Consider the following 42786-nt stretch of genomic DNA (forward strand, 5'->3'; position numbering starts at 1 on the left):
GAGGCGTCCCCGAAAGACAAGGGAAGCTACGCCCAAATCCCTAGTTGTCGTGGGGCGGGCCGAGATACGGGAACTCGTTCAAGGTGTCCGTATGCGGGCTCAGGCCGGTCGGCGGGCACTCGCCCTTGGTGAGGAACGCCAGCCGGTAATTGATGACGTCATCGGCGAACGTCCGGCCGTTGGGGTACTTGGCGGGTTTCGACGGGTTGTAGGTGAGCATGTCGGGCAGGGTGCCTTCATTGTCGATCGCCTCGATGGCCTCGTCACGCGTGTAGCCGCCGGTGTGGCCCATCAGGTGGATGAACATGCCGATCCAGCGCTCGCGGTCGAAGATCGGTTCGCCGGCGTTGTACTCCTCCTTGGTCTCGTCGGTGTTGAAGAAGCTGCTGACCGACGGATGGCCCGCCCGGTCGACGTGCATGAGCTTGCCGTCGCGTCGCACGCTGCACCGCCCCCAGATCCGGACGTCGGGATCGGCGCCCAACGCCGTCGTCGGCATCTCGATGGCCATCGACATGACGTTGGCTTTCAGGTTCGAATCCACGCCCGTCCACGGGGATTTGCCGCCGAGATGCGGCGCGGTGAAGTTGCGGCCACCGGAGGTGTCGAAGAGGTTCTTGATGCCGTCGTAGTCGAAGAAAAACGCGTCGCTGCGCGCGCCGGCGAAGACGGTGAAGCTGCCGGAGCTGACGATGTTGGGCGCCTTGCCGAACGATACGTCGACGCCCTTGAAGATCTGCGAGCCGACGGCCTCCGGCTCTTCGGCGTCATCGCCGACGGCGAGGTACACGTCGACCGTCTGGCGGCCGTCCTGCGGCTCGGAGTAGACGAAACTGAACGCGATGTCGTTGCGCAGGTCACCGTCGTTGTCGATGGCCAGCCGGTAGATGGCGTCGGGGTGCAGCGCGTCGGCGTTCGGGTTGGCGTTGAGGATCAGCACCGTGTTCTTGGGGTCGGCGGGCGACTGGAAGGCGTAGAGGTCGCAGAGGTCCAGCCGCTGGTCCCCCAACGGCGGTCCCAGGCTCAGCCCGGTGAAGTGGTTCGACATACCCCTAATCCAACCGCCAACGCGTCGCCGGCGCGCACGTTTGCCGGTGATTTACTGACGCGGCCGGGGCTCTACACCGCCCGCGAGGGGGCAGTCCGCTAAATCGGGAGCAGGCCGTGCTTGCGCTGCACGCGGTCCTGCTTCTGCTTGTCCCGCAACAGCCGTAGCGACTTGCGCAGCAGCAACCGCGTCTCGTGCGGCTGGATGACCGCGTCGATGAAGCCGCGCTCGGCGGCGATCCACGGGATCGCCATGTTCTCGTTGTAGCCCTTGATGAATTCGCGCTTGACGGCCTGGGCCTCGGGCGCATGCGGATCGGGGAAGCGCTTCATCAACAGCTGTGCCGCGCCGTCGGCGCCGATCACCGCAATTCGCGCCGTCGGCCATGCGAAGTTCAAATCAGCAGAGAGCTGCTTGGACCCCATCACCGCATACGCACCGCCGTAGGACTTGCGGATCGTGATGGTGACCTTCGGCACGTCGGCCTCGACGACGGCGTTGAGGAACCGGCCGCCGCGCTTGATGATGCCGTTCTTCTCCTGCTCGACGCCGGGTAGGAAGCCGGGGGTGTCGACGACGAAAACCAAAGGCAGGTTGTAGGAGTCGCAGAATCGCACGAACCCGGCCGCCTTGTCGGACGCCTCGTTGTCGATTGCGCCGGAAAGGTGCATCGGCTGGTTGGCGATCACGCCCACCGGATGCCCGTCGACCCGCGCGAACGCGGTGATCATCGCCTGCCCGCGCTGGGCTGCGACGTCGAACACGTCGCCGTCATCGAAGATCCGCAGCAGGATCTCGTGCATGTCGTAGGCCATGTTGTCGGAGTCCGGCACGATCGAATCCAGCTCGAGGTCGTGCGGCGTGATCTCCGGCTCCAGGCCCGGGTTGACGATCGGCGGGTCGTCAAAAGTGTTGGCGGGCAAGAAGCTCAAGTAATCGCGGACGTACTGGAACGCTGCGGCCTCGTCCTCGACGACCTGATGGATGTTGCCGTATTTCGCCTGCGCGTCGGCGCCGCCGAGCTCGTCGAGCGTGACGTCCTCACCCGTGACGTCCTTGATGACGTCGGGGCCGGTCACGAACATGTAGCCCTGGTCGCGAACCGCCACCACCAGGTCGGTCTGGATCGGCGAATACACCGCTCCCCCGGCACATTTACCAAGAATGATGGAGATCTCGGGCACCATGCCGCGCAGCAGCTCGTGTCGGCGGCCCAGTTCGGCGTACCACGCCAGCGACGTCACCGCGTCCTGAATGCGCGCACCACCGGAGTCGTTGATGCCGATGATCGGGCAGCCGACCATGGCCACCCACTCCATCAACCGGGCGACCTTGCGGCCGAACATCTCTCCGACCGTGCCGCCGAACACCGTCTGGTCGTGGGAGAACACGCCGACCGGTCGGCCGTTGATGCGTCCGTGGCCGGTGACCACTCCGTCGCCATACAACGCGTTGGGATCCCCCGGCGTCTTGCACAGCGCCCCGATCTCCAAGAAGCTGCCTGGATCGAGCAGGGCGTGAATCCGGGCGCGCGCACTGGGAATACCCTTCTTGTCGCGCTTGGCGGCGGCCTTCTCACCACCGGGTTCCTTTGCCAGCTCCAGCTTTTCGTGGAGTTCGGCCAACAGCTCGGCAGTGGTCTTATTGGTCACTTGCTCTCGCTCTCCGACTCGATGCGGTTGATCGCCTCACTCATGTGCGCGCCGACCTTCGCGATGTAGGGCTCGTCGATCGCCTGGATGTGCTCGCCGCCGATGTGCACGACTTCGAGGTCGGACACGAACTCGCCCCAGCCGCCGTCGGGCTTGCGGGTCGCGTAGCGCGGCTCGAAGACGATGGCGTCGTCGTGGTAGCGGTCGGCCATGTAGAGCGTGACGTGCCCGTCGTACGGCTTGATTTCGGCGGTGTCGAGCGCGCGATTGTCCAGGTACGACGTGCGCTGGTGCTCGATGATGCCGCCGGGGATCTGCACCCCGCTCTCCTTCACCGCGTCCAGCACGAACTTGACCTGACCCTCGTCGTCGAGCTCCTCGAGCTGCTCGTAGGGGATCTCGGGGATCTGCACGTTGAACGTGCGCTCCGCGAACCGCGCATAGCGATCCCAGCGCGCCCGGATCTCCTCCTTGGTCTGCGGGACCTCCTCGCCGGCGCGCACGGTGTCGATCAGCCCGACGAAGCGCACGTCGGCACCGGCCTGCTTGAGCCCGATCGCGCAGGCGTACGCGAGCGCGCCGCCCAACGACCAGCCTGCCAGCACGAACGGCCCCTTGTGCATCTCCAGCAGTTTCGGCACGTACTGCGCGGCGCGCTCCTCGATGGAGCCCTCGACGCGCTCGATGCCGTACACCGGCGTGTCCGGCGGCAGCCGCTTCAGAAGCGGTTCGTAGACCACCGTCGACCCGCCGGCCGGGTGGAACACGAAGACCGGCACCTTGTTCGAGCCCTCTTGCGGCGGCCGCAAGGTGCGCACGAACCCGTCGACCTGGCCCTCCTCCAAGTGCTCGCGCACCGTGGTCGCCAGCGCCTCGATGGTCGGCGCGGACTTCACATCGTCGGCGGTGATGGTGCCCTCGGCGCGTTCGGACAGCCGCTGCGCCATCTTCTCCGCGGTCTCGTCATCCAGGGCCGGCAACTCGTTGAAGATGCCGCCCGGCGACTTGCCGGTGACGATCGCCCACGTCGCGAACGTGACGCGTTCGGCCGCATCGCGCGGCGGCACATCGGCGCCGAGCGCCTCGGTGACCGCCTCCTGAGTCAATACTCCCCTGCGCTCCGCGCGTGGGCCCAGCGCGGCCGCGGCGGCCGCGCTCTGCTTGGCATCGGCCTTCGGGCCCGACGGGTCCGTCGGCGGCGGCGGAATGCCCGGCCCCGAAGGATCCGTAGGCGGCGGCGGAATCGAAACGTCCGTCGCCTCCGACGTCAGCTCCGACGCCGCTTCCACCAGCTCGGCCGCGGACTTGCCCTCGACCAGCTTGGCCTGCTCGGCGGCGATCTCCTCGGGCGTCATCGTCTTCTGGTGCTCGTGCAGCTGCTCCACCTCGTCGCGGTGCTCGACCGCGTACGCGATGAGCTTCTCGACGGCGTAGAGGTTGGCATCGCGCACCGCGGTGAGCTGGATGGGCGGCAGGTCGAAGTCGTATTCGACGCGGTTCTTGATCCGCACTGCCATCAGCGAGTCGAGGCCCAGCTCGATCAGCGGCACCTCCCACGGCAGGTCCTCGGGCTCGTAACCCATGGCGCCGCCGACGATGGTCCCCAGCCGCTGGCCGATGGTCTCGCCGGAGTTCGGGTCCCATTTCGCAAAGCCCGCGCCCAGGTTGGCGCCTTGGGTGAGGTGGTCCTGCAGAATTTCTGCTTCGGGCTCCTCCGGCTCCTCGACAGCGGGCGCGGCCGAAACCTGTTCGGCCACCGCCACACCCGCGCCGACGGCCACCGGCAGCGTCGAAGCCGCACCGCCCCGCGACACAATCGCGTCGTAGACCAACGTGAACGACTCCTCGACGCGGGCGTGCACCTGCACCGTCGCGCCGCCGGGGTGCCGCGTCAGCGTCGTCACCAACCGCGCGCCTTCGGCAGGCACCGCGCGCTGCTCCGACGCCGTCAGCTTGGCATCCGAAAGCACCTGCGCCGCAGCGGCTTTCACCAGTGCAGCAAGATCCGCTGCACCCTTCGGTGCGAATTCCCACACGTGGCGGCCGTCGGGCATCGCGACATGGTTGCCCGGCATGACCGCCGAGCTGTCGCCGGTGAAGTGCGCGTCCAACCAGTGCGGCTTGCGCTTGAAGCGGGTCGGCGGGATGTTCGCGAAGTCGAGCGCCCCGGCCAGACCGCGGGATTTGCGCGGGAACAGCGTGCGGAAGTCCAGATCGTGACCGTAGACGAACAGCTGCGCCATCGTCGTGATCATTGAGTCGACTTCGTCCTGCTTGCGGGCCAGCGTGGCGATCAGCTGCGCGTCGTGCAGGCCGGCGGCCGCCGTCGTCAACCCAACCTGCATGAGCGCCACGGGATTCGGCGCGAGTTCGAGGAACGTGGTGTGTCCGTTGTCGACGGCGTTGCGGATGCCCTGGGTGAAGTAGACGCTGTGCCGCAGCCCCTTCTTCCAGTACTCGACGTCGTGAATCGGCTCGCTGCCCGGCCGAATGTATTTGCCCTCGTGCACCGTTGAGAAGTAGCCGGTGGTCAGCGGCCTCGGCTGGATGCCCTGCAGTTCGGCGGCCAGCTCACCGAGCAGCGGATCCATCTGCTGGGTGTGGCTGGCGCCCTTGGTCTGGAACTTGCGGGCGAACTTGCCCTCCTTCTCGCACCGCTCGATGATCGCGTCCACCTGCGCCGGCGGGCCGCCGATCACCGTCTGGTTGGGTGCGGCGTAGACGCACACCTCCAGATCCGGGTAGTCGGAGAACACCGTCTTGATCTCCTCGGCGGAGTACTCCACCAGCGCCATCAGCCGGATGTACTCGCCGAACAGCATCGCCTCGCCCTCACCCATCAGGTGCGCGCGCGAGCAGATGGCGCGGGTGGCGTCCTCCAGCGAAAGCCCGCCGGAGAAGTACGCGGCCGCGGCCTCGCCGAGTGACTGGCCCACCACCGCAGCGGGTTTCGCGCCATGCGCCTTGAGCAGCTCGCCGAGGGCGATCTGGATGGCGAAGATCACCATCTGGACCACTTCGATGGGGTATTCACAGGTCGCGTCGGTGTAGTCGATCGAGTCGTCCAGGATCAGCTCGAGGACCGAATACCCCCGCTCGTCCTGGACCAGCGCGTCGACCTTGTTGATCCACTCGGCGAACGTCTCGTTGCGCAGGTACAGGCTCTTGCCCATCTTGCGGTGCTGAGCTCCGAAACCGGCCAGCACCCACACCGGCCCGTTGGTGACCGGACCGTCGGCGGTGAACACGTTGGGGTTCTGCTTACCCTCGGCCAGCGCGCGCAGCCCCTTGATCGCCTCGTCGTGATCGCGGGCCAGCACCACCGCGCGGGAGCGCCCGTGGTTGCGCCTCGACAGCGAACGCCCGATGGACTCCAGCGACGACTCGCGGCCCTCGGGGCTGTCGATCCAGTCGGCCAACTCGGCCGCGGCGGCCTTCTTGCGTGAGGTCAAAAACGCCGAAACCGCCAGCGGCACAACCGGTGTGGGCTGCTCGCCGGCCTCGAGCTCTTCGCGGGCGGTCTCGAGCAGCCGCAACGCCTCGTCCGTCAACCCGGGAAGTTCGTGCTCCTCCTCGGCGGCGTGGGCCGGCCCCTCGTCCTCGTCGTCGTGGATGAACTCGCCGTACTCGTCCATCCGCACGCCGCCGACATAGATCGCGTCGGCGTCGGACGCCGCCGGCTTGTCCGGCTCGGATGCCGGTTCGGGTTCGGGCTCCACGAGATCCGACGCCAGCACCTCACGCAGCACCAGGTGTGCGTTGGCGCCGCCGAAACCGAAACCCGACACACCGGCGATGGCGTGCCCGCTGTAGCGCGGCCAGTCGGTGACGGTGTCGGCCACCTTGAGTCGCTGCCCCTCGAAGTCGATGTAGGGGTTGGGGCCGGTGTAGTTGATCGACGGCGGGATCTTGTTGTTGCGCAGTGCCAGCGCCATCTTGGCCAGGCTGGCCGCACCGGCGGCCGACTCCAGGTGTCCCACATTGGATTTCACGGCACCCAGCAGCGCGGGCTTGTCGGCGGGACGGCCCTTGCCCACGACGCGACCCAGGGCGTCGGCCTCGATCGGGTCGCCGAGGATGGTGCCGGTGCCGTGCGCCTCGATGTAGTCGACGTCGCGCGGGTTGATGCCGGCGTCCTTGTAGGCCTTGCGCAGCACCTCGGCCTGCGCATCCGGGTTGGGCGCCAGCAGGCCGTTGGAGCGGCCGTCATGGTTGACCGCGCTGCCCGCGATGATCGCGAAGATCTCGTCGCCGTCGCGGCGGGCGTCGGCGAGGCGCTTGAGCACCAGCATGCCGCCGCCCTCGGACCGGGCGTAGCCGTCGGCGTCCTGAGAGAACGACTTGATCCGGCCGTCGGGCGCCAGCACCCCGCCGACCTCGTCGAACCCGACCGTCACCAGCGGGGTGATCAACGCGTTGACGCCGCCGGCCAGCACCACGTCGGCCTCACCTGCGCGCAGCGCCTGCACACCCTGGTGGACGGCGACCAGCGACGACGAGCATGCCGTGTCGACGGTCATCGACGGGCCGCGGAAGTCGTAGAAGTACGACACCCGGTTGGCGATGATCGAGTGCGAGTTGCCGGTGATGGCGTACGGGTGCGCCACGCTCGGATCGGACAAACTCAGGTAGCTGTAGTCGAAATTGGACGCGCCGACGTACACGCCGACTTTTTCCCCGCGCAGGCTCGATGCCGGAATCCGGGCGTGCTCCAACGCCTCCCACGTCAACTCCAGCGCCATCCGCTGCTGCGGGTCGAGGTTGTCGGCCTCCATCTTCGACAGCGCGAAGAACTCGGCGTCGAAACCCTTGATGTCGGAGAGGTAGCCGCCGCGGGTGCGCGCCTTGGCGACGCGTTCGGCGATGCGCGGCTCGCCGAGGAACTCCTCCCACCGCCCCTCGGGCAGATCGGTGATGGCGTCACGGCCCTCCAGGAGCGCCTGCCACGTCTCCTCGGGGGTGTTCATGTCTCCGGGGAAGCGGGTGGACAGGCCGACGATTGCGACGTCGTCGACCTCGCGCTCGCGCGACCAGTCCTCGTCATCGCCGATGTGCTCGACTTCCGGCTCGCCCTCGATGATGACCGTCGCCAACGATTCGATCGTCGGATGGCGGAACGCCACCGTGGCCGTCAGCGTCACCCCGGTGAGGTCCTCGATGTCGCTGGCCATCGCGACGGCGTCGCGGGAGGACAGACCCAGCTCCACCATCGGTGCGGACTCGTCGATCGAGTCCGGAGACTGCCCGGTGGCGTTGGCTACCCAGTTGCGCAGCCACTCGCGCATCTCGGCGACGGTCATGTCCGTGCGGGCGGGCTGCACAGGCGCCTGGCCAGCCGCTTCGTCGGTTGTCGAATCGTTTTGTGTTTCAGTCATTTTGAACGTTCACTTTCACCGCCGCGGCGGCTTGCCTGGGCTGTCTGGTCGGCCGTCAGTCCGTCTGGTCGGGGAACGCGTTCGCCACCTTGCCGCTGCGCAGGCTGCCGTCGAGGTAGGCGGCGCGGCAGGCGCGGCGGCCGATCTTGCCGCTGGAGGTCCGCGGAATCGTGCCTGCCGCCGTCAGAAGCACATCGCGCACGGTGACGCCGTGGCGCACCGCGATCGCGGCGCGGATGTCGTCGGCGATAGGCGCGGGGTCGAGCTTGTGCGTGCCGGGCGCCCGCTCGGCGACGATCACCAGCTGCTCCGAGGTGTCCTCGGGATCGCGCTTGAGCCCCGAGTGCGCATTCTCGAACACCTCGTCCGGCAGCTGATTGGCCGGCACCGAGAACGCCGCGACGTAGCCGGTGCGCAGCGCCTTGCTCGCCTCCTGCGCGGAGTACTCCAGATCCTGCGGGTAGTGGTTGCGGCCGTCGATGATCACCAGGTCCTTGACTCGGCCCGTGATGTAGAGGTCTCCCTCGTAGTAGGTGCCGTAGTCGCCGGTACGGACCCACATTCCGTCGTCGGGCGCGCCCTCGGCGTGCGACGGGTTGGTCCGCGATTTGAGGATGTTATGAAAAGTTTCGGACGTCTCTCGTTCTCTGTTCCAGTACCCCGTGCCCATGTTCTGGCCGTGCAGCCAGATCTCGCCGATGTGCCCATCAGGCAGTTCGGACGCGGTTTCGGTGTCGACGATCGTGGCCCACTCGGCGACCCCGATCTTGCCGGCCGACGCCTGCGCGACGGCCTTCGGCGAATCCTCGGGCACCTCGACGAAGCGGTGGTTGTTCAGCTCGTCGCGGTCGACGTAGACGATCTTCGGCGGCTCGCCCACCGGCGTGGTCGACACGAACAGCGTGGCCTCGGCCAACCCGTACGACGGCTTGATGGCCTTGGGGTTGAAGCCGAACGGCCCGAACGCCTCGTTGAAGCGGCGCACCGTTGCGGCCGAGATCGGCTCGCTGCCATTGAGCACGGCCTTGACGTTGGAGAGGTCCAGCGGCGGCTCGCCCTCCTTGGGCACCCCGCGCGCGGCGGCGTGGTCGAACGCGAAGTTCGGCGCGACCGAGATGGTGCCGCCGGTGTCGCCCTCCTTGCGGGCCAGTTCGCGGATCCAGCGGCCAGGTCGACGGACGAAGGCCGCAGGGGTCATGAACGTCACGTAGTGACCGATCAGCGGCGAGATCATGGCGGTGATCAGGCCCATGTCGTGGAAGAACGGCAGCCAGGTGACGCCGCGGTCGCCTTCCTCGCCCTCCAGCGCCTCGATCACCTGCACCACATTGGTGGCCAGGTTCAGGTGGGTGATCTGCACACCCGTGGGGACGCGGGTGGAACCCGAGGTGTACTGCAGGTAGGCGATGGTGGTCTCGTCGACCGCGTCGTACGGAATCCAGGTCGCGCCCACTTCGTCGGGGACCGCATCCACGGCGATGACGCGCGGACGCTCCTTGGCCGGTCGGTTGCGGAAGAACTTCCGCACCCCCTCGGCGGATTCGGTGGTGGTCAGGATCGCCGACGGCTGGCAATCGTCGAGGACGGCGTGCAGCCGACCCACATGGCCGGGCTCGCTGGGGTCGAACAGCGGCACCGCGATCCGGCCTGCGTAAAGAGCCCCGAAGAAGGCGACGAGGTACTCCAGGTTCTGCGGGCACAGGATCGCGACGCGGTCACCGGGCTCGGTGACCTGCTGCAGGCGGGCGCCGACGGCGCGGTTGCGGGTGCCGAAATCAGCCCAGTTCAAGTCGCATGCGACGCCGTCCCGCTCCGTCGAGAAGTCCAGGAACCGGTAGGCGAGCTTGTCGCCGCGCACCTTGGCCCATCGCTCGATGTGACCGACCAGAGAGGCTCTTTCCGGGAACCTGATCTGACCGTCCTTGAGGAACGGGTTATGGAACGGCATCTCTTACTCTCCTGTCAGACCACACTCGTCGCAAAGTCTGTTTGTCAACACGCGTTATTCGGGTCGCCGCAGTCGTCGGTCGACCGCGCAGAACCCCAAACCCCGAAGATCGTACCGGGGTGCTGCCGTTCACCGCCGGATCACGGGATTGACACCCGTTCACCGGCTTCGGAACACACCCTGATCAGGCCGTTTGTGCTCTCAGCGGCTAACCACTCTTAGTTTTTTCTTAATGTTAGGCGACCGGTTGTCGCGGGCCAAATCACTGTGACGCAGATGTGACTCAGCCGTGCTTTGGGTGCGGAGCGTTTTCGATGACGTTTCGCGCCCAGTCCAGTGTCCACTGAGTCGCTGACTGGCCGTCGAGATTCCAGAAGTCCGGTGTGGCATACATCGCGTGGATCGGCTGGCCGGCCCCACCGGCCAGTGTCTCCAACGTCTTGGGCAGATTCACGATGGAGAACGCCGATTCCGGTGCGGCGCAGACCAAGTCGCCCGGCGCGCAGATCTGATAGGTGCGGTTGTTGAGCATTCCGAATCCGCCCGGCCGCGGTCCGGTCATGGTCAGACCGAGCGACGACAAGGTCGGCACCTCGTGCAACGTGATCTCGGCACCCTGCCCCGGCGGGTTGGGTGGCAGGTCTTGCCCGGCGCCAGCTTGCCGGCGGCCGTCGGCGATCAACGTCACACCAAGCACCAGGTCTTCGTCGACGGGACCACGGCCGTTGCCGATGTCGCTGGCGATGTCGCCGGCGATCACCGCGCCTTGGGAGAACCCGATCAGCACATAACTGGTCAGCGGGCAGCGGTTGTTCATGTCCGTCATCGCCTTCACCGCGGCACGGGTGCCCTCGGCGCGGCTGTCGTTGTAGGACATCTGCCCGTCTGCGGAGAACGGATTGTGGAACTGCGCGGTGTAGGGCACCGTGAACACCTCCACCCGATCGGTGCCGAACTGATCGCGAATCGGATTGGTGACATTGAGCAGCAGCGCCGCCGGGAACTGCACCGGGTTGAACGGATCCAGGTGCACCGAGGACTCCCAGGTGCCCGGGATGGAGATCAGCTGCACGTCCGGGCAGCTGGCGTCCTGGAACTCCGGCCGCGGCTTCTTCGTGGTGGGTGGCACGGCCGTCGGCGGCACCGCGGTCGGCGGGACGGCGGTGGGCGGCGTTTCGGGCCGACGCATGATCACGATCACGATGGCCACGACCAGCACCACCACGAGGGCCATCGCCCCGGCGGCGATCAGGGCGAGGATGCGACGGCGTTTGCGCCGGTTGTTGTTGGCCATGTTCTCCTGCTAGCAGAGTCGGTCGGTTGCGATGCGAATGTAGTCGGCGGTCGCCGCATCGATCTCCTCCGCCGACGGAGGCATCGAGGCGGGGTGCGTGCTGCTGACGTCGTTGCGCACCAGCGGCAGCACATACGCCCACACTTCCTGATCGGTCTGCTTGGCAGCCCGCGCCTGGCACACGTACGACCCGATGGACAGCGCCAGCAGATCACTGGACGGCCGGATCCCGGCGCTGCCCAGCGCGTCGAGATAGCCGCGCTGCTGATCGGTGACGGCGATCCGGCCGGGCTGGCCTGCCGGCGGCGTCCCGATCGCCGGCGGCTGGAGGTTTGCCTGCGCGTTGGCACCGGCCGGTGTGGTTTCCGACGTCGGTAACCCGATCGTGGCCATGACGTCGTCGGTGACGTGGCAGCCAGTCAACGGCAGCATCGCTGCGGCCACCAATAAAGAGGTAGCCGAGGACGCATGCCGTCGGACCGTGTGTTGCACGCCTCCAAGGTACCGGCTGGCCAAATGTGGCCCGGTACAGCCGATTCGCGCGCGGACTACTTGATCGTGGCGACCAGCTCGCCCGACATGGCGGCCAGCTGCGGCCCCCACGTCGACCAATCGTGGTTACCACTGGGCGGGAAGTCGAAGTGGCCGTTGCGACCGCCGACGGAGCGATAGTGCTGGTAGTAGGCCCGGTTGCTGCCCTGGGCCTGATCGCAATAGCCGATCATCGCGGCCGGGTCGCTACACGTCGTGGTCGCCGGGCTGAACACCCAGATGCGGGTGTTGTTGTTGGCGATCAGCTGCACGTGCACGTCCGGGTCATGCCATTTCCACCGGCCCAACTGTGCTGCACCCCACATCGCGTGGGTGTTCACGCCGCCATATTGCGCCAGCCCGGCGGTGATCGCGCCGTTCATCACGGTGTGCGACGGGGTCAGAAACCCCGACAGGGATCCGGCGTAGCGGTACCGGTCGGGGTGGAAGGTCGCGATTGTCATGGCGCCGGTGCCGCCCTGCGCGGCGCCGACGATGCCGTGGCCGCCCGGCGCCAGGCCCTTGTTGGCGGCCAGCCAGTCGGGCAGCTCGGTGGCCAGGAACGTCTCCCACTGCTTGCTGCCGTCGGCCTCCCAATTGGTGTAGAGACTCCACGCACCGCCGGCCGGTGCGGCCACTGAGATGCCGGTGCCGGCGAGAGTGTTCATCGCGTTGCCTGCGGTCACCCAGTTGCTGACATCGGGCGCGGCGTTGAAGGCGTCGAGCAGCACGACCATGTGCGGGCCGCCGCCTTGGAAGGCAACCGGGATGTCGCGTCCCATCGCCGCCGAGGGCACCATGAGGTATTCGACGTCGGCCTTGGCTACCGGCGCCGTGGCCGTCCACAGACCAGCCGCCAGCACCACCGTCAAGATCGCCCGTACCAACCCATGCCTCGCCCGCGTCCCTTCGCTCCTGCCCACCGGACGCCTCATGCTTCCCCTCCTGCCTCGACCCGCGTTGTAGTGAACCACATCAGCGCGTGGCACCGCGCCGGAAATGGCTGACGGCGGCGACCCCCGAGAGGATCGCCGCCGCCGGCACTAGTTGATTCGAGCGATTACGCAGCGCCCGCAGCGCCAACCACGCGCTGGATGTCCGGAATCATCTGCTGCAACTGCTGACCCCAGTAGGCCCAGGCGTGCGTGCCGTTGGACGGGAAGTTGAACACCCCGTTGGTACCGCCCGCGGCGATGTACTTGTCCTTGAAGGCCTTGTTGGTCCGCAACGTGAACCCCTCCAGGAACTTCGCCGGCACGTCGCCGCCACCCAACTCGCTGGGCTTACCGTCACCGCAGTAGATCCAGATGCGGGTGTTGTTGGCCACCAGCGTGTCGATGTTGACCATCGGGTCGTGGCGCTTCCACGCCGGGTCGCTCGACGGGCCCCACATGTCCTCGGACTTGAAGCCGCCTGCGTCACCCATGGCCAGCCCGACCAGCATCGGCCACCAGCCCTCGGACAGGTTCAAAAAGCCCGACAGGCTCGACGCGTAGATGAACTGCTGCGGGTGGTGGATCGCCAGCGTCAGCGCGGCCGAACCGGCCATCGACAGGCCGACCACGGCGCTGCCGGTCGGCTTGACGCCCTTGTTGGCCTGCAGCCAGGCGGGCAGCTCCTGGGTCAGGAACGTCTCCCACATGTAGGTGGTGACACCGGCCTTGTTGCGGGCCGGCTTCTGCCAGTCGGCGTAGAAGCTGGACTGACCACCGACGGGCATGACGACCGACAGGCCCTTGCCCTCAAAGTATTCGAACGTCGGCAACTCGATGTCCCAGCCGCTGGCGTCGTCGCGGGCACGCAGACCGTCGAGCAGATACACGGCCGGCGCGCCTTCGCCGCCGCTCATGAACTGCACGCGGATGTCGCGCCCCATCGCCGCCGAGGGAACGTCGAGATACTCGACCGGCATACCCGGTTTCGACCAAGCCCCCGCAGTCGCCGAGCCGCCAGCGAAGCCGATCAGGCCGGGCAACAGGGCCGCAACCATGGCCGCGACCAGCAGCCGGCGCGACCAGACGCCGCGCATCTTCCCAACGAACTTCATAGAACCTCTATCCCATCTGTCGTATGCCGCACGGCAGTCCTCTCGGGCTGCCGTGCCGGTGTAGTCAACCACACTTGCGTGTGATCTTTCATTTCCAAGTGCGTCCTCCCTGGTCGCCGCTCAGCCGTTGAGTGTTGCGATCAGGTCCGGTTTGAGGGCCTGTAGCTGCAGGCCCCAGTACGGCCAGGAGTGGTTGCCCGCCGGTGGGAAATGGAAGGTCGCGTTCTTCCCGCCGGCCTTGAGGTAGGCCTCCTGGAAGTCCTTGTTGCCGTCGTAGGCGATCTTCTCCAGCGCGTCGGCGCTGAACTGCAGATTCGGGTCGGCGCCCTGGTCGATGGAGGTGGTGCCGCCGGGCGCGCAGTAGATCCACAGCCGCGTGTTGTTGGCGGCGATGCGCGACGCCTGCTTGACCGGGTCGTTGCGCTTCCATGCGCCGTCCCACGGCGGGCCCCACATGTTGTCGACGTTGTAGCCGCCCGCGTCGAGCATCGACACCCGGATCGCCTGCTGCATGAACAGCGCCGACGGATTCATATAGCCGCCCGACAGCGACGCCGCGTAGATGAACTGCGCCGGGTGGTAGGCCGACAGGATCAGCGCCGAGCTGCCCGACATGGACAGCCCCACAACGCCGTTGCCGGTCATCGAGATCTGCTTGTGCTCGGCCAGATATTGCGGCAGCTCACTGGTCAGGAAGGTTTCCCACTTGTACGTGTAGGTCTGGTTGTTGAAGCTCGACGGTGCATACCAGTCGGTGTAGAAGCTGGATTGGCCGCCGACGGGCATGACCACCGAGATCCCCGACTCGTGGAACCACTCGAACGCCGGGGTATTGATGTCCCAGCCGTTGAAGTCGTCCTGGGCGCGCTGCCCGTCGAGCAGGTACACCGCTTTCGGCCCGCCCGGTTGGAACTGCACCCGGATGTCGCGGCCCATCGACGTCGAGTACACGTCGAGGTACTCCACCGGCAGACCCGGCCGCGAAAACGCCTGCGCGGTGGGGATCGCCGAACCGCCCGCCACCGTCACCAACGCCGGAAGCATCAACGCCGCGCCGACCATGCTGATCGCACGACGCATCCACACGCTTTTACCCATCCGTTGCTTTAACTCCGTTCACGTGTCCAGGCTCGCGGTGTCGACACACCTGACTTGGGTATCGCCACAAGATCTCTGTGGCGTTACCGAGCTATGGGCCGGAGGCCGGCAAGCCAGTGTAAGGGGCGCCCCTGGACGGAGGAACTTCCAGTCCGCAGCGGATCAGTTCGTACAGCGGCACCCGATCGATCCGGTACTGCGTGAACTCATACGCGTGCACCAGGTTTGACAGGAACCGCCGCGGGGTCAGCTCCCCGCGCACCGAGTTGAGCATGGCGTCGGTGGCCGGACACTTCAGCGCGGCCTGCGCCTGGGCGACCCAGTCTTCGTCGAGGTAGGCCGGGATGTACGGGCGCGTCTTGAGGAACGGGCCGTCGGCCACCGCCCAGTCCGGGAACAGATTCTTGTCGTGGCCGATGCGCCCGTCCTCCAGCCGCTCGGTGTGCGCGGCCAGCGGATTGATCAGACCGATCTGATCGACCACCCGCACATCCAGGCCCACGTTCATACCCAGCATGCCCATATTTGTGAAAAACACTGTGTGCGGGCGATTCTCGCGTTCTTCGGGCGGCGCGTCCGGAGGTGGCGGAATCGCGGGCACCACATCCCACTGGTCGTAATTGCCCGACGGCAGCAGCAGTGCGCCCTCAGGCGTGTTGTTCAGCGCGACGAGCACCGCGCGCATCCGCGGATAGTCCAGGTAGTCGGCGGCGGTCAGCGGATGCGGATGTCCGGTGGCCTGGGCGTAGAACCGGCGTTCGTCGACGATGCCGGAGTAGGTGACGCGGGTGGCGTCGTAACCCATCCCTGGCGAATTCGCCGCCCACAGTGACCATCCCACCAGCGCCAGCCACAGCGCGCTGGTGGCGCCGGCGAGCAGATAGCCGGTTTCGCGGGTGAACCTCGTCCCGTCGGGAAACACCACCGGAATCACCGCAATCGGCGCCAGCAGGCAGAACACCGGTGTGAGCAGCACCCTGCCGTGCATGAAATCGCCGCCTTGACGAATCCAGTAGAGCGCCTGCAGCAGCCCGCTCACCAGAATGAAAACCACCACCGCGGGCGGACTTTGCATGGTGCGCGCCAGCCAGCCGTAGCCCTGCGGCGCGGTGCGGCGGATCCACCACGGCCGGGTGCGGGTCAGCAGCAGCACCGCGCCGAGCGCGGCCAACAACACGGCCGGCACCCACAGCAGATACGGCGCGTTGAAGTTGGCCAGATAGACGAAGCCCTGCGTCCATTTGGATCCCGACGCATCCTTCGCCAGCGCGGTATTGGGAAACAGCAAGCCGTAGTAACCCATTCGGAAGATCTGGTAGCCGACTGGAAGCAGTCCGCCCGCGACGATGATCAGCACCCGCCGCCGCCAGCCTCGGGCCGCGATCAGCATCATGATCAGCGCCAGCCCGCCGATCAATGCCAGCTCGGGGCGCACCAGCACGCTCAGTCCGGCCACGAATGCCAGTGCGGCGTCGAAGAACCGGCCGACGACGTTGGTGGGGGCCGCTTCGGCAACGGCCGGCCGGCCGGCGGATGGCGCACCGCGTCGGGCCAGCGCGAGTCCCGCCGCCTGTGCGGGTTGCCGCGGATATGCACGCAACGCCTGCGACCAGCAGACCATCATCCACCACAACAGGCCCAAATACGCGAGCACCAAACCGTTTTCGAGCCCCGAGGTGACGAAGTCGCGGGCTGGCGGGATCGCGATGTAGACCAGCGCTCCCGCAGGCAACAGCAGCGCCCGCCGGCCCTGCAGGCTGGGCGCATATAACCGGCCGGCGCCCAACATGACAAACACCATCCCGAGCAGGCTGAGCCCGAGGGCAAGCACCAGCGCCACATACTCCAGGCGCACCGGGCCGCCGACGAGTCCGCCGAGGTAGATCAGATAGGTCCACAGCGTGGACGTGTTGGCCTCGACCCGTTCACCGGCGTTGAAGACCGGGCCGTTGCCCGCCAACAGATTTCGGACGGTGCGCAGCACGATCAGTCCGTCGTCGGCGATCCACCGCCGCTGCCACGCCCCCCAACCGAACAGCAGCGTGACCACCAGCACGCTCACCCAGAGGCTGACCCGCACGGTGACGTCGTAGGGGAACGCGGGCCATCGGGCCAGCCGGGCTCCCATGTCGCCGGCCCAGCGGCTCCAGGCTCCCATGTCGCCGGCCCCGCGGCTCCAGGCTCCCAGGTTGCCGGCCGACGGCCTCACCGCGTCAGCCGAAAACGACGGCCGCACCAACGGTTCCGATCCATGCCACCGCCAGCAACTGCAGCACGCGGTCGCGCAGCGCGATCTCTTCGGGCTCCCCGGCCATACCGCCGTCGACATCCACCGCGTAGCGCAGGATCGCGATTACAAACGGAATCATCGACACCACGAACCAAGAGGTGCCGCCGAAATCATCACGTTCGAAGGCCCATAGCCCGTAGCACAACACTAACGCCGTCGCCGACATCGTCCACACGAAGCGCAGATAGGAGCTGGTGTAGCTCTCCAGCGATTTGCGGATCTTCGCGCCCGTCCTTTCGGCGAGCTGCAGCTCGGCATAGCGTTTTCCGGCCGCCATGAACAGCGAACCGAACGCCATCATCAGCAGGAACCATTGCGACAGTGGTACATTCGCGGCGACACCGCCGGCGATGGCGCGGATCAAGAAGCCGGACGAGACGATGCAGATGTCGATCACCGGTTGGTGCTTGAGTCCGAAGCAGTAGGCGAGCTGGATGGCGAGGTAGATGGCCATCACCAGGGCGAGGTTCGGGGTCACCAGCCACGAGATGGCAAGCGAGGCGACCGCCAGACCGATCGCAAGCGTGTACGCCAGCCACTCGGGCACTACGCCCGCCGCGATCGGCCGGAACCGCTTCGTCGGATGGGCCCGGTCGGCTTCGACGTCACGCGCGTCATTGATCAGATACACCGCCGACGCGCCGAGGCTGAACACGATGAACGCGAGAAGGACGTTGACCAGAACTTGGCGGTAGTCGTAGGCATACCTGTCGTCACCGAGGGCGGCCACCGGCGCGGCGAAAACCAGCACGTTCTTGACCCACTGCCTGGGGCGTAGCGCTTTGACGATCCCCGAGGCCAGGTTCTTGGGCGGTCCTGCGACCGGGGCCGCTTCCTCACTCATGTGGGTTGTACTCATCCTTGTTCCGCTCCGTTGCGCTGCACTCGATGCCCATCAGTGTGCCTCGGCCCGATCGGCGATGGTGCCCACCGCTTTGGCGACGACGGCCCCGACCGCGACGCCCGTCAACACGTCGCTGGGGTAATGCACGCCAAGTACCAACCGCGACAATGCCATCGGTGGCACGAGGAAGACCGGCAGGGGCACGCCCGTGGTGCGGGCCAGCAACATCGACGCGGCGGTGGTCGACGTTGCGTGCGCCGACGGGAACGACAGCCGGCTGGGTGTGCCGACGTTGATGCGCACGGCCGGGTGATGTGGACGTTCCCGTCGCACCACACGTTTGATCAACACGGCGGCGGCGTGCGCCACGAGGGCCCCGACCCCCGCGGCCAACCAGGCCCGGCGGCGGCGCGGCTGCAGCAGCGCGCCGACGGTGGCGACGACGACCCAGCCGATGCTGTGCTCACCGAAATGCGACAGGGCGCGCGCACCGGTGAGGACACCGGGCTTACCGGCCAGGGCCGACTGCACGGCCACCAACGCGGCTTCCTCACCGCGCGGGCTCTCAGGCATTGGCCGACTCGAGAAGCACCGTCTCCCACTTCTGCTTGCTGGAGAGCACCGGCAGAGCTTCGCGGTAGACCTTGCGCATCCGGTTGAACTTGCGGGCCAACCGCAGCTGCTGGCGCAACGAGGCGCGCAGCAGCGCAAACATTCTCGCCCGATCCCGCTTGCGGTAGACCACGCCGCGACCGTCAGCAGTCGTCACAGTGACCCCGTCGACCTTGCACAGCAAGAACCAGCGGGCGTCCTGGGTCGCGACATTGAGCTGGGGACGTTCGTGGTGTGCGGGCTTGTGCGCACGCAGCTGATGGAGCACACCGCGACTGAGGCGGAATCCGATGGCGGGCAACGAAACCGGCGGCTTGTGGATCCTGGTCCGCTCCGAAGGCGCCGGCAACGCGGTGGCACCGGGCAGCACCACGGCGTCCGGGTACTCCTCGCGCATCTTGCGCACCTCGGGCAGTGCCGACTCCAGGATGGAGAAGATGTGCTCCGGCCCGGCGAGGAAGTCGGCCATAGCCTTGTTCTGGATGGCGACAGTCGAATACTCAAGGCAGAGAAGGTGTTTGATTGTCGCCTTGAAGTGGCTGGCGATCAGCCCGCGGATACTGCCGTCCCAGTGCATGGCCGCCACCACGAGCCGGTTGCGCAAATGGAAGTACGCCTGCCAGTCGATGGCATCATCCTTGTCGCTCCACGCCATGTGCCAGATCGCCGCGCCGGGCAGTGTGACGGTGCCGTAGCCGTGTTCGGCGGCGCGCAAACCGTAATCGGCGTCGTCCCACTTGATGAACAGCGGCAGCGGCTGACCCAGTTCCTCGGCCACCTGCCGCGGGATCATGCACATCCACCAGCCGTTGTAGTCGGCGTCGATGCGACGGTGCAGTAACTTGCTGCGATCTGACTCGTCGTTCAACGGGTACTTCGCGAAGTCGTGGTCGTACTCGGTGTACGGCGCCGCCGTCCACATGAAGTTCTCCCGGTCGACGACCTCGCCCATGATGTGCAGGTGTGACGGCTCCTGCATGTTGAGCATCTGGCCGCCGACCAGCGTCGGTGATTTGGCGAACCGGTTCATCGCCAGCGCCCGCAGGATCGAGTCGGGCTCGATGCGAATGTCGTCGTCCATGAACAGGATCTGTTCACAGTCGGTGTTTTTCAGCGCCTCGTACATCACCCGGCTGTAGCCGCCGGAGCCACCGAGGTTGGGCTGATTGTGTATCGACAACCGGTTGCCCAGCGCGGCGGCGGCGTCGGCGAAGCCCGGGTGGTCGACCACCTTGTTGGCGCCCTGATCGGACACGATCACCGCGCCGATCACCTGGTCTACCAACGGATCCGAGGTCAGCGCGGCCAGGGCGTTGACGCAGTCCGCCGGGCGGTTGAAGGTCGGGATGCCCACCGCGATATTGGCCCGTCCCGGCGCCGGATGCGGCGCGTACCAGCCGGCGCTGTGCAGGGTGACCGCCGAGTCGGTGGTGATGTCGAACCAGATCCACCCGCCGTCCTCGAACGGTGACAGGTCGATCTCGAACTCGGTGACCGCGTGCTCCCCGCCGACCGGAGCGCCGCCCACGGTGATGCGGGCGCCGGTTGCCTTGGTGCGATAGACGTCGATTCGAGCGCTTCCGGTGAGCTCGACGCGCAACACCACCGAGTCCAGCGTCGACCAGCGCCGCCAGTAGCTGGCCGGGAACGCGTTGAAGTAGGTCGCAAACGACACCTCGGACTCGGCGCCGATCTCCAGCTCGGTGCGGCTGGGGGCGTGCGCACGCCGCGCGTTGGTGGTCGATTCCTCGATATAGAGCTTGCGGACGTCCAACGGCTCGCCGGGGCGCGGCAGGATGACCCTGGCCAGCAGACTGACCGCCCTGGATTCCCCGGCGTCCAGAGCGCCGGACGGGATGTCACTCATGCTGTACTGCTTTCGTTTTCGTGGAGCGGCGCACCATCGCGCAGGTGCGGCGCAAGGACGTTCTCGTACATGTTCAGTGCGCTGGCGATCGCCATGTGCATATCCAGGTACTGATAAGTGCCCAGCCGTCCGCCGAACAACACCTTGGCGGAAGCGGTTTCGGCTTTGGCCCGAGACCGGTAGGCGGCCAGCAGCTTGCGGTCGGCCTCGGTGTTGATCGGGTAGTAGGGCTCGTCATCGTCATCGGCGAAGCGCGAGTACTCCCGCATGATCACTGTCTTGTCCGTCGGGTAGTAGTCCCGCTCGGGATGGAAATGGCGGAATTCGTGGATGCGGGTGTACGGCACGTCGAGGTCGTTGTAGTTCATCACGGCGGTGCCCTGGAAATCTCCGGTGTCAACCACTTCGACTTCGAAATCCAGTGTGCGCCAACCGAGCCTGCCCTCGGCGTAGTCGAAGTAGCGGTCCAGCGGCCCGGTGTAAACCACTGGGGCGTCAGGGTTCGCAGCGCGAAGTTCGTTGCGCACCTCGAACCAGTCGGTGTTCAACCGCACCTCGATGCGGTCATCGGCGGCCATGTTCTCGAGCCAGGCGGTGTACCCGTCGACCGGTAGGCCCTCGTAGGTGTCGTTGAAGTACCGGTTGTCGAAGGTGTAGCGCACTGGCAGGCGATTGATGACGGCCGCAGGAAGCTCGACCGGATCGGTCTGCCACTGCTTGGCGGTGTAGCCCTTGACGAACGCCTCATAGAGCGGGCGCCCGATCAGCGAGATGGCCTTCTCCTCGAGGTTCTGCGCCTCTTCGGTCTTGATCTCGGCAGACTGCTCCTTGATCAGCTGGCGCGCCTCGTCAGGAGTGAAGTACTTGCCGAAGAATTGCGACACGAGGCCGAGGCCCATCGGGAATTGGTAGGCCTGCCCGTTGTGCATGGCATATACCCGGTGCTGATAGTTGGTGAACTCGGTGAACTGCCGCACGTAGTCCCACACCCGCTTGTTGGAGGTGTGGAACAGGTGCGCACCGTACTTGTGCACCTCGATACCGGTCTGCGGCTCCGGCTCGGAGTAGGCGTTGCCGCCGATGTGCGGGCGTCGTTCGATGACGAGAACGCGCTTGTCGAGCTGCGTCGCCACGCGCTCGGCGATCGTCAGGCCGAAAAATCCGGAACCGACGACGAAGAGGTCGAAATGACCGGTGCGCTGGCGCGCAGCGACCCCGGGAGATAAGGACGTCATCGGCAGTCAGGGTATCCGACCGAGCGCCCTCGACCCGAATCCGCTAACGCCTACAGGTCGCGATTAGCTCACAATTCCATATCGTCACTTCTACCTCACTAGTCACACCAGTAACGTCGTTGGCGTCGGCATTGAAGCCGCTGACACCGATATCGACCTACCACACGTAGTCCATATATTGAGGAGACTTCCGTGCCGAACCGACGTCGACGCAAGCTCTCGACAACCATGAGCGCGGTCGCCGCCCTGGCCGTCGCAAGTCCAGTTGCCGTGGTGGCCGTCTCCGGGCTGTCCACCGCGACCGCGCCTCAACAGCGCGAATTCGTCCAAGCCGCGATGGTCACCGACCTGCCTGGTGAGCTGCTGTCCGCACTGTCGCAGGGCCTGTCCCAGTTCGGCATTAACCTGCCGCCGATGCCGACCGGCCTGCTGGGCGGAACGGGTACCGGCCTCACCTCACCCGGGCTGACCTCACCTGGCTTGACTTCACCTGGCCTGACCTCGCCGGGGCTGACCTCACCAGGCTTGACCTCGCCCGGCCTGACCACGCCGGGACTGACGTCGCCTGATTTGACCACGCCCGGTCTCACCACGCCTGGTCTCACGTCGCCCAGTCTCACAGCACCCGGCCTGACCGACCCGGCCGCGGCCACACCGGGGTTGACCACACCCGGTGCCGTCGATGCGCCGGCGGCGGCCACCACCCCGAGCCTGACCGATCCCGGCTTGACCAACCCGGCGCTGACCAACCCGGCGCTGACCAGCCCGGCCGGCGAAGCCCCCGGTCTGACCACGCCGCCCATTGGCGCCGACCCCGCGCTGGCCACCACGCCGATCTCGACCGGCGCGCTGCCGGCGCCCGGCGAGGTGCCGATCTCGGCGCCGCTCGGGGCGGATCCGGCATTGGGTACCTACCCGATCCTGGGCGATCCGGCACTCGCGGCACCGCCGGTGAGCACCGGCGGCGGCGGGCTGATCGGCGAGCTGTCCAATGCCGCCAACCAGCTCGGCGCCGGCCAGGCGATCGACCTGCTCAAGGGCATGGTGATGCCGGCCATCACGTCGGCGATCAAGTCCGGCACCACCCCGCCGGCACCGCCCGCACCGGCGGCGCCGCCGGCACCCGCTCCGGCCCCCGCGCCGTAGTCCTGTCACCGAACGGCACCGCAGAGGTCAACCCTGGCAGCCTCTGCGGTGCCGTTGCAGGTTGGGACGGTCATTTAGTGCATCAATCTGCCGTGTCGAAACACTGGTAACAACTGGCACATACGTAACATCAGCCCGTGCTGTGCCGACGTCCCGCGCCGTCGATCCTCTACACCGCGATCGCGGCCACAATCGTGATCCTGCCGTGGGCGGTCAACGGTCTGCCGGGCGAAGGTGACAAGCCCGCACCGGAGATGCCGCGGCTCGCACAGCAGCCGCTGGTCGGACTCGGCGGCGGCGAAACCATCCGGGAAATCCATCAGGACACGCCGTTCTCCATGGTGGCGCTGACGGCACCCGACCTCACCGGCACATCGGCTCGTATTCGCGCCAAGAAGGCCGACGGCACGTGGGGGCCCTGGTACGAAGCCGAGACCCTCGAAGGGGTCGGTCCTGAGGCGACCGAAGCGGGCGGACCGCGTGGCACCGAGCCGGTGTTCGTCGGCCGGACCACCACGGTGCAGATCGCCGTCACCCGTCCCGCCGGCGCGCCCACGACGGAGGCGCCCCCGCAGTCGGATGAACCCAACCTGGGTTATGTGCCGGCCACGGTCGAGCAGCCGTTCGGGCAGAACCTCAACGCCGTGCTGATCAGCCCGCCGCAGGCGCCGATCGACACCACACCCATGCCGAACGCCGTCAACGCCCCCGGCGTGCCGCCCAACATCATCAGCCGCGCGCAATGGGGCGCCGACGAATCGCTGCGATGCGGAAATCCGCACTACGACAACGGAATCCGAGCCGGAGTGGTACACCATACGGCCGGTAGCAACGACTACGCGCCGGAGGATTCGGCGGGCATCGTGCGGTCGATATACGCCTACCACACCCAAACGTTGGGCTGGTGCGACCTTGCGTACAACGCACTGGTTGACAAGTACGGCCAGGTTTTCGAGGGCCGGGGTGGCGGAATGGACAAGCCGGTCAAGGGTTCTCACACGGGCGGGTTCAACACCAACACCTGGGGCGTGGCGATGCTCGGTAACTTCGACGTGGTGCCGCCGACGCCCATTCAGCTGCGCACCACCGGTCGGCTGCTGGGCTGGCGGCTGGGCTTGGACCGGGTCGATCCCCGCGGCACCGTCGTATTGACTTCTGCGGGTGGCTCATTCGCCAAGTTCCCGCGCGGTGCGACGCCGACATTCCCGTCGATCTTCACCCACCGCGACGCTGGCATCACCGACTGCCCCGGCAACGCCGCCTACGCGGCCATGGACCAGATCCGCGACATCGCCGCCCGCTTCAACAAGCCGCCCGGACCGGAGGAGCTGGCCGAATCATTGCGTGGCGGCGCGATTTTCGCGCGCTGGGAGTCCATGGGCGGCATGAAGAGCCCGCTCGGCGCACCCACCTCGCCCGAGGCGGCGGGCGCAGGATCGACGCGCTACGTCACCTTTGAACACGGCGCGGTCTACTGGTCACCGGACAGCGGGGCCGAGCCCGTAACGGGCGCGATCTATCAGGCGTGGGGTTCGCTGGGCTTCGAACGCGGGGCTCTCGGACTACCGACCAGCGCGGAAATCCATGAGCCACTGTGGATCAAGCAGAACTTCCAGCACGGCACGCTGAACTTCGACCGGGAAAAGGGTACGGTGACCCGCGTCATCGACGGTGTGCCGGTGGAGCTGCCGCCCCCGCCGGACGATGCGGTGCCGGTGCAGCTCGAGCGGTTCACCCCCGTGACGCCGTAGCGGCGAGAGTCAGAGCCACCAGCGCTCGAGGACGCGCGCCAGGCCATCGTCGTTGTTGTCGGCGGTGACCTCATCGGCGGCCGCCATGGCTTCGGGATGAGCATTGCCCATCGCGACCCCGTGTCCGGACCACAGCAGCATCGGGATGTCGTTGGGCATATCGCCGAACGCAACGATGTCGTCGGCGGTCAGGCCCAACGGGCGAGCCAGCTCCTCCACCCCGGTGGCCTTGCTGATGCCCGACGGCACGACCTCGATCAGCCCGTTGTTGGTGGAGTAGGTGATATCGCCTTGCAGACCAACATGTTTGGCCAACACCGCCGCCATGTCGGCGCTGGCCGCGCCGGCCTTGCGGATGAGCAGCTTCACCGCGGGCGCGCTGAGCAGGTCTTCGACGGACACCTCGGTGTTGTCGGGGTTGAGCCACGCGTGCTCGTAGCCCGGCGAGCTGACGAACTGCGGCGTCGCGGCGTCATGGGCCGAGCTGCCCACCCGTTCCACGGCCAATCCGGCGCCGGGGATGACGCGGGTGGCGATCTCGGCGAGCTCGCCCAGAACATCGACGGATAGCGTGCGGGCCGACACGATCCGGTCGGTGGCCGGGTCATAGATCACTGCGCCGTTGGCGCACACCGACATCGGCGCCAAACCGAGTTCGTCGACGACCGGTTTGATCCATCGCGGCGGCCGACCGGTGGCGAGGACGAACTGCGCGCCGGAGTCGACGGCGGCATGCACGGCGGCGCGGGTGCGCGTGCTGATCTTCTCGTCGTCGTCGAGCAGGGTGCCGTCTACATCACTGGCAATCATCGCGGGCAATGTCATCGCGGCTGCCCTGTGCCGCCGGTGTGGGGAGCCCTCATCGCCGGCTCTTCGCTTCGCGCTCCGCGCGCTTGCGCGCCCGCTCCGCCAGCTCGATCTCCTCCAACACCTTGGCCTCGTCCATGGTCGGCGCGCTGCCGCCCAGCCGGCGCGGCACCCAGTACGCGCCTGGTGGGTGCGGGTACTCCTCCTGCACCTTGTGCAGCAGCTCGGTCATCGCCGCGCGCATCGCCGCATTGGTCTCTTCGATGGACCCGCCGCCATCCATGGGCGCGCCCACTGCGACCGTCATCGGAATCTTGTTGCGGCCCAAGTTTCTTGGATGGTCCTTGGTCCATAGGCGTTGGGCACCCCAGACGATCAGCGGGATGATCGGCACCGCCGCTTCGGCCGCCATCCGAGCCGCGCCGGTCTTGAATTCCTTCAGCTCGAAGCTGCGGCTGATCGTCGCCTCGGGGTACACGCCGACGAGTTCGCCCGCCCGCAGCCGCTCGACCGCGACCGCGTACGCACCGGCGCCGGCGCGCCGATCCACCGGAATGGTCCCGGTGTGCTTGATGAGAAACCTGACGACCTTGACGTCCTGCATCTCGGTTTTGATCATGAACCGCATCCGCCGGCCCCGATAGTGCGCGGCCAACGCGGCGGGCAGCCAGTCCACGTAGCTGGTGTGGTTGATCGCGATCACCGCGCCCCCGGTCGTCGGGATGTTCTCCAGGCCGTGGAAGGTGATCTTGTTGCCGGTGGCCCTGAGCACCACCTTGGCCGTGGTCTCCAGCGTGCGGAAAACCGGTTCCATCTCGGCTACCCCGGCGCGCCCGTCGGTTCGGGCCCGGCCGCGCGGCGCGCCGCCTTCTCCGCTGCCTCCTCGGCATCCATCCGGTTGGCTTCGGCCAGCGACGGCGCCCCGCCACCGAGTCGGTGCGGCACCCAGAACTCGCCGGGCGGATGCGGTCCGTAGCTGTCCTGCACCCGCTCGAGCAGATGCTGCATGCGGGAATGCAGCAGCGCGGTCAGCTCATTGGCCGGCAGCGTGGGTTCGATCGGCTCGCCGACAGCCACCGCGATCGGCACCTTGGGTCGATACAGATTCTTGGGGTGGCCCTTGGTCCAGATCCGCTGGGCACCCCACACGATGTGGGGCACGATCGGCACATCGGCCGCGATCGCCATGCGGGCGGCGCCGGACTTGAACTCCTTGATCTCGAAGCTGCGGCTGATCGTCGCCTCGGGATAGACGCCCACCAGTTCGCCCGCCTTGAGCGCTTCACAGGCCTGCTCGAACGAGGCGGCGCCGTTGTCCCGGTCCACCTCGATGTGTCGCAGGCTGCGCATGATGGGCCCGGTGATCTTGTGGTCGAACACTTCCTTCTTGGCCATGAACCGCACCTTGCGGCCCAAGCCCTGCTTGTAGGCGGGCAAGCCGGCGAACGTGAAGTCGAAGTAGCTGGTGTGGTTGATGGCCACCACCGCGCCGCCGGTCTTGGGCAGGTTCTCGACGCCGGTAACCGTGAACGTCAGACCCTGCAGCCGCCATGCCAGGCGCGCACACTGGATGACTGTCCCATATACCGGTTCCACAATCAGTCAGCCTAGTGCCCCCGTATAAATCCCCTGGACGAACCGGCGCAGCGCCGGTATGACAGGAGCCGATGACCATCCCCGTCGGCGAGGTGCCCGTCCCGGCCGTCGTGACCCGACTCGCAGCCGGCCGCGTCGTATCGGCGGTGTGGAACAACGAGATCGGCGGCCTGACGTTCCAGATCGGTCACGGCGACGGACGCGAGTTCGTCAAGGTATCGCCGCCGCATCCGTCGGTCGATCTGCACCGCGAGGCCGTCAAACTCGGGTGGGCCGCGCAGTACCTGACGGTGCCCGTTGTGCTCGACGTCGGCCGCGACGGGCCGGTGCAGTGGCTGCATACCGCGGGCATCAACGGCCGCTCGGCGGCCGATCCGCACTGGATCGCCCGGCCGAGGGCCGCGGTGCGGGCCATCGCGACCGGCCTGCGGGCGATGCATGACCGGATGCCCGCCGACCGGTGCCCCTTTTCGTGGTCGGTGCCCCACCGACTGACCGCACTTTCCGAGCCCGCCCGCCGCCGCCTGCCCGCTGCACCGCCAATCGACCGACTGGTGGTGTGCCATGGCGACGCCTGCGCACCGAACACCTTGATCGACGACGACGGAAGCTGGTGCGGGCACGTCGACGTCGGCGATCTCGGTATCGCCGATCGTTGGGCCGACTTGGCCGTCGCCACCCTGTCCCTGCGGTGGAACTACGAGGGCGACTGGGAAGCCGAGTTCTTCGACGCCTACGGGATCGCACCCGATCAGGCGCGCATCGACTATTACCGAGCGCTGTGGGATGCCGAGGACTGACCGCGTTGCCCGACACCTGACCTGCGGGCTTCGGCGCGTCACGGATCTCCGGTTACGCTTGCCCACAACCACGAGACACCAGAAGAGGACTGTTAGTGCAGGTCACCAGCGTTGGGCACGCCGGTTTCCGGATCGACACCAGGGCCGGAAGCATCTTGTGCGACCCCTGGGTCAATCCGGCGTATTTCGCGTCCTGGTTCCCCTTTCCAGACAACAGCCAGTTGGACTGGGACGCCCTCGGCGACGTCGACTACCTCTACGTGTCCCACCTGCACAAGGACCACTTCGACCCGAAGAATCTGCGCGAGCACGTCAACAAAGAAGCGGTGGTGTTGCTGCCCGATTACCCCGTGCCCGATCTGCAGCGCGAACTCGAGAAGCTAGGTTTTCACCGCTTCTTCGAGACGACGGATTCGGTGAAGCACACCGTCAGCGGCCCCAAGGGCGACCTGGACGTGATGATCATCGCGTTGCGGGCTCCGGCCGACGGTCCGATCGGCGACTCCGGCCTGGTGGTCGACGACGGAGAAACCGTGTGTTTCAACATGAATGACGCGCGGCCGGTGGACCTGGACGTGCTGCACGCCGACTTCGGCCACGTCGACGTGCACATGCTGCAATACTCGGGCGCGATCTGGTACCCGATGGTCTACGACATGCCGGCCCGCGCCAAAGAGGCCTTCGGCACCCAGAAACGGCAGCGTCAGATGGACCGCTGCCGCCAATACATCGCACAGGTCGGTGCCACCTGGGTGATCCCGTCCGCGGGACCACCGTGCTTCTTGGATCCCGAGCTGCGCGACCTCAACGACGACCACGGCGACCCGGCCAACATCTTCCCCGACCAGGTCGTGTTCCTCGACCAGATGCGCACACACGGCCACGAGGGCGGACTGTTGATGATCCCTGGGTCCGTAGCGGATTTCACAGGCACGCAACTCAATTCGCTGACGCACCCGGTCGACGATCCCGAGACGATCTTCACCACCGGCAAGGCCGACTACATCGAAGAGTACGCGCAGCGGATGGCACCGGTGCTGGCCGCGGAGAAGGCCTCCTGGGCGCCGGCCGGCGGGGACTCGCTGCTGGAGCCGCTCCGGGCAGCGTTCGAGCCGATCATGAGCCAAAGTGACCAGATCTGTGACGGCATCGGCTACCCGGTCGAATTGCGGCTGGGTGCCGAGACCGTCGTGCTGGACTTTCCGAAACGCGTGGTGCGCGAACCGATTCCGGACGAGAAGTTCCGCTACGGCTTCGAAATCGCTCCCGAGTTGGTGCGGACGGTGCTGCGTGACAACGAACCGGACTGGGTGAACACCATCTTCCTGTCCACCCGGTTCAAGGCCTGGCGGGTCGGCGGCTACAACGAGTACCTCTACACGTTCTTCAAGTGCTTGACCGACGAACGCATCGCCTATGCCGATGGCTGGTTCGCCGAAGCCCACGACGACACCGCGTCGATCACGTTGGACGGCTGGGAGATTCAGCGGCGCTGCCCGCATCTCAAAGCCGACCTGTCGAAGTTCGGCGTGGTGGACGGAACGACGTTGACGTGCAATCTGCATGGCTGGCAATGGAATCTGGAGACAGGTCGATGCCTGACAACCAAGGGACACGAGCTGCGCTGTGGGCGGGCATGAACCCGCCACGCCAGTATTACGACGATGGTCTGATCCAGCTGGACCGCGAAGCGATCACGTTGCGCCGCTATCACTTTCCATCTGGGACGTCGAAAGTGATCCCGCTGCGCGACATCCGCGGATACACCGCCAAACCGCTGGGCACCTGGCTGCACCGGTTCCGCATCTGGGGTAGCTCTGATCTGCGGCGGTGGCTGCCGCTGGATGTGCGCCGGCCGTTGAAGTCGACGTTGATCACCCTCGACGTGCCGGGGACGTTTCCCAGCCCGGCGTTCACACCGTCCGATCCCGACGACTTCGTCGCCAAGCTCGACGAGTTGCTCGGCACGTGACGCATCGGCACGTGGCGCGTTGACTCTGCGATGAGGAGCTAGCGCGACGAAACCAGCTGCCGCAGTTCGGAAGCGGCGCCTGTCTCGGTGTCGTAGACGCGGACGATGGCCTCGTCGCCGGGCCGCAGATAGGTCGATTCACCCAGTGGCGTGTACCTGGTGGCCCCGATACCGATCAACACATTTTGCGGGTGCCCACTGGCCACCATCAACGCGCCGACGTCCTCCAACGGGGTGTCCGCCGAACCCTTCTGGTTGGCCAGCCGCTCCACGATCCAGTCCAGCAATACTTCCCCGTAGTAGGAGTAGCCGACCAGTGGGCTGTCGATGCCGTACGCGTGTTCCTCACCGCTGCTGTCACGCAGGTAGCACACCAGCCGCAGCGTCGCCGTCGGCCCGTCCGGTGTCAGATCACTGATGTCGAAGAACTGCGGCGCAACACCTTTGGATGAGGCGCCCCAGTTCTTCTTGTAGCTGATCTTCGGGGCGCCCGGTCGGCGGATCGAGCAGTCGTTGAAGGCGCCCAGAGCGAACGGCTCCAGCCGCACCACGGTGTCGCCCTCCCACACCACTCGGCACGCGACGCCGACCTCCGGTTCGATCTGCAGGTTCAGCGGTCCGTCACCCTCAACGGTTCCGGGCAGCACGATGGAGTCGTTGGACAACGGGAACTCGCCGAGGAAGTCGTCGCGACCCGGCGCGTACCACGGGAAGATGCCCTTCGGGGCATACCCCTCCGTCACGACTTTGACGAAATCGCCTGCCTCCCCGGCCTGTTCGAGGTGACCGGCGAAGTTGCCCGCCACCCCGAAGCCGAACCAGTTCCGCAGTTCGGCGAGATCGATGTCGATCACGGCTCGAGCACCTCCTTGCCGACGAACGGCACAAGGGCGGCGGGCACCCGCACGCTCCCGTCCGGTTGCTGATGGTTCTCCAGGATGGCCACCAGCCAGCGCGTGGTGGCCAGCGTCCCGTTGAGTGTCGCGGCGATCTGCGGCTTGCCGTTCTCGTCGCGATAGCGGGTGGCCAACCGGCGCGCCTGAAACGTCGTGCAGTTCGATGTCGAGGTCAATTCGCGGTAGGTCTGCTGCGTCGGGATCCAGGCCTCGCAGTCGTACTTGCGCGCGGCCGACGATCCGAGATCGCCTGCGGCAACGTCGATCACCCGATACGGCACCTCGATCATCGCCAGCATCTGCCGCTGCCAGCCGAGCAGCCGGTCGTGTTCGGCCTCGGCCTCGTCGGGCTTGCAATACACAAAGCCCTCGACCTTGTCGAACTGGTGGACCCGGATGATGCCGCGGGTGTCCTTGCCGTGGCTGCCGGCTTCCCGGCGAAAGCACGACGACCAACCCGCATAGCGCAGCGGCCCGCCGGACAGGTCGAGGATCTCGTTGGCGTGATAGCCCGCCAGCGGCACCTCGGACGTGCCGACGAGATACATGTCGTCGGCCTCCAGCCGGTACACCTCTTCGGCATGCGCGCCGAGAAAGCCGGTGCCCGACATGACTTCCGGGCGCACCAGCACCGGCGGGATGATGAGGGTGAAGCCGTTCTCGGTGGCCAGCCGCGCTGCGAGCTGCATCAGCCCTAGCTGCAGCATGGCACCGGCGCCGGTGAGGAAATAGAACCGCGAACCCGAGACCTTGGCCCCGCGTTCCATGTCGATCAGGCCCAGTGACTCGCCCAATTCCAGGTGGTCCTTTGGGTTTTCGATCGCGGCGGGCTCACCGACGCTGTCGAGCACCACATAGTCGTCCTCACCACCGGCCGGTACACCGTCGATGATCACGTTGCCGATCGCCATATGCGCTGCGGTGAAGGCCTTTTCGGCTTCGGCCTGCGCAGCTTCGGCGGCCTTCACCCGCTCGGCGAGCTCCTTGGCGCGTTCGAGTAACGCCGGCCGCTCCTCGGGCGAGGCCGCGCCCACCTTCTTGCTGGCGGCCTTCTGCTCGGCTCGCAGATTGTCGGCGGCCGCCACCGCCGCACGCCGCGCGGCGTCGGCCTCTACCAGCGCGTCAACAAGCGCCGGGTCCTCACCGCGGGCCCGTTGCGACGCGCGCACCACCTCGGGGTTCTCGCGCAGCAGCTTGAGGTCGATCACGGCCGCAACACTACTTCGCCGACTCTCGTCCGCGATTTCTGCATCATGGCTGTGAATGGACGGCGATACGCCACCCCGCCGGCGCCCGATACGGGACCCCACAACGTAACAAGTGCATCACTTGTCACAGCGTCGGACACGCCTGTCACAATGGAGCAGATGTCGGACGTTTCCGAGGACCAAACGGCCTACGAGAAGGACTACGAGGAGCTGCCCTACGGGGCGGCCGACGAGTCGTCCGCGCCGACCTCCGAGACGACGGAGACGACGGAGGCGACGGAGGCGACGGACACGACGGCAACCCCCAAGACGGCCAAAATCCGAAACGCCCTGACGATGCCGTGGTGGAACAGCCTGCAGGCCACCTCGACGCGCCGGGCGCTGCTGTTGACCGCCCTCGGCGGCCTGCTCATCGCCGGCCTGATCACCGCGCTGCCCCGCAGTGAGGGGGCCAACGGCCTGACCGCCAGCTCGATCTCCCTCGGTCCGCGCGGCAACGACACCTTCGACCACGCCAAGAGCGGCGACTGCCTGAACTGGCCGGACCGCACCCCCGACGCCGCCGAGATCGTCGACTGCAACGAGGAGCACCGCTTCGAGGTCGCCTCGTCTGTCGATATGCGGACGTTCCCAGGCAGCGAGTACGGGCCCAATGCGGCGCCGCCGTCGGCCGCCCGCATCCAGCAGATCAGCCAAGAGCAGTGCACCGCGGCGGTGCGGCGTTATCTCGGCGCCAAGTACGACCCGAACAGTCGGTTCACCGTCAGCATGCTGTGGTCCGGCGACAAGGCCTGGCGTCAGTCGGGTGAGCGGCGGATGCTGTGCGGGCTGCAGCTGCCCGGGCCGAACAACCAGCAGCTGGCGTTCAAGGGCAAGGTCGCCGACATCGATCAGTCCAAGGTCTGGCCGGCCGGCACCTGCCTGGGCATCGACCCGACCACCAATCAGCCCACCGACATCCCGGTCGACTGCGCCGCCCCGCACGCCATGGAGGTCACCGGCTCGGTCAACCTGGCCGAGAAGTTCCCCGGCGGCCTGCCGCCGGAGCCCGAGCAGGACGCCTACATCAAGGAAACCTGCACCAGGCTGACGGACGAGTATCTCGCTCCGGTGGAGTTGCGCAACACCACGCTGACGCTGATCTACAGCACGGTCTCGCTGCCCAGTTGGGCGGCGGGCAGCCATCAGGTCTCCTGCAGCATCGGGGCCACGCTGGGCAACGGCGGCTGGTCCACGTTGCTCAACAGCGCCAAGGGACCGCTGATGATCAACGGTCAACCGCCGGTCCCGCCGCCGGACATCCCCGAGGAACGGCTCAACCTGCCACCCATCCCGCTGCCGGTCGACACGTCCTCGGGCTCGGCCAGCCAGTCCGGGTCGAGCCAGTCCGGCTCCAGCCAGTCCGGGTCGAGCCAGTCGGGATCAAGCAGCCAGTACGACGACAGCGACAGCGACGACAACCAGCAGACCCAGCACATGCCGGGCCAGGCCACCGCACCGGCCACCACCGCACCGCCGCAGGGCAACACCATCCTCAACGCCCCACCGCCACCGGCCGAGCCCGCACCGCCGCCCGCCCCGGGGGCACCGCCACCGCCTCCTGCAGAGGCGCCTCCGCCTCCACCGCCGGCGCCCGCGGCGCCACCACCGCCGCCCGCCGCTCCGCCACCACCTCCGGAAGCGGCACCCGCGCCACCGCCGCCACCGCCGCCGGGGCCGTAACCGCGTGCCCGTGCGGATGAGTCCGCACCGGTTCGACGAGTTGGTGTCGGATGCCCTCGATCAGATTCCGCAGGAACTGGCGGCGGCGATCGACAACGTCGTCGTCCTGGTGGAGGACCGCAACCCCGACGAACCGGACCTGCTCGGCCTGTATCAGGGCATCGCGCTGACCGAGCGCGACTCCTCGTACGCGGGTTCGTTGCCCGACACCATCACCATCTACCGCGATGCGCTGCTGGACGTCTGCGACAGCGAGGACGATGTCGTCGACGAGGTGGCGATCACCGTCATCCACGAAATCGCCCATCACTTCGGGATCGACGACGACCGGCTGCACGAACTGGGGTGGGGATGAGCGCTCGCAACGCCGCGCGGCATCCACGCTTTGTCCTTGGCCGGTGCTATGAACGGGCCATGAGCATCCAATGCCGGGAGTGTCGTGCCGGCCTGGAGCACTGCCACGGCACCGTCATCCACCACACCCGCTTTCGGTCGGAATGCACCGAAGACAGCTGCGTGACCCCCGAAGTGGTGCACGCGTTCCGCATCGACTGCGACGCCATCGGCTGCACCTGCGCGGCCGCCGAAACACTGACCGCGTCAGCCCATAGGGTCGGCTGACTGCAACGCGTCCTCGACGGGGTGCACGTCGGGTTCGGGATAGAACGGCGGCGTCAGCGCGCCCCATTGCACGCAGCTCCAGCGACCGTCGGTGATCGGCGCCAGCACCACCGATTCGGTGTTGGCCAGATGATGGTCCAGCGCGAAACTCGAGTCGACACCGGCCAGCACCGCCGCGGCCAGGCGGATCGCGGCGCCGTGGCTGACCACGACGATGTCGCCGTGGAACTCGTGGTCGTCGAGGTAGCGCAGGCGCAGCTGCGTCAGCACCGGCAGATAGCGGTCGAGCACCTGCTCGCCGGTCTCCCCGCCGGGCATCGCCAAGCCGAGCTCGCCTTCATGCCAGCGTTGATAAGTGGCTTCGAACTGCTCGATCGCCGCGTCGTCGTTGCGGTTCTCCAGCTCGCCCACCTGCACCTCGTGGATGCCTTCGAAATGATGGGTGTCCAGGCGCAGTTCGCCGGCGATCTCGGCGGCCGTCTGTTCGGCGCGCCGCGCGACCGAGTGCACGACCATCGCTGCGGGACGCGACAGGCCGCGGGCGAACGAGCGGGCCTGATCGCGACCCAGATCCGTCAACTCCGCGCCCGGCGGCCGGGTGTCGAGCCGCCGCTCCACGTTGCCGTAGGACTGCCCGTGCCGGACGAGCACCAGCCGCCCGGTCACCGCCTTCCCTCCCGCAACTGCGCCAGCCAGCGTGACGCCTCGTCCAATCGGGGCGGTGCCGCGCCCGCCGCCGCTCCTGTCGGCCATGAACCCAGATATCGCACATCTGCACAACGACGGTGCAGCGCTTTGAGTGCCGCGGCGACCGCATCGTCGTCGATATGCCCGACGCAGTCGAGGAAAAAGATGTAGGTGCCCAACTCGGTTCGGGTGGGCCGGGATTCGATGCGGGTCAGGTCGATGTCGCGGATCGAGAGCTCGGTCAGTGCCGACACCAGCGCGCCGGGCACGTTGGCGAGCCGCAACACCACCGACGTCCGGTCGGCCCCGGTGCGTGCGGGCGGCGGGGCGGGCCGCCCGGCCAGCACGAAGCGAGTCCGCGCGTTGGGTTCATCGACGACGCCGGACGCCAGCGCCGTCAGCCCGCACCGCTGCGCCGCCAGCGCGGTGCTCACGCCGGCGTCGGCCCGGCCCTCGGCCACCTCGTGTGCCGCCGCCGCGTTCGAGTTGGCCGGTACCAGCTGCGCATCGGGCAAATTCGTTGCCAACCACTGCCGCACCTGAGCGGCGGCCACGGGAAACGCCGCGACGGTGCGGACGTCGGCGGCGCTGCGGCCGGGCGCCACCGCGATGGTGAACGCCACGTCCAGCGTCAACTCGGCGAAAATCTGCAGCGGGGTTGCGGTGGCCAAGCTGTCCAGCGTCGGCAGCACCGAACCCTCGATCGAGTTCTCGATCGGCACACAGGCAAAGTCGGCGTCGTCTGAGCGGACGGCGGCCAGAGCGGCCGCGGTGCTGTCCGTTGGCACCGGAACCACCGGGTTCGACGATCCCGCCGCGGGCACCATGCCGTCGGCCGACATCTGCAATAACGCCGCTTCGCTGAAGGTTCCCTCGGGTCCGAGGAAGGCGATACGCGGCACGTTTCAACCCTATCCGGTCATTTGACGCCTCCCCGGCTGCCGAGACGGTAAGCCTTGCGCGGATCTCGTCGCCATAGTTAAGTAAGGCTTACCTCACCTAGTGAAAGGCGGCGTGATGGCAGTTGCAGCACCGACGACAGCCGAGCGGATTCGCAGCGCGTGCGCCCGCGGGGGCGGCGCGATGCTCGCCGTGGACGGCGTCGAACCCGTCCCGACCCCGGTGCACCACCTGTTCGACGACGGGTCGTTGGCCCTCACCGTGCCGGTCGACGGTGAACTCGTCGGAATGGTGCTGGCAGCCGGGCCTGCCGGGGTGCAGGCGGTGTTGGAGATGACGGATTACGCCCCACTGCCGCTGCGCGAACCCGTGCGCTCGCTGGTGTGGATCCGCGGTCGGCTGCACGACGTGCCGACCGCCGAGGTGCCGGCGCTGCTGGATCTGATCGCCACCGAGCATCCCAATCCCGCTCTGTTGCAAGTCAATTCGGCGTCTGAAGACGAGGACCCCCGCTACGCGCTGCTGCGGCTTGAGATCGAGTCCGTCGTCGTCGCCGATTCCACCGGGGCGGAGTCCGTCGGTGTCGGCACACTGCTCGGCGCGCAACCCGACCCGTTCTGCACCATGGAGTCGTGCTGGCTGCAGCACATGGAGGCCGCCCACCGCGACGTGGTCGACCGGCTGGCCACCCGGCTACCGATGGCCTTGCGCCGCGGCCGGATCCGGCCGCTGGGCCTGGACCGCTACGGCGTGCAGCTGCGGGTGGAGAACGAGGACGGCGACCACGACGTGCGGCTGCCGTTCCCCAAACCCGTCGACGACATCACCGGCCTCAGCCAGGCCATTCGTGTGCTGATGGGCTGCCCGTTCCTCAACGGATTGCGCGCGCGCCGGATCTGATCGCCCGCTACCGTAGCTCGGGTGGGTGCGCCCGACGAGCTGACCGATCCGCAGCGGCGCACGCTGAAGATCGAGATCGCCGTCGTGCTGGCGGTGACATTCGCCCTCAGCGCCTACACGGCCCTGCTCAACCTGATCGAAGCGGTGCTGCTCGGCCTGTCCGGCCAGACGGTGGCGCTCAATCCGCGCCGCTCGCCGTTCGACCTGATCGACCTCGGGCTGAACCTGGCATCGCTGGCGCAGCTGATCGCCTGGGGTGCGCTGGGCCTGTACCTGTTGTGGCGCAGCGGAATCGGGCCGTCACAGATCGGGCTGGGCCGACTGCGCTGGCGCTCCGACGTACTGGGCGGCATCGGCCTGGCGGCACTGATCGGCCTGCCCGGCATCGGGCTGTACGTCGCCGCGCGGGCCCTCGGCCTGAGCGCGGCCGTGGTGCCCGCCGAGCTCAACGACACCTGGTGGCGGATCCCGGTGCTGATCGGCATGGCGTTCGCCAACGGTTGGGCCGAAGAAGTCATCGTGGTCGGGTTCCTGCTGACCCGGCTGCGCCAGCTGCACGTGCACCCCGTCGTCGCGCTGGTGGCGTCAAGCGCGCTGCGCGGCGTCTATCACCTGTATCAAGGCTGGAGCGCCGGGTTGGGCAACTTTGCGATGGGCCTGGTGTTCGGCTACGTCTGGCAGCGCACCGGCCGGCTGTGGCCGCTGGTGATCGCGCACGGCGTCATCGACACGGTGGCGTTCGCCGGTTATTCGCTGGCGGCCGGACACCTGGGCTGGTTGCAGTAGTTATCCAGCCGCAGCACGTACATTTTTGAGGTGAACAGCAATCGCCCGCCGGACCCGAGGCTGCGTCGGCCTGCTGTTCACCCACCGCCACGGCGCGAGCCATCGCAGGTGATCCGCCGCGACCCCGGCTACCGACCCGCCTGGCCGCCCAACCCGCCGACACCGCCGCCACTGCCACCCCCGCCTCGTCGCCAGGCGCCCCCGCCGCCTCCCCGCCAGGCGCGCCCGCCACAGCAGCGCCCACCCGTCGCGGTGCGCAAACCCAAGCGGAAACGCCGCTGGGGCGCCATGGTGGCGGCGTTGCTGCTGGTGTTCGTCGCCGGCGTCGTCGCCGCAGGCGTCTGGGCCGATTCGCAGTTGAACCGCATTCCGGCGCTGGCCGACTACGCCGAACGGCCCGCCGCGGGCAAGGGCACCACCTGGCTGCTGGTCGGTTCGGACAGCCGCCAGCACCTGACGCCGGAGCAGCAGGCCGAGCTGGCCACCGGCGGCGACATCGGCAACGGCCGCACCGACACCATCCTGCTGGTGCACGTCCCGGCGATCGGGTCGGGCACGCCGACGACGATGGTCTCCATCCCGCGCGACTCCTACGTCTCGATCCCCGGCTACGGCGAAGACAAGATCAACGCGGCGTTCGTGTTCGGCGGCGCGCCGCTGCTGGCCCAGACGGTCGAGCAGGCCACCGGCTTGCGGCTGGACCACTACGCCGAGATCGGGTTCGACGGTTTCGCCTCCCTCGTCGACGCCGTCGGCGGGGTGACGATGTGCCCACCGGAGCCGATCAGCGATCCGCTCGCCGGCATCGATCTGCCCGCCGGCTGCCAGAAGCTCGACGGCCGCAACGCGCTCGGCTACGTCCGCACCCGGGCCACGCCCCGCGCCGACCTGGACCGGATGTTCAACCAGAAGCAGTTCATGTCCGCGCTGATGCACCGCGCGGCCAGCCCGGCGGTGCTGCTCAACCCGCTGCGCTGGTATCCGATGGCGGACTCGGCCACCGACGCGATCACCGTCGACACGGGCGCGCACATCTGGGATCTGGCGCGGCTGGCATGGTCGCTGCGCGGCGACGTCACCACCGTCACCGTGCCGATCGGCGAGTTCACCGGCAGCGACTACTCCGGAGCCGTCGTGATCTGGGACAGCGACGCGGCCACCCACCTGTTCGAGGCGCTGGCATCCGATGCCCCGGTGCCGCAGGCCGTCATCGACGCGCAGCCGTAACGGTCAGACCAAGCAGTAACGCACCAGCATGTCGACCAGGGCCGAGGTGAATTGTGCTTGTGGCATAGGCGGTTTCGCGGCCAGCACGTACTGGAACGACACTCGTAACGCGGTTTCGACAATCAGCCACGACGCGGTTTCCACGTCGACGTCGTCGCGCAGTTGATCGCGGTGGGCCCGTAGATACTCGTCGGCGACCCCGACCAGCGTGTCGATCAGCTCGCGCATCTTGTCGAATCCGTCCAGCCGCGGCATTTCCTCCATCACCACCCGCAGCAGCGCCCGATTGGCCTGTTCGACGTCGAGCATTGTGCTGACCGCGAATTCGAGGGCCTGCCGCGGCGCCAGATCGGAGGCATCGGCGAACCGGCCCAGCACGTCGGCCGCCACGGCGTCGGCGAGGCGGCGCAGCACCGCCAGCACGACGGCATCCTTGTCCGGAAAGTATTGGTACAACGAGCCTTTGCTGATGCCGGCCTGCGCGGCGATGCGGTTGGTCGACGCCGCGGCGTAGCCGTCGGCGATGAGGATGTCCTCGCAGGCGTCGACGATGCGCGCCACCATCTCCCGCGAGCGGGCCTGCTGCGGTGGCCGTCGGTGCACACCCCGATTCTGCCGGACACCCTTGAATGCGACCTATAGGTCGTATACGGTCGAAGTGTGCTGGTCGACAGATATGTGAAAGCGGCAGCCACCCGCGTGGCCGAGGCGGTGTTCCGGGCGGATCTACACGACGTGGACTACGACCAACCCGTTGGCGACCCCGGATGGTTCGGCCCGGACTCGGCCATCTGGTACGTCCACAACCACCTGTCGGCGGCGCTCGGCGGTTGGGCGGGCCTGTACATGGAGCCGCTGCATCCGGCGTTCGCCGCCGCGGCCGTGGAACATTCGGTCATCTACCGCGGGGAGCCGAGCTGGGATGTGCTCAGCGCGCGGCTGGGCCGCTCGGCGGCGTTCGTGTCGGCGTGCACGTTCGGCTCGACGGTATCGGCCGAGCGAGCGTGCAGGATCGTCTCGGCGATGCACAAGACGGTCGTTGGCACCCTGCCCGACGGCCGTCCCTACGCGGCCAACGATCCAGACGCGTTGCGATTCGCCTACGCCACCTTGGCTTTCGGGTTCTTCGCCGCCCATCAGAAGTACCACCCGAAGCCCCTTCGCGGTCGACGCGCCGACGAGTACTTTCGCCAATGGGCCCGCATCGCAGGCGAACTCGGCGCCACCGAGCTTCCGGAAACCCTTGCCGACGTGGAGAAGTACTTCGCCGAGGTAGCGCCTCGGCTATCGGTATCTGCGCAGACGCTGGCCAGCATCGCAATATTCGAGGGGTTACCGATGCCGCTTATCGCACGGCCTGTCTGGAACATTTTGGAATGGGCGGCACGAGACCTCCTGCCGCCGTGGGCCCGCGAACTCTACCGCTATCCCGACACCTTGCCTGTCGCCGATTGGCTGCGGCACCGATTCGTCAAGGCGGCGATCGGCGTTGCCAACGACCTCATCGGCGGAAACGGCGCGGCCAACCAGGCTCTCGACCGCATCAACCGGGGCAGTCTCGTCAAGACCGCCTAGCGCTCATGGACGATGATGCGCGCGCCGCGTGACGGCGCCAGCACGGCGCGTCGGGCGATCATGTCGATATTCGACCGGGGCTGCTCAACATTCAGGACCCTTTGGACGACGAGGCGCGATCAAGCCGCCTCATCGTTGCTCCGAAGATGGAACAAGAGATCGCAACCTGACGACTCGCGCATGGCTGTTTAGGTTCGTTGTGTCGTCGGTTGGTTGCAGACTCGTGACGTGACCGCTGGCAAGTTCGTTGAGGTGTCGCTGACCGAAGCCCGTCGCGCGCTCGACAAGCCTGTGTTCGCGCTCCCGCGCGGCCACATACTCGGCGACGGTGTGATGCGAACACCCCGCCAGCTCCGCAGCATCACGAAACGAACCGGTCAAGTCATAGGCTTCCAGAATTTCCATGATCTCCTCGGCAGACTTCACTCATCCCCTCCTCGGGAACTGAACAACGGTTGGCGCCGTTCAGCGCACCCGAGGAGGGGCCCCGCACCCCGTAGGCGCGCGGGACGAACAACAAGTNCGCGAGCTCCCGCATACCGTCAAGCGTATTGGCGCGCAGCGGTCAGCCCAGTCACGAAATGTTGCCGTTGAGTGTATGACGGCGGTGTTCTGGTCAATCTCATCCGCCGCCGCGATGACAGCACGGGTACCTGGCGCGATAGCGGCAGGTAAGCATGTTGGCGTTGCGCACCGTCACCCACCCTGCACCTGGCCGTTGCAGCCCTCTTGTCGACACACTGTGATGGGGCCGTCGGGGTGTCTGACCGCGAATTGACTTCCGTGAACCAGTTGTACACCTTGAGATCTCTCAGCAAAGAGCCACCAAATGAAACTCCGTAATCGGCAGGGGCGGCCTGTATCTGAACCTTCACCGGGCGGGGGAAGTATCCGTCACGCAGGGATTCTTTCCGCGATAGAGGTCCGTGTGCCGCGGAAGAAGGGGACGGCGGTTAGGCGACTTTATTGGCGATCCTGCCCACGGAGGACAGGGGGCTCATGGGTCGGCAGTGCCGTCGTCCGGGTCGTCCCGACGCATCCTCGCGTCCCACTCCACCATCGCCGCTTTCACGGCATCCAACAGCTCCCGCGACTCCGGAGTATCCCTACGCATAAGGTCACCAACCGACCGCTCCTGCGCGTAGGGCAGCAGTTGCTTCATCGCGGACAGGGCGGCACCGACTTCGGGGTCGATGGCATTCTCGTGCACCACGGTGGCCATCAGTAGGCCCTGCAACACCCCGGCTTCGCGGTACACGCGAAACATGTTGGAGCGGCGGGTGATCTCGGCAGAGCGTGCCATCCGCTCGGTGGCGGGATCGGGTGCGGTGAGGTCAGTCATGTCTGTGACGGTAACGCGAGGGTGTGACGTCCGACGTGCGTACATCGACCAAGGGACTGAAAGCTGAGTGAGCTCATCGAGCATCTCGGGCTTTGATGCGACGGCGGGTCTGCCGGTCACGGTTAAGCGGCGTCGATAGGCTTTGGGAAGCTATCTCACACTAGGCAGGAAGTCAGAGGCATGTGACGTGACCGACTCAGCTCCGACCGTAACCGTTGCTGGATCGGTGCCCGAGGGGAAAGTGGCGGACTTCCTCACAGGGAAGCTCGTCAACGACACCCCTGAGGAATACGTACGTCAGAACATCGAGAAGGCGCTCGTTCGCCAATACAAGTTCGCCCCGAAAGATTGCCAGCCTGAGTTTCCGATCAAAGTCGGCTCCAGCCGCAAGCGGGTGGACATCGTCGTGTTCGGCGCCGGGCAGCCGCACACGCAGCCCAACTGCCACGTATTGATCGAAACCAAGCGCGCCGATGTGAAGCCGACTCACCGCACAGAGGGTGTCGGTCAGTTGCAGTCCTACATGGCGGCATGCCTCAACGCCAAATACGGCATCTGGACCAACGGCGACGAGAAGTTCTGCTACGCGAAGCGGTCGAATGGCAAGGGCGGCTGGGAGTTCGAGGAAATCATCGATATCCCCGGGTATGGCCAGTCCGAGGACGATGTTCAGCGACCAAAACGCAAGGATTTGAAGGTCGCGACCGCCGACAACCTACTGTTCGCGTTCCGGCGGTGCCACAATTTCATCGCTGCACACGAGGGGAAACAAAAGACCGAGGCATTCTGGGAGCTGCTCAAGCTGATCTTCACGAAGATCGAGGACGAACGCTCCCCGAGTCTGAACTTCTACGTCACGCCGGCCGAGCGCGCCAGTAGCACCGCCGCGTCGGCAGCCAAGAAGCGAATCCAGAGCTTGTTCGAGGCGAAGGTGGTCAAGAAGTACCCAACTATCTTCGAGGAGCGTGACCGGGTGTTGACCGGCACTCAGGATGAGCATGATGGCGGC

Annotated in this window: 37 protein-coding genes; 13 read left to right on the forward strand and 24 right to left on the reverse strand. The window is 66.9% G+C overall.

The window, feature by feature from the left end; genetic code table 11:
• Nucleotides 1-40 precede the first annotated feature (40 nt).
• The 14 genes from CWS39_RS22915 to glf all read right to left on the reverse strand — a co-directional run bounded on the left by CWS39_RS22915 (nt 41) and on the right by glf (nt 21841).
• Nucleotides 41-1048, reverse strand: a complete 1008-nt coding sequence (locus CWS39_RS22915; RefSeq protein WP_102145203.1) for a DUF4331 family protein — start codon at nt 1046-1048, stop codon at nt 41-43.
• A gap of 98 nt (nt 1049-1146) precedes the next feature.
• Nucleotides 1147-2700: an acyl-CoA carboxylase subunit beta gene (locus CWS39_RS22920; protein ID WP_102145204.1), complete on the reverse strand. Its 1554-nt coding sequence runs from the start codon at nt 2698-2700 to the stop codon at nt 1147-1149.
• On the reverse strand, nt 2697-8000 hold the full coding sequence (gene pks13 / locus CWS39_RS22925; RefSeq protein ID WP_102145234.1) for a polyketide synthase Pks13: 5304 nt from the start codon (nt 7998-8000) through the stop codon (nt 2697-2699). The genes CWS39_RS22920 and pks13 overlap by 4 nt, the downstream gene beginning before the upstream one ends.
• 130 nt (nt 8001-8130) lie before the next feature.
• Nucleotides 8131-10023 carry a long-chain-fatty-acid--AMP ligase FadD32 gene (fadD32, locus tag CWS39_RS22930; protein WP_102145205.1) on the reverse strand — a complete coding sequence of 631 codons (1893 nt, stop codon included), beginning with the start codon at nt 10021-10023 and terminating at the stop codon, nt 8131-8133.
• 283 nt (nt 10024-10306) lie between these two features.
• Complete coding sequence (gene culp6, locus CWS39_RS22935) at nt 10307-11317, reverse strand: carboxylesterase Culp6 (RefSeq protein ID WP_102145206.1); 1011 nt, start codon at nt 11315-11317, stop codon at nt 10307-10309.
• A 9-nt stretch (nt 11318-11326) separates the two neighbouring features.
• A complete protein-coding gene (locus tag CWS39_RS22940; protein ID WP_233213642.1) occupies nt 11327-11761 on the reverse strand; it encodes a DUF732 domain-containing protein in 435 nt (144 codons plus the stop codon).
• A gap of 104 nt (nt 11762-11865) precedes the next feature.
• Nucleotides 11866-12783, reverse strand: coding sequence for an alpha/beta hydrolase-fold protein (locus CWS39_RS22945; RefSeq protein ID WP_102145208.1), 918 nt, complete (start codon nt 12781-12783; stop codon nt 11866-11868).
• Between the two features lie 125 nt (nt 12784-12908).
• On the reverse strand, nt 12909-13895 hold the full coding sequence (locus CWS39_RS22950; RefSeq protein WP_102145209.1) for an esterase family protein: 987 nt from the start codon (nt 13893-13895) through the stop codon (nt 12909-12911).
• Nucleotides 13896-14015: 120 nt separating this feature from the next.
• Nucleotides 14016-14939: an alpha/beta hydrolase gene (locus CWS39_RS22955; RefSeq protein WP_431306172.1), complete on the reverse strand. Its 924-nt coding sequence runs from the start codon at nt 14937-14939 to the stop codon at nt 14016-14018.
• A 145-nt stretch (nt 14940-15084) separates the two neighbouring features.
• Complete coding sequence (gene aftB / locus CWS39_RS22960; protein ID WP_306768844.1) at nt 15085-17151, reverse strand: terminal beta-(1->2)-arabinofuranosyltransferase; 2067 nt, start codon at nt 17149-17151, stop codon at nt 15085-15087.
• Between the two features lie 55 nt (nt 17152-17206).
• Nucleotides 17207-18127: a decaprenyl-phosphate phosphoribosyltransferase gene (locus CWS39_RS22965; RefSeq protein WP_199178268.1), complete on the reverse strand. Its 921-nt coding sequence runs from the start codon at nt 18125-18127 to the stop codon at nt 17207-17209.
• Between the two features lie 51 nt (nt 18128-18178).
• Nucleotides 18179-18700, reverse strand: a complete 522-nt coding sequence (locus tag CWS39_RS22970; protein WP_102145212.1) for a phosphatase PAP2 family protein — start codon at nt 18698-18700, stop codon at nt 18179-18181.
• Entirely contained in the window at nt 18693-20606 is a 1914-nt protein-coding gene (locus CWS39_RS22975) for a glycosyltransferase (RefSeq protein WP_102145213.1), read from the reverse strand. Before CWS39_RS22975 ends, CWS39_RS22970 begins: the two co-directional genes overlap by 8 nt.
• Nucleotides 20603-21841, reverse strand: a complete 1239-nt coding sequence (gene glf, locus CWS39_RS22980) for a UDP-galactopyranose mutase (RefSeq protein WP_102145214.1) — start codon at nt 21839-21841, stop codon at nt 20603-20605. The genes CWS39_RS22975 and glf overlap by 4 nt, the downstream gene beginning before the upstream one ends.
• A 192-nt stretch (nt 21842-22033) precedes the next feature.
• Here glf and CWS39_RS22985 point away from each other — a divergent pair, with 192 nt between their 5' ends.
• Entirely contained in the window at nt 22034-22987 is a 954-nt protein-coding gene (locus CWS39_RS22985; protein ID WP_102145215.1) for a hypothetical protein, read from the forward strand.
• A 137-nt stretch (nt 22988-23124) separates the two neighbouring features.
• Nucleotides 23125-24738, forward strand: coding sequence for an N-acetylmuramoyl-L-alanine amidase (locus tag CWS39_RS22990; protein ID WP_102145216.1), 1614 nt, complete (start codon nt 23125-23127; stop codon nt 24736-24738).
• Nucleotides 24739-24747: 9 nt separating this feature from the next.
• Here CWS39_RS22990 and CWS39_RS22995 read toward each other — a convergent pair whose 3' ends face one another.
• Genes CWS39_RS22995 through CWS39_RS23005 form a run of 3 tightly spaced genes read right to left on the reverse strand, consistent with a single transcriptional unit; the run spans nt 24748 to nt 27141 of the window.
• Complete coding sequence (locus tag CWS39_RS22995; RefSeq protein ID WP_102145217.1) at nt 24748-25563, reverse strand: HAD family hydrolase; 816 nt, start codon at nt 25561-25563, stop codon at nt 24748-24750.
• A 34-nt stretch (nt 25564-25597) separates the two neighbouring features.
• Entirely contained in the window at nt 25598-26359 is a 762-nt protein-coding gene (locus tag CWS39_RS23000; RefSeq protein WP_102145218.1) for a lysophospholipid acyltransferase family protein, read from the reverse strand.
• Between the two features lie 5 nt (nt 26360-26364).
• Nucleotides 26365-27141, reverse strand: coding sequence for a lysophospholipid acyltransferase family protein (locus CWS39_RS23005; RefSeq protein ID WP_102145219.1), 777 nt, complete (start codon nt 27139-27141; stop codon nt 26365-26367).
• Nucleotides 27142-27212: 71 nt separating this feature from the next.
• Between CWS39_RS23005 and CWS39_RS23010 the strand changes: the two genes are divergently transcribed.
• From CWS39_RS23010 to CWS39_RS23020, 3 genes are all read left to right on the forward strand, one after another.
• Nucleotides 27213-27941, forward strand: a complete 729-nt coding sequence (locus CWS39_RS23010; RefSeq protein ID WP_102145220.1) for an aminoglycoside 3'-phosphotransferase — start codon at nt 27213-27215, stop codon at nt 27939-27941.
• A gap of 95 nt (nt 27942-28036) precedes the next feature.
• Nucleotides 28037-29581, forward strand: coding sequence for a Rieske 2Fe-2S domain-containing protein (locus CWS39_RS23015; RefSeq protein WP_102145221.1), 1545 nt, complete (start codon nt 28037-28039; stop codon nt 29579-29581).
• On the forward strand, nt 29578-29913 hold the full coding sequence (locus tag CWS39_RS23020) for a hypothetical protein (protein WP_102145222.1): 336 nt from the start codon (nt 29578-29580) through the stop codon (nt 29911-29913). Before CWS39_RS23015 ends, CWS39_RS23020 begins: the two co-directional genes overlap by 4 nt.
• Nucleotides 29914-29951: 38 nt before the next feature.
• Here the strand turns inward: CWS39_RS23020 and CWS39_RS23025 are convergent, their stop codons facing one another.
• Entirely contained in the window at nt 29952-30767 is an 816-nt protein-coding gene (locus CWS39_RS23025; RefSeq protein ID WP_102145223.1) for a DUF5718 family protein, read from the reverse strand.
• Nucleotides 30764-32017, reverse strand: a complete 1254-nt coding sequence (gene serS / locus CWS39_RS23030) for a serine--tRNA ligase (protein ID WP_102145224.1) — start codon at nt 32015-32017, stop codon at nt 30764-30766. Before serS ends, CWS39_RS23025 begins: the two co-directional genes overlap by 4 nt.
• A 336-nt stretch (nt 32018-32353) precedes the next feature.
• Here serS and CWS39_RS23035 point away from each other — a divergent pair, with 336 nt between their 5' ends.
• The 3 genes from CWS39_RS23035 to CWS39_RS23045 are packed head-to-tail and all read left to right on the forward strand — an operon-like array spanning nt 32354 to nt 34360.
• On the forward strand, nt 32354-33739 hold the full coding sequence (locus CWS39_RS23035; RefSeq protein WP_102145237.1) for a septum formation family protein: 1386 nt from the start codon (nt 32354-32356) through the stop codon (nt 33737-33739).
• A gap of 4 nt (nt 33740-33743) precedes the next feature.
• On the forward strand, nt 33744-34094 hold the full coding sequence (locus tag CWS39_RS23040) for a metallopeptidase family protein (RefSeq protein ID WP_199178269.1): 351 nt from the start codon (nt 33744-33746) through the stop codon (nt 34092-34094).
• A 59-nt stretch (nt 34095-34153) separates the two neighbouring features.
• Nucleotides 34154-34360 (forward strand): hypothetical protein, encoded by a 207-nt coding sequence (locus CWS39_RS23045; protein WP_102145225.1) that lies wholly within the window; start codon nt 34154-34156, stop codon nt 34358-34360.
• Here CWS39_RS23045 and CWS39_RS23050 read toward each other — a convergent pair.
• Complete coding sequence (locus CWS39_RS23050; RefSeq protein ID WP_102145226.1) at nt 34340-35026, reverse strand: histidine phosphatase family protein; 687 nt, start codon at nt 35024-35026, stop codon at nt 34340-34342. The genes CWS39_RS23045 and CWS39_RS23050 overlap by 21 nt on opposite strands.
• Nucleotides 35023-35949, reverse strand: coding sequence for a prephenate dehydratase (pheA, locus tag CWS39_RS23055; RefSeq protein ID WP_102145227.1), 927 nt, complete (start codon nt 35947-35949; stop codon nt 35023-35025). The genes CWS39_RS23050 and pheA overlap by 4 nt, the downstream gene beginning before the upstream one ends.
• A gap of 115 nt (nt 35950-36064) precedes the next feature.
• On the opposite strand from pheA, the gene CWS39_RS23060 reads away from it, so the two are divergent.
• Genes CWS39_RS23060 through CWS39_RS23075 form a run of 3 tightly spaced genes read left to right on the forward strand, consistent with a single transcriptional unit; the run spans nt 36065 to nt 38860 of the window.
• Complete coding sequence (locus tag CWS39_RS23060) at nt 36065-36847, forward strand: DUF2470 domain-containing protein (protein WP_102145238.1); 783 nt, start codon at nt 36065-36067, stop codon at nt 36845-36847.
• Between the two features lie 21 nt (nt 36848-36868).
• Complete coding sequence (locus CWS39_RS23065; RefSeq protein ID WP_102145228.1) at nt 36869-37633, forward strand: CPBP family glutamic-type intramembrane protease; 765 nt, start codon at nt 36869-36871, stop codon at nt 37631-37633.
• A gap of 30 nt (nt 37634-37663) precedes the next feature.
• Nucleotides 37664-38860 (forward strand): LCP family protein, encoded by a 1197-nt coding sequence (locus CWS39_RS23075; RefSeq protein ID WP_199178270.1) that lies wholly within the window; start codon nt 37664-37666, stop codon nt 38858-38860.
• Nucleotides 38861-38863: 3 nt separating this feature from the next.
• Here CWS39_RS23075 and CWS39_RS23080 read toward each other — a convergent pair whose 3' ends face one another.
• Complete coding sequence (locus CWS39_RS23080) at nt 38864-39463, reverse strand: TetR/AcrR family transcriptional regulator (protein WP_158240389.1); 600 nt, start codon at nt 39461-39463, stop codon at nt 38864-38866.
• 57 nt (nt 39464-39520) lie between these two features.
• On the opposite strand from CWS39_RS23080, the gene CWS39_RS23085 reads away from it, so the two are divergent.
• Nucleotides 39521-40435 (forward strand): oxygenase MpaB family protein, encoded by a 915-nt coding sequence (locus CWS39_RS23085; protein ID WP_102145231.1) that lies wholly within the window; start codon nt 39521-39523, stop codon nt 40433-40435.
• 129 nt (nt 40436-40564) lie between these two features.
• On the opposite strand, the gene CWS39_RS23090 is transcribed toward CWS39_RS23085, so the two are convergent.
• Together CWS39_RS23090 and CWS39_RS23095 are read right to left on the reverse strand one after the other, a co-directional pair.
• Nucleotides 40565-40861, reverse strand: a complete 297-nt coding sequence (locus CWS39_RS23090; protein WP_102145232.1) for a hypothetical protein — start codon at nt 40859-40861, stop codon at nt 40565-40567.
• 571 nt (nt 40862-41432) lie between these two features.
• Entirely contained in the window at nt 41433-41777 is a 345-nt protein-coding gene (locus tag CWS39_RS23095) for a hypothetical protein (protein ID WP_142386911.1), read from the reverse strand.
• 187 nt (nt 41778-41964) lie between these two features.
• Here CWS39_RS23095 and CWS39_RS23100 point away from each other — a divergent pair.
• Nucleotides 41965-42786 (forward strand): type I restriction enzyme HsdR N-terminal domain-containing protein (locus CWS39_RS23100; RefSeq protein WP_142386912.1); only part of this gene is annotated, 822 nt, incomplete at its 3' end.

It is taken from the genome of Mycobacterium hubeiense, assembly GCF_002838065.1.
Taxonomy (GTDB): Bacteria; Actinomycetota; Actinomycetes; order Mycobacteriales; family Mycobacteriaceae; genus Mycobacterium; species Mycobacterium hubeiense.

Bases quoted from the DNA above. Each gene is read 5' to 3' on its own strand.
- CWS39_RS22970 (WP_102145212.1), bottom strand. From the start codon at position 18,700: ATGCCTGAGAGCCCGCGCGGTGAGGAAGCCGCGTTGGTGGCCGTGCAG.
- CWS39_RS22945 (WP_102145208.1), bottom strand. From the start codon at position 12,783: ATGAGGCGTCCGGTGGGCAGGAGCGAAGGGACGCGGGCGAGGCATGGG.
- CWS39_RS23000 (WP_102145218.1), bottom strand. From the start codon at position 26,359: ATGGAACCGGTTTTCCGCACGCTGGAGACCACGGCCAAGGTGGTGCTC.
- culp6 (WP_102145206.1), bottom strand. From the start codon at position 11,317: ATGGCCAACAACAACCGGCGCAAACGCCGTCGCATCCTCGCCCTGATC.
- CWS39_RS22955 (WP_431306172.1), bottom strand. From the start codon at position 14,939: ATGCTTCCGGCGTTGGTGACGGTGGCGGGCGGTTCGGCGATCCCCACC.
- CWS39_RS22915 (WP_102145203.1), bottom strand. From the start codon at position 1,048: ATGTCGAACCACTTCACCGGGCTGAGCCTGGGACCGCCGTTGGGGGAC.
- CWS39_RS22975 (WP_102145213.1), bottom strand. From the start codon at position 20,606: ATGAGTGACATCCCGTCCGGCGCTCTGGACGCCGGGGAATCCAGGGCG.
- CWS39_RS23095 (WP_142386911.1), bottom strand. From the start codon at position 41,777: ATGACTGACCTCACCGCACCCGATCCCGCCACCGAGCGGATGGCACGC.
- CWS39_RS22965 (WP_199178268.1), bottom strand. From the start codon at position 18,127: ATGAGTGAGGAAGCGGCCCCGGTCGCAGGACCGCCCAAGAACCTGGCC.
- CWS39_RS22995 (WP_102145217.1), bottom strand. From the start codon at position 25,563: ATGACATTGCCCGCGATGATTGCCAGTGATGTAGACGGCACCCTGCTC.
- CWS39_RS22950 (WP_102145209.1), bottom strand. From the start codon at position 13,895: ATGAAGTTCGTTGGGAAGATGCGCGGCGTCTGGTCGCGCCGGCTGCTG.
- aftB (WP_306768844.1), bottom strand. From the start codon at position 17,151: ATGGGAGCCTGGAGCCGCTGGGCCGGCGACATGGGAGCCCGGCTGGCC.
- CWS39_RS23020 (WP_102145222.1), top strand. From the start codon at position 29,578: ATGAACCCGCCACGCCAGTATTACGACGATGGTCTGATCCAGCTGGAC.
- CWS39_RS23045 (WP_102145225.1), top strand. From the start codon at position 34,154: ATGAGCATCCAATGCCGGGAGTGTCGTGCCGGCCTGGAGCACTGCCAC.
- CWS39_RS23010 (WP_102145220.1), top strand. From the start codon at position 27,213: ATGACCATCCCCGTCGGCGAGGTGCCCGTCCCGGCCGTCGTGACCCGA.
- CWS39_RS23060 (WP_102145238.1), top strand. From the start codon at position 36,065: ATGGCAGTTGCAGCACCGACGACAGCCGAGCGGATTCGCAGCGCGTGC.
- CWS39_RS23035 (WP_102145237.1), top strand. From the start codon at position 32,354: ATGCCGTGGTGGAACAGCCTGCAGGCCACCTCGACGCGCCGGGCGCTG.
- pks13 (WP_102145234.1), bottom strand. From the start codon at position 8,000: ATGACCGTCGCCGAGATGCGCGAGTGGCTGCGCAACTGGGTAGCCAAC.
- fadD32 (WP_102145205.1), bottom strand. From the start codon at position 10,023: ATGCCGTTCCATAACCCGTTCCTCAAGGACGGTCAGATCAGGTTCCCG.
- glf (WP_102145214.1), bottom strand. From the start codon at position 21,841: ATGACGTCCTTATCTCCCGGGGTCGCTGCGCGCCAGCGCACCGGTCAT.